Genomic DNA, 57671 nt, shown 5'->3' on the forward strand with positions numbered 1-57671 from the left:
ATTAGTGCTAATATTTTTTCTTGGTTTACTCAAACAAATTATCCTTTTAATGCCTTAGCTTCTAAAGGAGTTTTCTTTCAAGCTAACACTTTATCAGCTATTTTGTTTATGATCATGCCTATTATGCTCTATATTCTTTATAAAGAGTTTAATCTTTTAAATATAGTTCTAGTGAGTGCGCAAGCATTAGCAATGTTAATGCTTGGAACAAAAGTTGGAAATTTCGGACTGATTATTAGCCTAGTGGTCTTTTTATTTGTCTTCTTAATTCACAGTTTAATTTTGAAGAATACTAAGTTTTCAGCCAAATTCTTAATTACATTAATTTGTATACTAACTGCTTCGGCTGCTATTTTCCCTTATAGTCCAACCCTCAGACGGTCTTCACTTGAAAGTGGTGTAGCTCAAAAGAGAAGCAATCTTGGCGACAAAAAGAGGCTTGACCAAGAACTTAATGCTGGATTGGAAAGATATAAAGGCAAAAAACAAGAAGACTATCTTAAAGAATTTATCAAGAAAAATTACTGGGTATATTCTTTAAAACATGATCTAGTATTGGAGCATTACACTTATCAAAATGATCCATACTACTGGCTTGAAGTGATGAAAAGACCAGCAAATGAACGCCTAAATTATCGACATCTAGAAAAAGATATCTTAAACCGCGTCATGAAAACTGATAAAAACAAATCAAATAAATTGTTTGGTATTTCTTTTAGCCGTGAAAATAATATTGCCCCACTAGAGCGAGACTTTTTAGCACAATATTATTCAATGGGAATATTAGGAGTCATCCTCTTAGACGTTATTTACTTATTTGTTCTAGGCTATGGCATCTTTTATTGGCTGTTCAATAAAAAAGTAAGATCCTTTTTAAACTCTTCGCTATTACTATCAGAAGGATTTATCTTGTTTGCTGCTTTTTATGCAGGTAATGTACTTGAATACTTATCAGCAACTTTAGTAATGGCATTTATCTTAGGATTTTTATTGCAAAATATTCGCTATAGTCGTTATTCAGAAATATCTTCCAAATAACTAAACAAAAGGCCTTATTTCGAATTGTATTCATCGAAATAAGGCCTTTTTATTGCTAAATTATCTTTATTATTTTAATTCTCTTACAAAAGTACGGTCAGGTACTCTAATTAAGTAGTACCTAGCTGCTGTCTTACCGGCATGCATTCTTAAACCATTCTGCCAGTTTTTCTTATAGGTAGCCGTATAAGTAGCCACATAAGCATTTTGGTAGCGTGCATCTGCTTGGACTAATTGCTTAGATGAATAAGGAATAGCTCCCGCTTGAACAGACATTGGATTTTTTCCGTCAGAAATTGTAGCATAATTACTCGTAACAGTTACTCTGTTTCCGTTACTATAAAAAGTATATGTCTGAATTGGAGTTTTTTTATTGTCAGATTTAGCGGTGACATAGTATGAGCGTTTATTGCCCGCTGTTAAAATTAATGGTTGATATTCAATTTTACTAGATAAAACCTGTTTATTTTCTAAATCAGGATTGTAAAATAAAGTGATGCTAAACATATAGATCGCACCGCATAAAAGAATTAAAACTTCTAAAATATCTAACAAGGTAGTTTTCCACTCAAAGCGTTTGCGATCTTTTACAATCATTATTAAGTGACGTTTTCGAATATTTTGTACAATAAAAATTAAATATAAAACCAGAATTAACCAGGCCAAAATACCTAAAATATTCCATCCAAGTGTCATAAGGGAACCTCCATTTTCTTTAAGTTAAGTATACGGTACTTAGTGGCGTTTTTAAAACTTTTTTTGATTTGACTTTAACTTTAAAAATCGCGACAATTGAATATGTAGAAGGTAGTTTTGGTATATAACGATAGGCAAAACTATGGTAAAAATAGCTTTTTATACAATTACAGGACAAACGCAACGGTTCATAGATAAAACGGGGCTTGATGCACATCGAATTGAGGATGCTCATCCTCAATATCAAATGAATGATAAATACATTTTGATTTTACCTTCATATCAAGATTTTATGATGGATTCCGTTGTTGATTTTTTAACATATAAAGATAATAAAAAAAATCTTTTAGGATTAATTGGATGTGGTAATCGTAACTTTAACGATCTTTTTGGCCAAACAGCAAAAAAGATCTCGGTTACATTACATGTTCCTATTCTTTACTTACTAGAACTTAGTGGCAATTCGACTGACGTCAAAAATGTTCGTCAAATTGTTATGGAAGCTCGAAAAAAAGAAAAAGGTGCACAAAAAGATTTACCAATTCAAAATCCAGCTCTTAGCAATATTAGTTTCTTAAGTGACTTCAGGCAGAAAAATGAATAAAAAACCTTATTATAAAGCAAACAACTGGAACACTGTAGAAGAGCAAGTAGATCGTTCTGCTTGGGCGAGATTAAATGATATTGTTTACGAACCTCGTCGTGTTCCAATTTATAAAGATCAGAAAGAGTTTCTTCATCTCCCTAAAAACGAACAAACTGTGATTTTGCACAGTTTTGGCTCTTTAACGCTCTCTTCTACTCTCCAAATGAAAGTAGCTCTATCCGAAATAAAAAAAGATGCTGAAAATTCTGAAGAAGTTGCTGTATATAATGCACTTCAATATCTAGAATCTATTAATAATAAGGCATATAGCTATGTATTAGCTGAATTCTCTGATTCTAAAAAACAAGAAGATGCCTATGAATGGGCAAACCAAAATCCTTATCTACAAAAAAAGATGAAACTTCTAAATACAGTATATCAATCAGGAAATACTATTCAGAAAAAAGCTGCTCACGTTTTTCTATCAACTGGCCTTTATCATTCATCATTTTTTGGCCCGTTATATTTATTCGGACAACATAAATTACCAAGAACGGCAGAATTGATTAAATATGCCCTTAGAATTACAACTTTAAATGGCATTTATACCGGAATTAAGTTTCGGCGAGATTTTTTCAAACTTTCTAAGAAAGAACAGAAAAAAGTGCATGATTGGGTATATGATCTATGTGATAATTTATATGACAATGAGCTTAGCCATATTAAACTCTTGTATCAGAATACTGATCTTGAAGATAAGGTCGAGCATTACATTCATTACACATTAAATAAAGCTCTTATGAATTTAGGACAAGAGCCAAAATATCCAGAAAATGTTGAGACTTTAGATCCAATTTTGACCACTGGTCTGATGGAAAGTGCAATGATTGAGGATTTCTTCTTTTACACTAATGCCCATCCCATCCTAAAAATGCGTGAAATAACAAAATAAGGAGTTAGCATAAAGGCTAGCTCCTTATTTTGTTTTCTTAGTTTTTGTTTCGGGTTTTTGATAGTTGCGAATTACTTCAATCTTTTCTTCAATTGCTTTAACTAGTAATGCACTATATTTTTCTGGATCGGCTACGATCTCATCACTTGAACCCAAGATATCAATTCGGAAGTGAGAAACATTTACATATTCTGAAATAGTTTCAAAATAAATATTTACTTCATATTCATCCTCATTGTTACAAAAGTTGCTAATTTTTTTGTAGTTAGCAAATGGAAGATTAATGATGTTACTTTCAAGGGCAAAAGTCATTGGTCTTCTTCCACTAATGGCCAGCTGCGTTTGAATGAGGGAATCATGTTTAAAAGCTTGCACAGCTTCACTAATCATTTTAGTTGCAATATTTTTTAATTTTGTCTTAGTTATTTCGCTATATTTAATTGTCTCAAGATCTTGAAGATAATCTTGTTCTTCAATTTTTTTAGTTATTTCTTCTTGTTTAATTTTCACGATAAAAATTCCTTTGTGTATCCTTTTTCATTACTAAGATACTCAATAAATCTTTTTCATGCAACTACAAAAATTAACTACTCGTCTAATCAAGTTGCAAAGCAAAACTAAGTAATTCCATTACTTTAAGCATATCTTCTGGTCTAAGATGATCTGCTGGTTTTTCATCGAGCAATCTCATTCTAGAAAAAGTTTGAATTTGAGCTGCATTTACACGACCATGAATATGATATCCGAATAAGTCCAAGTAGGTAGGGAAATGGTTGCCGTGGGATGTAATTGGACAAACCATTAGGTAATTAGTCTTTTCATTATATGAATTAGACGATACTACTACCGCAGGATGTTTTCCCTTCATTTCTTGTCCAACTGACGGTGAAAAATCCGCCCACACAATATCTCCCTGTTTAAATTTATTCTTCGGCATGACGTAATTCCTCCATAGCCATATTTTCCCAAGCTTCCCTTTCTGGTCCTGGTACATCTTCAAATTTAGCATCGGAGGTATAAGGATTAGAAATTTTCGGTATTAAGATCAAACTTCCATCAGCTTTCTGATGAATTGCATACTCAGTTCCTACCTCTACTTTAAAAGAAGCAGGTAGTGAAAAGCCAACTGAATTACCGACCTTTTGAGTTACAATATGATGAATAGATATTTTCATAAGTTTTTACCTCATTAAGTTACTTTCAAGGATATTGTAGTACTAAAAAAGACTAACTTTCAAAAGAAAGCTAGTCTTTTTTGCGAGAAACATACAAAAGTATGTCAGGGTCTTTGTTTCACAGCCAAAGTAGCCCATCATCAGCACTTCCCGTGCTTTGACTTCGCAAGTCTAGATGATCTCTGTCAAAGAACGCATCTCGCGTTTTCCTCGACTCGTCGCATGTCCTATTATACCAAATTTTTCTTGTTTTTTCTATTTTGACGCTTCTTGAAAAAGATTTCTCCAATTAACTGTGCAAGCATAAAACCCATCGCTATTGCTATCGTGACAATTGCTACACGCAGGATCAGATCTTCTGCATCAGATAATTGACCTTCTACCATCGCACGCACCGCCTGGTAGGCCGGTACACCTGGGACTAAAGGAACTACACCCGGAATATTAAAAACAGTTACTGGACACTTTTTAATACGAGCAAATACCAGCCCTAGAATTCCAACACACAGGGCTCCTAAAAGATTAGACCCCAATCGGCCAACACCGATTCGATTTGCCAGCCAGTATAGAATCCAACCTGCACTTCCGCTAATGCCACATAAAACTAAAGCGCGGTGTGGGACGTTAATAATTAACCCAAAGCCAACAGCTGCAAGCCATGCAAATACTAAATTAATAATTATTTCTAACCAAAAAGGCATTACATCACACCCCACAACAACTTAATTGCAATACCAATTCCGCCACCTAAAGCAATTGCTGTTAGAACAGCCTCGGTTGTCCGAGCCATTCCTGATAATAAGTCGCCACCAAACAGATCACGTAATGCATTAGTGATTGCTACACCGGGCACTAAAGTCATCAAGGAACCAATCAAAATATTATCAACTACAAGTTTAGGAAAGATTTTACAAGTCAAAATAGTAATAACCCCCATAAATATTGCAGTTACCATTTCAGCTAAAAAACGAATATTAGTATAGCGTTTAATAGCTAAATAAAGAGCATAAGATACTCCGCCGATCACAGCAGCTGCCGGAAAATCAATCCAGTCATAATCATCCATAAACAAGACCATTAAAGTAGGACTTAAAATAGCCGCTCCAATAATTTGAAGCCATATTGGAAAGTCTGGAATTGAAATGGAAACTTGTTTTAAACGCTCTTGTAATTCCTTTAATGTTATTTCTTTAGCCGCGAATTCACGTGATAATTCATTAACTCGATCTACTAATTCTAAGTTAATATTTCTTTTTTTAACTTGTGTAACCTGAGTATAAGAGTGTTCACCCAAACTCATAAAAATTCCAGTTGGAGTCGTAAAACATCTTGCACCAGTAATTCCGGCATTACGCGCTATTCTCATCATCGTATCTTCAACTCGATACGTTTCACTGCCGCCTTCAATCATTAATCTACCAGCTTTTAAGCAAGTATCTAAAACCTCAGCAGCATAATCTTGGCTTACCCGCTCTTTATCCATTTCAATCCTCTAACTGTTATTCATTATTCATTTTTTCAATGTCAATCGTCTTATCCACCCAATTTCCTCTAAAGAAATCTCTCTCGTGGCTAACAATAATTACTCCACCATTAAATTCAACAATTGCCTTTCTTAAAGAATCTTTTGTAGCAATATCTAAGTGATTTGTTGGCTCATCCAAGAATAGTAAATTGGATGGCTCAAACTGCATCTTAGCAAGCTTGACCTTCTCTTGTTCTCCACCAGAAAGCTCTTTTAAAGGACTCATAGCCTGCTGTGCAGTTAACCCCATTCTTGCTAAGGCTTGTCGTAATTCTCTAGGACGCAGACGTGGAAATTCTTCTTGTAAATATTGCAAAGGCGTCATATTTTTATTAGGCCAAGCTAAATCTTGTTGAAAATAAGCAAGCTTAGCTGTTGAAGATAATTCAAAATTACCATAAATTGGTTTTAACTTTCCTAGTAAAGTCTTTAGCAGTGTAGTTTTTCCGATTCCATTAAAACCTGTTACAGCTACCTTTTCCCCATTTCCAACAGAAAAGTTAAATGCTGATTTTACTAATGCCTGTTCATATCCAATTACTAAATCTTGAGTTTGCAAAAGCAAGTTTGATGCAGTGTCAACATAAGGGAAAAGGACATGCGCCTTTTTATTATTTTGTGGTGGCGTTAAAATTTCCATCTTCGCTAGCTGTTTTTCCCGCGATTTAGCACTTTTAGATCTAGAACCAGCTTTATTTTTTCTAATATATGCCTCAGTCTTTTGAATTTTTCTCTGCTGGTTGGCATAAGCCTTTAAATAGCTTTCTCGGTCAGCTTCCTTTTGACGAAGTGCATGCTTTAAATCACCTGTATAGCGCGTAATAGTTCCAAAATCAATGTCAATAATACAGTTGGTGATTCTACCTAAAAAATCATAATCGTGTGAAACAACGATAAAAGCACCCTCAAAGTTATTCAAATAGTCTGCAAGCCAGTCAATATGATTAACATCTAAGTAGTTTGTCGGCTCATCTAAAACCAGTACGTCTGGATTTTGTAAAAGAAGCTTAGCCAAAATCAACTTAGATCTTTGTCCACCAGAAAGTTTTGATACATCCCGGCTATAACCCAAATCCGCTAATCCTAACCCCGTCGCTACGCGGTCAATTTTGGTATCAATATCGTAAAATTCTTTTTCCTCAAGTAAAGTCTGAATCTTACCTGCCTTTTCTAAGAGAGCTTCATCCCCATTTTCACCATATCTCACATAGAGTTCATTTAATTCTTTTTCTTTATCAAAAAGATCACTAAAGGCAGTCTGCAAAAATTCCTTAAGCTCTATACCTTCTTCAAGTTTGGCATACTGATCTAAATACCCAACATGAATTTTATTTTGCCATTTAACCTCGCCATTATCTTGAGTAATTTCACCGGTCAAAATCTTAATTAAAGTTGATTTACCAACTCCGTTTTGCCCTGTTACCCCCATATGGTCTTCTTTATTTAAGACAAAATTTGCGTCTTCATATAAAGTTTTATCAATAAATGTCTGACTTAAATTTTTAACTGTTAGTAAACTCATTATTTTTTCTCTTTTTCATTTGATAATTGACGCTGCCGATCATATTCTTGAAGCGCATTTAAGACTTTTGGCCATTGTCTTTTAGGGATAATTAACTGAAGCTTATTGTGATAGATTGGAAAATCACTAGCCTTCATCCCAGTTATTTTGGCAAGTTCTTCATCTGTTAAATGATATTTAGCTACAATTGCCTTAATTTCATAAGAAGCATGTCCTCTAAAATATGACAGAACATAAAAGAAAGCCGCAAAAATTCCAGCACTTAAAATAGCCATTGATACAGAAAAATGGAAGGTTCTCTGTGCAATAAAAAACACTGCAATAAATGCAATAAGGGCTGATATTACCCCATAAATAACTGGAAAATACTTAGTTTGCTTCATTTTTTCATCATCCTTTTTATTACACTGATCTTTCAAATATTACATTAAATTTACGTAATTGAAGTTTTTGTAAAAAAATGTAAATTTCGCTTTAATTTACTGCAATAATCCTCTTCTATAATACAGTTTGTTAAGTAAATTAAAAACGACTTTTTAAATATCACTAGTGTAACATGATTACCATTTAATTATTATTAAATTTAAACTTAAAAGGAGTAAACACTTTGACACACAAAAAAGGAATTTCAATAGCGCTTATTGTATTATTAGGCTTTGGCTTTTTAACTAATTCAGTTACTACTTCTCAGGCAGCTGATCAAGATACCAATTTTAATGTGTCTAAAAGCCTAGTTGAAAATACCATTAAACCAACTCTCCTAAGTAAAAAGTTCAAAGAAGATCAAATAAAAGAAGAAAGGGAAAATAAGTTAGCCGATATCAAGTTTGAAGAAAAAAGAATTAGTCAAGAAAACCCAAATTCTGAATTAGGTAACTAAAACTTTACAAACAACAGTTGCAGTTACGGTCTAAAATCACTAAGATAGAATCATCAACAGATATACTAAAAAAAGCAGTTAGCATTTCGCTAGCTGCTTTTTTCTTAATTACCATCCCATGGAATAGTGTCAGAATCTTTATCATAAATTACATAATTTCTAAAGTCTTCTGGATCATTCCAATTTAAACCTTGCTGCAGACTATTTTGCCTTGTTTCTTGATTATGGAGTTTTTCCTGTTTTAATCCTAAACTAGAACGAACTAAATCCGATACGCGTTGTAGTTCCTTTGTAGCGGCTACTTGCATTGCTGCCGCTCCAATCCAAACATTATGTCCTTGAATATAGCCACTCTTAATATTCTGAGTACATCCGCGATAATTCATTGCAATTGAAAGCATATCATCAAAAGTCAGATTAGTTTTAACATACTTGGCAAAGACCTTAAGAATCTTGCGATAGTTAGTGATTGAATTAACTGACATCCCTTTACGTACAATGTCATTAATTACCTGTCTTTGTCTCATTTGTCGACCATAGTCACCTTTTGGATCTTCTTTACGCATCCGCACATAGTCTAAGACCTCTTTGCCATTTAAGTGCTGTTTTCCCTTCTTAAAATGCGTGTGATAAGTAAAGGTAAATGGCACATTAACATCTACTCCGCCCAAAGCTTCTACCATACTTTCTAGAGCTTTCATATTAACTTCCATATAGTAGTTAACTGGTGTATTTAAAAGTGCTTTTACTGTCCGAGTTGCTCCTTTGCTTCCGCCAACTTGATAAGCAGAGTTAACCCGGAACATGTAGTACTTCCCTTCTCCACTTCCGTCACCTTTGATATCAGCTAACAAGTCTCTAGGAATTGAGGTCATTGTTGCTTCTTTTTTCTCTGGATTCATAGTGGCTAAAATCATCGTATCGGAATTCCCCCGGTCATGCCGGCCCTCAATTCCTTGATCAACGCCAAGAATTAGAATTGAAATTGGCTTTTTCTGAGAAATCAATTGCGATGTTTTTCCTGTTCCTCGATAAGCTTGTTGAACTGAACTCATAGCTGAGAAATATGCATGAGCAAAGTAAGCTACGCTTCCACAAACAAGTAAAATTGATAAGAGACCTACCAAACGAGCAAAATTATTTCCATTTTTATAATCTTTTTTACTCGCCGCAAACACATTATTTCTTTTTAGTTTTTGGCGTGGTCTTTTGGGTTCCTCAGGTCTCATTAATTTTTAACTCCTCTGAAAATCAGCTTACCTTTTCATAATACAAAATTACTTAGTTAAGCGCATTAAATTCATTATTAAAAAAATTTTATTTTTTAGCAAGCAAAATAATGTTCTATAATGATGATTAATAAAAATTATATGGTAGAAAGAAGGAAAAGGTATGGCTCTTCCAACAAGAAATGAAGTATCTGATGATCTCAAATGGGATCTTAGTCGTGTTTTTAAAGACGATCAGGAATGGGAAAAAGAATATAATCGGGTCGCAACCGAAATTAAAAATTTAGATAGATTTAAGGGAAATCTTGCTAAATCTGGTCAAGATTTATATGAAGGAATTACAGAAATTTTATCTGTAAATCGTCGTTTAGAAAAAGTGTACGTTTATGCTACTATGTCAAGCGACGTTGATACTAGTAATACTCATTATCTAGGCCTTGTTGCTAAAGCTCAAAGCTTAGCTAACCAAATGAGTGCTGCTATCTCCTTTGTCGATCCTGAAATTTTATCTATCCCAGAAGAGACACTTGCTAAATTTATGCAAGATGAGCCCCGTTTAAAAGAGTATCAACATCGACTTGAACAAATTACTAAGAAACGTCCTCATACTTTACCAGCAAGTGAAGAAAAAATTATTGCCGCTGCTGGAGATGCAATGGGAACTTCCGCTAATACTTTCAATGTTTTAACTAATTCTGATATGGAATACGGCTATGTTCAAGATGAAGACGGAGAGATGGTCCAATTATCTGATGGCTTATATTCACTTCTAATTCAGTCACAAGATAGAAATGTTCGCAAAAATGCATTTGATGTTATGTATGCAAGCTATGGCCAGTTTGAAAATAGTCTCGCTTCAACTTTATCAGGTGAAGTAAAAGCCCACAATTTTAATGCTCAAGTACATAAATATAATTCAGCTCGAGAGGCTGCTTTAAGTGAAAATGGCGTACCAACAGCTGTTTACGATACATTGGTTAAAGAGGTAAATAGTCACCTCAACTTACTTCATCGCTACGTTAGTTTAAGAAAAAAGATTTTAGGTCTTTCTGATTTACAAATGTATGATATGTATGTTCCATTAACAGGTGAGCCCAGTCTTTCTTATAACTTTGAAGAAGCAAAAAATGAAGCTAGACGAGCCTTAGCGCCATTAGGAAAAGATTACCTCGAACATGTTGATTACATCTTTAATAATCGTGTAATTGATGTGGTTGAAAGCCAAAATAAGGTAACAGGCGCTTATTCTGGTGGTTCCTATGATACTGATCCATATGAATTATTAAATTGGGAGGATAATCTTGATTCTCTATATACTCTAGTTCATGAAACTGGACACTCAGTGCATTCCTGGTATACAAGAAATACTCAACCATATGTATATGGAGACTACCCAATTTTTGTTGCTGAAATTGCATCAACAACTAATGAAAATATTTTAACTGAATACTTCTTAGATAAGATTACTGATCCTAAAACACGCGCATTTGTTTTGAATCACTATCTTGATTCATTCAAGGGCACACTCTTCCGTCAAACACAATTTGCAGAATTTGAGCAGTTTATTCATGAAGCTGACGCAAATGGTCAACCATTAACTGCCGATGTTCTTGATGAATTTTACGGCAATTTAAACCAAAGATATTACGGTGATAGTGTAGAACCGGGCGGAGAGATTGCTAAAGAATGGGCCCGTATTCCTCATTTCTATTACAACTTTTATGTTTACCAATATGCAACAGGCTTTGCTGCTGCTACAGCTCTCACAAATAATGTTGTTCATGGTACTGACAAAGAACGTACCGCTTATATTAATTTCTTAAAGGCTGGCTCTTCAGATTATCCAACAGAGATAATGAAATGTGCCGGTGTCGATATGACAAAGGCCGATTACTTAAAAGACGCATTTAATACTTTTGAAAAACGACTTAATGAGTTTGAAAAAATCGTTGATGAATTGAAAACAATCTAGTAAAAACACAAATATATTTGTAAACAAAAAGTTCTTGATCTAACTTCTAAGATCAAGAACTTTTTACTTTATACTAATTTAGTAATCAAACCAACTAAGTATAGAAATACACAGGTAATTAACAAGTAAATACTACCCCACTTAGTCGTTTCTTTTAGAATCTTTCCTTCTAAACCTTCTTTATTAATTGCACCAGTAGCTACTGCAATATTCTGTGGTGATAACATCCCAGCAGTTGCACCAGTCATATTTGAAGCAACAATCCAATATTTGCTTACTCCTAATGATTGAGCAGCAGAATACTGTAAGTTACCAAATAGAACGTTGGCTGACGTTGCAGAGCCTGTTAAGAATGTTCCTAGAGCCCCAATTAATGGTGCAAATAAAGGATAAGCTGGTCCAAGTAAGCTTACTAAGGCTACCGCTAATGCTTTAGTCATTCCTGCATATACCATAACTTTAGCTAAACCCACAATTGCACAAACTGTAATTGTTGTCATCCCAATTGTTTTCAAAACATTGAGCAAGATTTTGAACATTTGGCTTAAGCTTAAGCCTTGAATCTTTCCTCCAATTATTCCCGCTAATAAAATTAATGTTCCTGGAGAGGAAAGCCAATTAATTGGTAGATCATTAGGATTCTTTCCTAAGTAAACATGTAAGTGAGTAGTTACACTAGTTAAAAAGTTATTCACAGGTGGACAAAGAGATGAAGCTAGTAGAACGAAAATAAAGACCAGGATAAATGGTGAACAAGCCTTGAGAATCTCGCTAACACTTTCATTTTCTACTTCCTCTACTGAACCAGTTTTTCTCTTAGTCAACCAGACAGTAACTAAAATTGAAAACAATGATCCGACTAAGGCTGGAAGTTCTGCCCCAGTAAACTTAGCAATAATAACTTGCGGAATTGCCATTCCAACCCCTGACATTAAAGTAATAAAGACAATACCTTTAAGGGCCTTAATACTTTTACCAGTAAGAATAACTAAAATAAAAGGTACTAAAATAACTAAAATGACTAATTGCAAAGTTACAATAAATCCTAATTGCACATCATTAAGATTAGTTACTTCAGCTAATGTCAAAACTGGCAAGCCAATTGCACCAAATGCAGTTGCCGTACTATTGGCAACCAAACAAATTACTGAAGCTTGGATCGGTTCTAAACCTAAAGAAATTAAAATTCCTGCACAGATTGCTACAGCAGTCCCAAAACCAGCGATAGATTCTAGAAAGCCACCAAAACCCCAAGCAATTATTAATACTAAAATTCTTTTATCGGTTGTGATTGATGATAATAATTTTTCAATCGTCCCCATACTACCTGAATAAGTTGTAATCTGATATATAAAAAGCGCAGCCAAAATTACATACATGATTGGCCAAATTCCCATTATAATACCTTCTAAGGCTCCAGAAAGAGTATTAATTATGGGTTGTTTAAACATTAAAACAGCATCAGCAATTGTAATAATTAAACCAATCGTACATGCCCTTGAAGCCGGCATACCAATAATTCCAAGAGAAATTATCAACCAGATGATTGGCACTAATGCCCATAAAAAATTTATCCACATAGTTTTCCTCATCTAAAAAAGTAATACTATTTAATTTTATCCTTTTTCCACATATTAAGGAAATTTAAAAACAAAAAACCTACAAGAGCAAGAGAGCCCTTGTAGGTTCTAAATAACAGTTTTATTTCTTAAAAGCATGAACGCCATAAACAAATAAATAAATTCCAACTTCAATAATCGAAATAAAGAAAGTGACCGGTAAATTAGTTACGTATCCTAAAACTAAACCTGCCCAAACTCCAAACAAGGCGATCCCGACTGACCAACATAACATAGCAGGAATTGTCTTACCTAAGTAGCGAGCACTTGAAGATGGCAAAGTTAATAAAATAAAGACTAATAATGATCCGACAACTTGTGCACCAATTGAAACAGCTAAAGCCAAAGCAATTAAAAATACTACTGAAACTAAGCTTGTATTAATATGATGGCTAACTGCCCCTACATGATCAAATGAATCATAGTTTAACTGTCTTAAAACTAGGAAAATTATTGCTAAAACAAAGAGAGAAAGAACAACTAGTTGAATGACTCCATCTCTATCAACTCCAATAATTGAACCAAATAAGATGTTAGTCGCATAGCGACTATTACCGCCAGCAATAGCTAAAAATAGTACACCCAAGCCAATAAACAAGGCTGAAATCGCACTAATTGCGGATTCTTTCTGATCACTTCTCATGGATAATTCACCAACACTGATTGAGCCAAGCAAAGTAAAAAGAACCATGCCCCAGAGAGGAACCCAACCAATCCAAACCGCAAAAGCGGCTCCGGCAAAACCAATTTCTGATAGAGTGTGAGCTAAGAATGAAAAACTTCTAGCTACAACATATACACCCACTATTCCACAGGTAATAGCAATAAAAGTACTAGCTAGAAATGCATAGCGCATAAAATCATATGCAAACATTATTCTTCACCCACCTCTTCAGTTAAGTCTTTAATTTTACCAGCAATTAAACCTTTATCCTTAAATAAAAGATAATCTTTCATATATTTCTTAGCTAGAGGAATGTCATGAGTTGTAAACAAAACAGTCATTGCGTGTTTTTCATTTAAGTGCTTAATCAATGACATTAACTCTTCTTTAGCAACTGGATCTAAGCTAGCTGTTGCCTCGTCTAAAATAATGAAGTCTGGTTTATCTAACAAAGCTTGAGCTAAATATGCACGCTGCTTTTGACCTCCGGAAGCTTCACCCATCCTAGTATTTTGAATATCTAGTAAATGGGTCTCTTTTAAAATTTGATTTACTCTCCCCTTCACCCGAGCGTTCTTAAATAAAGGAGTATTAAGTTCTACAAAGGCCCGGATTGAGAGGGGATAATCAGCATCCAGATTCCTAAATTGAGGTACATAACCAACTTTTGTATCTGGCGCAAATTTAAACGATCCTGTCGTTGGTTGTAACATTCCCATCAAAATTCTAATCAAGGTTGTTTTTCCTGTACCATTTGCACCAAGTAGAGCTGTCATCGACCCCTTCGATAGGGTAAAATTCAAGTCTTTAAAAATTACCTTATCCTCAAATTTCATCCCCAGGTCTTTAACTGTTAATATATCAGTCATCTCACTCCTCCTCTTCTTCTAATAAACCAATCCTATTTAATTATTTTGAATATCAGCTAGTTTTTGATAATTTTCTTTCATCCAAGCTAAGTAAGTAGTGTTATTAGGAATAGTTTCCCGCACATTTAAAACTGGAACATTGTTCTTTTTTGCAAGTTTAACAAAAGACTTAACTGTTGAGCTACTTGCCTGAGTATTATTAACAAAAAAGGCAATCTTCTTTTGTTTAATAGCATTATTCATTTCGTTAATTGTCTTAGGACTAGGATCTGTACCATTTTCAATGGCTTCTTCAAATTTCTTGTCGCCTATTTTATAACCAGCTTCTTGCAAAGCATAGTCAAAGACTGGTTCACTAACAAAAACTGGTTTTTGATCACCCTTATTAGCCTGAGCTAGCTGTTTGATTTTGTCGATCTTGGCTAAGTATTTTTCGCCATTTTCCTTAAAATAAGCGGCATGCTTCTTATCCAACTTAGATAAACGCTTAACCAAATAATCAACGTACTTAGTTGGCATATCTAAATTGTACCAAATATGAGGATTATCTCCGCTCTTTAATCCCATCAAGTCTTCACCGACTAAGACAGGCTTTTTATCAACAGATTTCGCTAACTTATTCATCCATGAATCATAACCTAGCCCATTTGCAACAATAATATTTGCCTGAGCTACCTTTTTAGCATCTGCTGTTGTCGGATCAAAATCGTGTGGATCAACGCTACTTTTATCAATAATTGCAGTCGCTGTTCCATATTTTCCAACAATATTTTTAGCAATATCTGAATAAACATTAGTTGTAGTAACTATAGAAATTTTATCTGATTGTTTGGCAGAATTTTGCTTATTCGAACATCCTACCGTTATCAATGATACAAGCGTCACTAAGCTCATAATAGAAATAAATTTTGTAATTTTAGATTTAAAATTTTGCATATATATCCTCCTGTGCAAAACAAAAAAGCATTAAGTTAGAAAATTCAGCATAAGTTCTAACTTAAAGTTAGACTAAGCTAAATTTTTTATTATGTCAACATTTTTCTAGATAGACAAATAGCACCAAGACGTCTCAGACTTGATGCTATCAATAAGTATAAATAATAAAAAATTTGCTGAATTTTTAATTTAATGCTTTTTCTCTAAAATTACATCTTTATATAAACATATTTTTATATGTTTGTCAAAGATGTTCAGAAAAAAGACAGTCAAAATGCTGTGATTATTCAAGTCCTTGAACTAAAAATCTTCATTAACGTGCCGTCTCAAGACATCTAGAATCTTAATTACATGCTTATCTTCTAAGCTATAGTACCGCTCTTGCTTAACTTGCTCACTCTTAACTAGCTTAGCCTCTTCTAAGATTCTTAAGTGCCTAGAAATAGCTGGCTGACTAACATCAAACTGTTTTACCAAGTTATTTACACTACTTTTTTGATTGTCATTTAAGTAATAAAGAATTTGAATTCGAATGGGATGATTTAAAGCTCTAGTAACTCGAATAATTTGATCGTTCAACTTGTTCACCTATCTCAACTTACATTTAATTATGAGAGTAACTCAAGAATTTTCTTTTGCACACTTGATTCTTCACTAGATCCAATGATTTGATTCGCAGCTTTCTTTGCATCTGGAAGAGCGGTAGCCGTAGCAAAGCTCGTACCTGCAAACTTAAGCATACCAACATCATTACCACTATCACCAAATGTCACCATTTCACTAGATTTAATCTTCAGTTTTTTACCTAAATATTCTAAACCTACGGCTTTATTCATTCCTTTAGTCTGCATATCAATAGCAGTACTTGCACCTGAGACAAAACCAATCTGTGGATAATCTTCTCTAAGTTTATCTAAGACCTTAGGCATCTTATCTTCTGGAACACGAAGACTTACTTTAAAAATACGATCATCGATATCGTTAAAGCTATCAACAACTTGAATTTTCTTAACGTACTTTTTTAGATCTTCCGCAAATTCTTTTCCACTGCTTTTTTCAACATATGCACTAGTTACACCAGCAACAATAGCCTTATATGGTAATTTTTCCACAATTTCAAGCATGGTTTGATAATCTTCGTCAGATAAATCAGATATTTGAAGAATTTCATTTCCATGAGCTACTAAAGCACCATTTTCAGCCACAAAGTACATATTCTTATTAGCTTTTGGAAAACGATCGAGGATATTTTCATACTGATTACCACTAGCAATAACAAATTTAATATCACGATCCTGCATAATTTGAAATTCTTTTTCAAAGAGTTCCTTATCATAAGTCTTATCTTCTCTTAACCAAGTACCATCCATATCAGTTGCAATAAGCTTAATCATTTTCAGTCTCACTTTCCACTTTTATTATCCACACTCCACTATACTAAAAAACGCCACCCGGAGGTAGCGTTTTTCACAAAACTATTTTATTCAACTAATTTAATCTTTCTTGCGTTTTCTAGTACCTGCTAAGCCTAAAAGTGACGCAATGGTTGCTAATCCTAGTCCAATACGTCCTGCATTAGAATGTTTATGACCAGTTTGAGGTAATGAAACATCCTCAGTTGTAGCTGCTTCTGCCTTACCAGATTCTTTGGTTTCTACAGTTGCTACTTCCTTAATAGTAGTATTAGTGGAAAGTTGGTCTGGAAGAATAGGAGCATCATTAGTTGATTCAGTTGGAGTTTCAGCTTGAACTGGAACTTTTGAATCCTCTGGATCTTCTGGGTCCTTTGGTTCTTCTGGATCCACTGGATCCTTCGGTTCTTCTGGATCTACTGGGTCCTTTGGTTCTTCTGGATCCACCGGATCCTTTGGTTCTTCTGGATCTACGATATCCTTATTGTAAACTACAGTTTCAATGATATCGTCAGTATTATTATCTACATTTTCAAGACTGCCAATTTCTTTCCTATCTGGAGTGTAGCCGGCAATATCTGGAGAAATGACTTGTATAAATGTAGTTCCATCAAGTGCTGTCCATTTAATTCCATCAGAAATCTTTCTGCCATTTTTATCTAAGATAATAACTTCGCCAGTTACTTTATCAATAATGGCTGTACCACGGAATCTTAGCTTTTGAACTACGTCATCTTTTGCTTTAGTCCCATCTGCGTAAACATATTTAATTGTACGAGTAATTGTTTTATCTAAAGCAATTGAATCAAATGGATATTTTGGTCCATCTGGGTTGTCTGGGTTAATTGGATCCTCTTCGGTAAATTTATCATCAGGAGTAACTGTAACTGTTCCATGTTTGAATGTTACATAGAAAGTCTTTGTGTCTTCACCAAATTCTCCACCAACATAACCATCTTTGACTAATTCATAGCCTAAACTTTCATAGTATTTAATCTTATCTGCTGTGCTGTAGTTAATTGTCTCGTTGTACTTACCATCAACTACTGCAGTTTCTAATTGCTTGCCTGTAGTCTCATCAACATAGATAATTTCTGCCTTAGCTGCATTTGCAGTGTAGATAACTGTTGTTTCTAGGTTCTTACTATCTTGGTTAATTCCTTCAACTGCATTAACTACTCCTTTATCTGGAGTGTAGCCAACAATTGTTGGAGAAACTACTTCGACAAACGTTGTTCCATCACTAGCTGTCCAAGTTAATTTGCCGGGAATTGGGTTACCGTTCTCGTCAAGCTTAACATTACCATTTTCATCGACTTCTACATATTGACCAGTTACCTTGTCAATCACACCTGAACCAACAAAAGTTAAAGTTTGTGTGTGACTCGGCTTAGCTGTTGTTCCATCTGCATAAACATAGTGGATAGTATTAGTTACATCCTTGTTCAAGTTAGCAGAATCAGCTGGGTATTTTGGTCCATCTGGATTGTCTGGGTTAATTGGTTCATCTGGCTTGCCTGGAGCTTCTGGATTTACAACTACTGTTCCATGCTTGAAGGTTACATAGAAAGTCTTTGTGTCTTCACCGAATTCTCCACCAACATAACCATCTTTGACTAATTCATAGCCTAAGCTTTCGTAGTATTTAATCTTATCGGCTGTACTGTAGTTAATTGTTTCGTTGTACTTACCGTCAACTACTGCAGTTTCTAATTGCTTACCGGTAGTCTCATCAACATAGATAATTTCTGCATTAGCTGCATTTGCAGTATAAGTAACCACAATTACCTTGTTTGGAGTATTTTCAGTTACAGAACTTCCAGAAACCCAAGTTTTATCTGCTGTATAACCAGCTAGAGTAGGTGATATTACTTCAGCAAATTTCGGATCTGTTATATCTGCTTTCCAAGTAAGTGTCCCTTCAATTGGTTGTTTATTTTCATCAACAACAATCTTGCCATTTTCATCAAGAACTACATATTTTCCAGTTGTTTTATCTACAACACCGTATGCTGTAAATTTGATATTTTGCTTATTACTTTCAGCTGCGGTACTGCCATTTTCAAAAACATATTGAATCTCTTGAATTACTTCTTTAATGTAATCTTCTGATCCGTAAGCTGGGCTATCGGGATTCGTTGGATCAATAATGATCAAATCTCTAGTTAAATGAATTGTAAAGTTATTCTTAGCTTCATCTGCAGAATAGTAGTAATCTTTACCAAATTCATAGTCACTACTTACAAGTTTGTATCCACTTTCTATAAACAGGTTAAGGACATTTTCATGGTTTTGTTTCCAGTTAATTTGATGATCCACTTTACCCTGTACTTCATCCCCACCGATAACTAGTCCAGTTACGTCATCAATGTATTGGATGCTAGCTCCCGTTTGATTTGCATAATAAAGAACTTCTTCAGTGATATTATCAGAGCTTCCACTTACTATCTTAGCTTCTACAATTCCTCTATCTGCGCCATACCCTGTAACCTTTGGTGATTCTACTGGAGCAAAAGTATAGTTCATATCGCCGGCTTCAGTTGTCCAAACAATATCACCAATCCAAGCTTTATCAACAAAGTCATATTGGCCCGTTCCAATAAATGTAACTTTTTGAGTAACAGAATTTGCAGCTTCTTGGTCTTTATTAGGTCCATCTGCATAAACATAAGTAATCACTCGGTTTACTTCTTTATTTTGTGTATTTTCAGCGATTTTATGTTTTAAAATAACCCTAAAATCATTACAGCCAGGATTGTACTCTGCATCCCCAAATGTTGTGGCATAAGTTAAAGGATTACTTACTAGTATATAGTTATTATTTTCATAGTCTTTGATGCTATTTAAAACATTTTCAATTATTTGATAGTTAATTACTTCCCGGTAATTACCCGCAATATTGATAGTTGATCCAAGTTGCTTGTTAGAAGTTTCATCCCAAAAAGTAATTGTACCAACTTGAGCTTTTTTATCATAAACAATATTTTCTACTCTATGCTTTACATCCTGATCTACTTTATCCGCAGTACTCCATTTTTGTGTAGTAGTGTAACCAACAATATCTGGAGATTTGATCGATTCAAAGACATCCGTCTTAGAAGTCCACTGTAAACTAGCGTCCTTATTGGTAATTTCAATAGCAATTACGTAACCATCATCGTGTTCAACTTCTGTTACTTCTACAATCTTTCCAGTCACTTTATCACGATAACCATTCGTCTTGAAAATGGCTGTTTGTGTAACTGAATCATGTAGCTTATTACCAACCCCATCTACATAGTTGATAATTTTATCTACAGATTGTGATTCATTAATTTCTTCAAGACCATGCTTTAACTCAATCTTAAATTCTAAATCTTTTACATCAAATTTTGTTCCTGGTTTAAAATCATTGCTAATAACTACATATCCTCTATCAATCAAGTCTTGGAGTGTAGTACTTAAGTCAACAAAATTAATTACAGAATATACTTTTCCAGTTGCATTTAATTCTGCAACTTTACCACCATTATTCTCTAAATTATCTAAATCAACAATGGTAATTGTAGCTTTAGCATCCTCACGTAAACGATATACAACCTTGATATCTTTACCCGGATCTTCTGGAGTTACAAATTCAATATCAGCAATATATCCCTCAATAACCGGTGTATAGGTTAGACCAGCCTTAGTCGGATCATCTTTATCATTGTTAAATTTTACAGATGGATGAATTTCTTTCCCGTTTTCATCAACTAAAATTAAAGAACCTAATTCTTTATAAACAAACTGTACTTCATGAGCTGAGTCAGTTACGAATGGGTTTCTAGCTGTGTAGTTGTTATGAGAGAAGTTAACTGATTTACCAGCTTCTACAGTATGGCTTTCAATAACCTTAGTCATGTCTTTGCCATCATACATCAAAACTTCCATCTTACCAGTAGCGTCAATTTGACGGTAAACTACTGTAAAATCTACAGTTAACTGATCAATAGTACCTTCATTTTTATCTCCAGCACTGTAGTATACTTTCTTATAGTAACTACCATCTCCAAATTGAGAAAGTGTTCCAGTAAATGAACCAGTAGGAAGTTTTGAAGCATCTAAGTAAAAGCCATTAATTAGCTGTTTGTATTGATCAACGTTGTCAACAATAAATCCTTGCCCAGTCCAACCAGATATGTTAACGTTTGGATATTTATCAGTGCCTGGAATTTCTATTAAATTGCCATTTTGATTGTAATAGTATTTAATCACAGACTGTTCAGTATAAACTGGGATAATTTCACCAATTGAACTCGCATCTATGCTAGTACTATTGCCTAGACAATATTCAATTCTTGTACTTCCCACAACTGTACTAGCGTTTCCAACAGGCGTTTCACTTCCATTAATAGAAATATTAGATTTACCACTGTTAACTACTAAAAATTTTACAGTGTGCCACCCATTGACTACCTCAATATTCTTAAAATGGCCTGCTTGAATAGTATGGGTAGACAAAATTTCAGTAAAACTATTGTCAGTTACATATGCATAAAGATTGTCATCGGATAGATTATTTCGATTTACAGACAAGATAAGCTTTTTGTTATCACTACTCACAAAACTTGTACCATTCAAGTTTAAAATTTGATAAATGTACCTATTATCACCAATTAAATCTCCCGCTTTTTTCGGATAATTATCCGCATCTGTTCCCAGAATAGTTACAGCAGCTTTACTTTGAACTTCCTTAGCATTCGACTGAATAGTTATATTTTCTTTAACCACTGATTCTTCAATTGGAGAAGCTTCATTTTCAACCTTAGTTTCAGCTTCAATAGGCTGATCTGCTTCTACAGATACAGTATTGTTTTCTACCTTCTCAGCTGGTTGTGTTTCTTCTACGGAAACTGTATTGCTTTCTACGCTTTCAACTGGCTGTACATCTACAGAAGCAGCATTTTTCTCTACGTCTTCAACTGCTTGAGCTTCTTCTACAGGAGTAGTATTTTCAACTAAATTAGTTTCAGTTGTATTAGTATTTTAATTTTTTACTGCTGTGTCTCCATTAATTGACTCAGCATTATAAGTTACTACTTCGTTAGTTGCTTGTTTGTCTACATCATCTGTTTCTACAGAAGAAATCGACCGATCATTTTTTACTTCTTCATTACCAGTCTCACCAGAAGCAGTTACATCATTTTCTACTTCATTATTTTCTTCTGCCGACATAACTTCTGTTTGATTGTCAGTAGTAGATATACTCTGTTCCTCAGTATTTACTACGTTATCCATCGTCTCTGTTATGTCACTAGCTGTACTACTTTCGACTTTTACGCTTTCCTCTGGAGCAACTGTAGTGTCAGCTTGAGCTTCCTGATTATTAACCCCCATAAAGGTTAAACCAATTAATACAGAAGCAGCCCCTACAGTAAACTTACGAATAGAGAAGCGTTGCTTTTGCGGTCTAATTTTTCGCATTTTTTCACTATAATTGTTCTTGGAAACCATAATTTTATCCTCATACTTCTAGTATTAGGTGAGCATTAAGTTATAGCTTTCTTGCTAATGATTATTAAGATAATAATCATTTATTTCACCTTGTTATATTTGTTTTTTACATTAAGTAAGTATACGGATAATCTATGATTTAATTGTGTACAATTTATGATATTTGTGTGAACTTGTAATCTATTTATATATTATTTTTCTTTATATATCAATAAGAATGCGATTTCAAAAATCTTGCATTTTCAATGCTATACATTACTATAGTAAATATATGTTATTTATTAAACAAAAAAGTAAGATTCTAAAATTTTTCAGAATCTTACTTTTTAATTAGTTATTTTTATTCATCTGGGTCTTCAGAGATAGGTTTCTTCCAGAAACTCATAATTAGACCGGCTACAATAGAACCAACAATTGTAGCTACGAAGTAAAGTAAAATATGGTTAGATAATGGTGATACCCATAGTCCTCCGTGAGGAGCTGGTACTTGGATGTGCCACAATCCAACAAGTAAACCACCAACTGCTGAACCAATTACACAGGAAGGAATTACACGACCTGGGTCAGCTGCAGCAAATGGAATAGCACCTTCAGTAATGAATGAGAAACCTAAAATCCAGTTTGATACACCAGCACGACGCTCTTCCTTAGTGTAACGGTTCTTAAAGAAAGTAGTACCAATTGCAGTAGCAAATGGAGGAACCATACCACCAACCATAACAGCTGCCATCATAACTGCAGCAGTTGCAGAATGTGGATCGTTAGCAAATGCACCTGAAGCAAAGACATAAGCAGCCTTGTTGAAAGGACCACCCATATCGATAGCCATCATACCAGCTAAGATCATTGTCAAAATTACAAGGTTACCAGTACCCATACTGTTCAAGAAGTGGGTAATAGCAAAGTTAACTGAACTAAAGATTGGGTTGATGATGTAGAACATAATCAAAGCAATGAAAAGCAAGCCCAAAATTGGGTAAAGCAACATTGGCTTCATACCTTCTACTGATTTTGGAAGTTTAGCAAATAACTTCTTCAATCCAATCATCATATATCCAGCAATGAAACCTGCAGCGATACCACCTAAGAATCCAGCTGGAGATACAGCATGTGCTTGTGCGTTAACTTGTAAGCCGTTAGTACCGTTAACAATGGCTGCCATGTATCCACCAACAAACCCTGGCATCAAGGCAGGTAAGTCGCCGATTGATTCAGCAATATAAGCAGCTAATACAGGAACCATAAATGCAAAGGCTAAGTTACCAGCACTATTTAAGAAAATAAATGCAGGGTTCTTAGCGCCACCAGCCATATAGTTTTCCACTATGAAGGAGATGGCCATTAAGATACCACCACCGATAACGAATGGAAGCATGTGGCTAATACCACTCATTAAGTTCTTGTAGATAGATGCCCACAAACCTTGTTTTTCTTTTGCATCATTATCGCTAGAACTTGCACTACTATCAGCATGGTAAATTGGAGCCTTGTTTTCTAAGATATCTTCAATCAATTCTTTTGGATGGTTAATACCATCTACAACAGGCTTCATAACAAGTTCTTTACCATTGAAACGTGGCATATCAACTTTTTTATCAGAGGCAATGATGACACCTTTTGCTCGTTTAATTTCTTCTGGAGTAAGCTTATCTTTTACACCTTCAGAACCGTTAGTTTCAATACGAACATCAACGCCTAATTTTTTACCAGCCTTAATTAAAGCTTCTTGAGCCATGTAAGTGTGTGCAATACCATTGATACATGCAGTAACACCAACAATTAAAGGCTTTTGCTCGCTAGCAGGCTTAGATGCTTCTTTTGCAGCTTCGGCCTTTCTCTTTTCGGCATCGGCCTTGTCCTGAGCATCCTTTTCAGCTTCTGCTTTTTTAAAGATATCAATAACTTCTTCTGGTGTAGTTGCTGCCTTTAAAGCATTAACAACATCTGGATTAATTAGTAAACTTGATAACTTAGCTAAAGCTTGTAAGTGTGTGTTATCAGCACCGGCTGGTGCAGTAATCATAAAGAATAAATGAACTGGTTGTCCATCAAGAGCTTTATAATCAATTCCTTTAGGACTTTTTGCAAATAAAACAGCGGCACGATTAATGTACTTGTTTCTTGCGTGTGGCATGGCGATTCCTTCACCAATACCAGTTGTTGATTCTTTTTCACGAGCCCAGATTGATTTAATGAATTCCTCTTCGTTATTTACAACACCTTGCTTTACTTCAAGATCAGCCATTTCTTTAATAGCTTCTTCTTGAGTAGTAGCCTTCAGATCCATAATCATTAAATCAGGACTTAAAAGATCTTCAATTTTCATGAAAATAACTCCCTATCCTAACTGTATTATTTAGTTTTAACTACTTTACTTCTTCAACTGTAATTTGTGGTAAAACAGCATCAATTTGACTCTTAACTGCAATATCTTCAGTAAATGCAGTAGCACCACCACAAGCAGATCCGACTTTCAATGCTTCAACAACATTATGAGTCTTGTAGTAAGTACCTACAAAGCCGGCAATCATTGAATCTCCAGCGCCAACTGAGTTAACAGCAGTACCAACAGCAGCACTTGCATGGTAAATATGATCCTTAGTTACTAAGTATGCACCGTCGCCAGCCATAGAAATCATGACGTTTTGTGCACCCATGTCTAAAAGTTTCTTAGCTGCTTCAAGCATTTCTTGATCATTAGCAAAGCTTGTATCAAATAAAGCTGCTAATTCATGATGGTTAGGCTTAATAACTAATGGGTGGTACTTCAAAGTTGCAAGTAAAGCTTCCCCAGTAGTATCAATTGCAAATTCAGCACCAGCTTCTCTGATAGTTGGTAATAATTGTTCATAGAAGTCAGTTGGTAAACTTGGTGCTAAACTACCACTTAATACAACAATATCGCCTTCATTAAGATCATCCAAACGCGCCTTAAAAGCAGTAATTTCTTGTGCATCAATCTTTGGACCAGCCGCATTAATTTCAGTTTCTTTTTGAGCATGAATTTTCACATTAACACGGGTATCGTCAGAAATAGTTACAAAATCACTTTCAATTTTTTTAACGTTTAATTGGCGAACTAATTCTTTGCCAGTAAAACCACCAACAAATCCCCAAGCAGTGTTATCAACATCAAGTTGGTTCAAAATTTGAGAAACATTAATTCCTTTACCACCAGCTAAAAATTGACAATCATTTGAACGGTTAACACTACCAGCTTCCACCTTTTCTAATTGCATAACATAGTCTAATGCTGGATTAACTGTAACAGTATAAATCATGACCGAGCCTCCTCAACTCTGATTTGTTCAGGTAAGATATTTTCTTTACCTGTACTTAAATTGTTAGTGATGAGTATTGCCTCATTGATATGTGCAAAACTTGCAAAATTTGCTACACCAATCTTACTACTATCCATTAAAATAAACGATTCTTTAGCCTGCTCAATTGCAGCTTTTTTTATCCCAGCTTCTGCTGGATCTGGCGTAGTAAATTGGCCATCTGCTGTTAAACCATTAGCTCCAATAAATGAAACTGTAAAATTCATTTCTTGTAGCTGCTTCATAGCTGTATTGCCTATGACTGCATGCGTTTCAAGCTTAGCCTCGCCCCCTAACAAGCGAGTATGAATTCCATTGTCTAAACATGCTAGTGCAACATCAACGCCATTAGTAACTACATGTAAATCATTAACTTCTCGCAAAAATGGCACCATTTCATAAGTTGTCGTTCCAGCATCAAGAAAAATATGATCTCCATTAGTAACATGATTTATCACAGCAAAACGTGCAATCTCACGTTTATTGTCAACATTAAGATTAAATCTCACTTGTTGTTCAACATCACGTGAATAATCTTGCAGTGAGCGTGCTCCTCCGTGTACACGAACAATCACGCCACGCTTTTCTAATTCAATGAGGTCACGGCGAATTGTTGACTCTGATGACTTAGTCAACTTACACAATTCATTAACACGACAGATACTGTGTTTATTAATATAGGTTGCTATAGCTTGTTGACGTTCCTCGGTCAGCATCGTTCATCATCACCTCATTTAATATGATAAACGCTTTCAGATATAAATTCAATCATTTTTCGTCAAAATCATTCATATTCATTCAATATTAGTCAAAACTAAAGCTATTAAAAGTGAAAAGTTTTCTATATAAAAAATGAGCTAGCACAACATCGCACTAGCTCATTTTCATTAAATTAATTAACCTGTATATATTTTCTATCTTTATAAATAAAATTCATTTTTTCATTAGTAGTCCTAATTTCAATTCTTTGATAATTTGGCTCATATCCATGCTTTTTCAAATTGATAGTAACTTTATGACCATCTACATTTATCTCATAAAGATTGTACTCACCCTTTTGATAACCAAAATCGGTTCCATTATCCTGATAGTGAGTATATTTACCACGTTCACCAAACACTCTAAATGTCATTTTTTCATCTGGTCTAGTGGAAATATGTTCCTTAACTTCTCCCCACGGCAAAATAGTATTTTTCTTAATAAATAAGGGTAACCTATCAATCGGGGCACTAACTAAGATCGTATTATTACCGCTATAAGTAACATTATTCCAAAAATCAATCCATTCCCCTTCTGGTAAGTAAACAGCTCGCCACTTTTTACCTTCTTCAACAATTGGCGCTACCACAATATTTGTACCAACCATATATTCGTCATTCATATTTTTAACTGCTGGATCAGTTGGATAGTTTAAAACCAAAGGTCGCATAATCGGAAGCCCAGTCTTATTTTCTTGAGCAAATAAATCATAAAGATATGGAATAAAATGATAGCGCAAATGTAAGTACTTGCGATATATCGATAGCGTTGGTTCTCCAAAGATCCATGGCTCTTGCGAGCGTGTACCCATAGCCGCATGATTTCGAAGAAGAGGACTAAAAAGTGCTGCTTCAATCCATCTTGTTAATAGTTCTGGTGTAGTATCTGCACCAAATCCTCCGATATCTGTCCCAGCAAAAGCAAAACCGCTCATTCCTAAATTACATAGTTGCGGAATCATCATTTGTAAATGGACCCATAAACTTTGATTATCACCAGTCCAAACTGTGGAGTATTTTTGTGTTCCCGCATAAGCAGCACGGGTAATCACAAATGGGCGTTTACCAGTTAAATTCTTTAAGCCATAATAGGTTGCTTTAGCCATATTGTGACCATAAACATTATGCATTTTAGCATGTGTTGATTCCTTTTCTTCATCATTAAAAATAATATCTTTTGGAATTTCTCCATTAAATGAGGCCGGCTCATTCATATCGTCCCAGATTCCATCAACACCTAAATCAACTAAAAACTTACAATTTTCTGACCACCATTTTCTGACTGCTTCACGCCCAAAATCCGGATAGACAGCATCCCCAGGCCAAACCTTATTAACATAAACTTGCCCATTTGGTGCTTTTACAAAATATCCTTTTTTAATTCCTTCTTGGTAGATCTGATAACTATCGTCTTTTTTGACACCAGGGTCAATAATTGTAATCACATGGAAACCTAATTTGTGAAGTTTATCAATAAATTTTCTAGGATCATCATAGGTATCTGTCCTCCAGGTAAAAACTCGATACCCATCCATATAATCAATATCTAAATGGATAGCATCACATGGCAGGTGATATTTTCGCATTTTAGTAACAATTTCTTCTACCTTTTCAGCGCTTATACTATATCCCCAACGAGATTGTTGATAACCTAATGTCCACTTTTGTGGCAGCGGTGTTTTTCCAGTTAAGTAAGTATAATTTTTAACAATTTCTTTTAAGTCTCTGCCGCCAATAATGTAATAATCAATATTTCCATTATCAGCTGCAATGTAGTAGTATTTATTACTTTCTTTGCCTAAATCAAAATAACTATGATAAGTATTATCGAAAAAAATTCCGTATGGATGATTTTTCTTCAATCCAATTAGAAATGGAACCGACTTATATAAACGAGTAAAACTTTCCACATGCGGCTCAGGGTTATCTGTATTCCAGTTTTCATACGCATAGTGTCGTTTATTTAAAAAACCGGTCTTATCACCTAAGCCATAAAATTGCTCATCGTCTGCTAATTCTTTGACTAGTTCATAGTAGTGGACATCTTTTCTTCTACTAGTGACCACTTCATGCCCTTCCGACTCGGCCAACTTTTGTTGGCTAGAATCTGTTTGTCGATCAATTGGAATTCTAGAGCCGCAATAGTCAATAATTAAGGGATTTTCTTTTGCATCATAAACATCTATTTTTTCGTCGTGATAAATTTTAATGATTAATTTTGAAGTTTTTATTTCAAGATAGTCATTCTTTTTCTCAACTTTAAATTTAGTGTCTATTGCCTTATTTCCTTCAATTGCATATGACTTAGTATGCTCACCGCGATTTTGAAATACACGGATTATTTCAGGTGTTAAGATTGTTAATTCAATACTAGAATTAACAAAATTTATCTTTATTTTGTTTTTATTAATCGCATATGTTTCCAAACTATTTGTATTCATATTAAGCCTCTACATTATTTGTATTCGCTTTCAATTTTATCACAAAAAACTACTCAACTTTTGAAAGCTGAGTAGTTAAATTTTTATTCCTTAATGCCTTGTAATGCACGCTTCATATTCTTCCACATACCGTTATCATCAGTTTGCAAAATAAGACTTGGATAAATTTTTCTAATCCACCAAATCGATCCTAGCAAAAATACTAATAGAATTATTAGAGAGATTGCTGCCTCTAAGCCAGTCGCGTTTCCTTTAATTAGTCGAAGGGGCATTAAGAAAGATGATAAAAATGGTATGTAAGACATAATCATGGCAAAAATACCATCAGGATTATTAGATAAGCTCATACTACTAAATAATCCGAGTAGAGTTAAATAAACTAAGGGTTGTACTGCCTTGTTAGCATCTTCAGCTTTAGTGACAATTGCACCACAAACAGCCGCATAAACGATATATAGGATCAAGCCAAGCACGACGAATAATAATCCCCAAGAAATTATTTGTCCTAAAGCTTGATCGATAGCAGGCTTTATTTGAGCAAATGTATCTTTTACTCCGTCAATATGAGGAGCCATATAATAAAAGCCAGAAAACATCACAGCATAAATTAATAACTGAGTTAGAATTTCAAGGAAAATACCCAACACTTTACCATCGAAGTACTTTCCACCAGGCATGCTTGAAAAGATCATTTCCATAATTTTAGTTCCCTTTTCACTGGCAATATCCTGTGCCATGATGGTGCTATAAGTCTGAACCAAAAAGTATAAAACAAAAATTAGAATCCAAAAAGTAGCTGTCTTTAAATTCTTTTCATCACTTGCATTCAATTTTTTATCATTAGTTTTCTCAGTAAATTTAACTTTTTGAGAAAGTGACTGCATCTGTTGCTCACTGAGCTTAGCGTTTTTTAGATTAAGTGCTTGCTGCTGAGTGTTTAAAACTCTGATCAACTCAGTCTTAACATCATTATCAAGGCTTTCGGTACCATAGTAGTTCGCAACTAATTGAGTAGAAGTCTCTTTCACCACAATATAACCACTAATATCACCATCTTTATAGGCCTTTTCAGCTTTTGCCTTATTTTTATATCCATCAAAATCTTCTGTTTTCTTTAATGGCTGAACAATACTCTGATTTTGACTTACTATTCCTACCTTTGTATCACTGTCGAAAGCTGAAGATGAACTCATCCCAAAGAAAAAAGAAATCAATAATACAAGAAATGGTGCGAAAATCATCAATAAAAATGACCAATTTTTTACTTCTCTACGATATGTTTCTTTAGCAACTAACCAAGTTTTATTCATTCTCTTCACCGGCTTTCATTTTGAAAATTTCATCTAAAGTTGGTGGCTCTTGATCAAAAGTTTGCAAGTATTTTCCATGGGAGAGCGTATTAAAAATTTCTTTTCCGTAACTAGCGTTTGTTAACCAAAGTTTGTAGATACCATTATTCTGTAAAATAGCATTTTCAACCCCAGGTAAATTTTTAACATTATCAAGATTCAGGTCAGTTCTAATAAACAATCGAGTTAAACCAAAATTATTGCGAACATCATTTACAGCACCGTTTAACACAATATGTCCATTATTAATCATTACTACATCGTCACACAATTCCTCAACATTAGACATATCATGATCAGAAAATAGAATAGTAGCTCCGCGTTTCTTTTCTTGTAAGATTACCTCTTTAATTATTTCGACGTTTACCGGATCGAGCCCACTAAAAGGCTCATCCAAAATAATTAAGTTTGGCTGATGAATAAGAGTCGCAATTAATTGGATTTTTTGTTGATTACCTTTAGATAAACTTTTTATTTTATCGGTAATTTGGCCTTTAACTTCTAACTTTTGCATCCAATCTTGCAAATCATGTTTTACTTCATCTTTTTTCATTCCCTTTAAACTAGCCAAAAAACTTACTTGCTCTAAAACAGTTAATTTTGGCATTAAGCTACGCTCTTCAGGTAAATAGCCGACAGAGTTATAATCCCGACTTGAAAAAGAATGTCCATCAATAGTAATTTTTCCCTGATATTTGACAAACTTTAAGATGCTATGAAAAAGAGTTGTTTTTCCTGAGCCGTTTTTACCAATTAAGCCTAATATCTTTCCATTGTCTGCTTTGAAGTTAATATCAAACAAAACTTGTTTGCTTCCAAAGCTTTTATTTAAGTTCTCTACTTGTAACATAGTTTTTTCTTTCTAGATAAATTTTATTAAAGTTAGCCTTAATTATATCAATATTTTTTCTTAAATATACTTTATTGGATCAAAAAAGCCTCTCAGTTGTCCAAATCTGAGAGGCTTTTTATCTTTATTTATACATATATTTTGCAGTAGCTTCTTTAGGATCCATTCCATTTCGAATCTTTAAAGCAAGTTCAATTGAAACATCTGCGATAATTGACTGCGGATCAATGACATTATATGGGTGATCTGGTGCTTTTTCCTGGGCAAGAGATAATTCAGTACATCCCAGTAAAATTACATTACATCCATATTCATCATGCATTGTTTTTAAAATTTTATGGTATAAGTCATGGTCAACAATACCTTTTTCCTTAATGTCACGATAAATTAGCTCATTAACCATTGGTTGAATTTCAGGCCCACCTAGTTCAGCTTTTTTACCAACTCGTTCTAATTCATCCACATATAAATGATCATAAATAGAACCTTCAGTTGCAATTAAACCAATTTTCTCTTCTTTTGGAAAATCATCCACAAACTTGTGAACAGCAATACGCATCATATGTAAAAATGGTACATCAGTTAATGCTGCTAAGTCATTATAAAAGTAATGAGCAGTATTGCATGGCATTACGAAAAAGTCAGGATTAAGTTTTGATTGACTTAAAACATCGTCCTTTAAATCATAGAAAAAATTAGGTTTACTATGATCCATAATGTATGCAGTTCGATCAGGAATTTGAGCATCATTTACTAAAATATAATTTAAATAGTCCTGATCCTTAGTAATCTTAACTCGGTGATTAATTAAACGAACGTAACTTTCAGTCGCAATTGTCCCCATGCCACCGATAATTGAGAAAAAGTGTTTCATTCCTATTCCTCATCATCTTTTTCTAATTCATTAATTACACTTTCAGCAACTTTGATGTCAGTTGGATATGGTGTATCTACTCCACGAATCTTTTGGTATGGGTCGGCTCCCTTACCACAAATCAAAACAATGTCATCCTTATCAGACATTGCAATTGCATCATGAATTGCCTTTTCACGATCTAACTCAATTGTGACATTAACTTTTTCATGATCAATACCAGCATCAATTTCCTGTGCAATATCCATTGGATCTTCAAAACCAGGATCATCAGTTGTCAAAAAGGCTTTATCTGCATAAGCAGTTAAACTTTCACTAAAGCCTGGACGACGTGATACTCCTTTATCACCAGGAGCTCCAACAACTACGATGATTTTTGGATTGTTAAATTCACGCTGCATAAAGCTCATTAATGCCATCATTGAAGCCTTATTATGTGCATAGTCAACAATTACAGTACCATGATTCTTTGATGGCAAAGCTTCCATTCTTCCTGGAATAGTTACGTGACGAATGCCTTTAGCACATTCTTCATAATTTTCGCCAGCAAGTCCAGCACCAATAATAGCAGCAGTACCATTCATTTCATTGAAATCACCAATCATTTGAAGAGTGTAGTCACCAGCAATTGGTAATTTCTTAGCTTTATCGGATGCGCAGAACAATTTAAATTCAGTTTCTTTCATATCAGTTTCAACTGATTGGAAACGGAAATCAATTGGTTGCTTTAAGTTAGGATTTTCAAAATCATTTCTGGCAAATAGATAGATACTATCTGGATTAGTAGTAGTAGTTGCAGCTGCATAAATCTCATCAAAATGATCAGACATTGCGTTGATAATACACTTACGTGAGTTAACCATTAATTGCAGTTTACAGTGCAAATAATCTGCAAAGTTAGGATGTTCATTTGGTCCAATGTGATCTGGAGTAATATTTAAGAAAAATCCGAGATCGTAAGTTAAACCAAAGACACGATTTTTCTTATAAGCCTGACTAGAAACTTCCATTACTAAATGAGTCATACCGTTATCAACAGCTGTTCTCATATCTCTGAACAAGTCTAAACTTTCAGGTGTAGTTAAACTTGCCTTAAATTTGTCTTCAGGCTTTGGTCCTACAATATCATCTACTGATGAAAATAGTGCTGTTCGACCACCATTAATTTGGTCAAGCATCCCCTTCAAGAAATATGCAGATGTTGTCTTACCCTTTGTACCGGTAAAGGCTACTACATACAAATCATCTTGCGGGAATCTGTAAAAGGCAGCAGATAAAAGAGCCATGGCTTTAGTTACATCTCTAACAACTAAAGCATGCATTCCTTTACCTTCTGGATATGGTTGTTCTGCTACATAACAAGTAGCTCCACTATCTTTAGCCATTGATAAATAAGTAGGTCTAAAGCCTTTACCTTTACAGAAAAACAAAGTATTTGTTTTTATATCACGTGAATCATAGGAAATATAATCCATTTTAGTTGGAACCGCATCTTGAACAGCGCTTGATTTAAGCAAGTGGTGTTCCTTCAATATTAAGATGCAAGTGTTTAAAGAAATGCTAGAATCGCTCATTTTTTCTCTCCAATTTTTAAATCAATTCAGCCTAAATTATAGCACACCATCTTTTTTCTTTGGGCTATGGAGTGGTAGTTGAATAATAAAACTGGTTAATTCTGCCGTTGATTGACATTTAATATTACCACCATGCAAATCAACAATACTTTTGGTTATCGCTAACCCCAGTCCTGTTCCACCAGTTTTTAAATTTCTTGAACTTTCGACACGATAAAAACGATCGAAAATCTTTTGCAAAGATTTCTTAGGGATTTGTTCCCCATTATTTTCAACTCTAAGTTCTACAAATTCGTTATTTACCTTATTTGCAATTAAGTTGATTTCAGTTGCTCCATGTCCATACTTTAGAGCATTTGAAATCAAATTATTTAACATTCGCACAATCATCTTTGCATCTGCATCAATTACGAGGTCTCTTGGCCTGGTTATCACATTAAAAGTAATGTTTTTCTTTTCAGCTTCTAATTCAAAACCAGCAGCTACTTGCTCAAGCATCGAATTAACATGCAGCGGTGTTAAAACTAATTTATTATTTGTCGAAGAGCGCAGAGTAGTATATTCAAATAGATCTTCAGCTAGGGCCTTCATTTGAAGAGCTTTATCATAAGCTATTTGAATGTACTTAGTTTGATCCTCATTTAGCTCACTGCTCTTTAATAAGCCAAGATAGCCAATAATCGAAGTTAGTGGTGTTCTAATATCATGAGAAACATTAGTAATTAAGTCATCCTTTGATTGCTCTATCTGCCGTTCCTCTTCCATTGAAGCAACAGTACTATCAACTAACGCATTAATTGAATCAATCACTTTTTGCAAATCTGTCTTTACAACAAAGGAAATTCGATGATCAAAATGACCATCTGCAATATAGTGTAATTCATCAATAACGTGACGCAATTGCATTTGTCGATATCTTCTGATTAAGCGCCAGTACACTACAATGGCATCGCCGACTAACATAAAGCTAATAAAAAGCCGTTGCCAAGACCATAAATGCATCCCATTAGCAAAAGTAATGGTTTTCTTCAAAAAGAAAATTCCATTTTCTAATCTAGGATCATTTAAGACAGCTAGGTTAATCAAGATAATGATCGAAAGGTTCAAGAGTAAAAGCAAAATAACGGTTATTACGCCTTCACCGAAAAGTTCGCTTTTTTCTTTTGTGGTTAGGATTACTTTCTGCTTTTTCATCCCTACTAAGCCTCTACTTTATAGCCTACTCCCCAGACTGTTTGAATAACTTCTTCACCATCAGTTGCCTTTTGAATCTTATCACGTAAGTGAGAAACATGTACCATAACAGTTTTTGCAGAAACAACTGATTCTTGTTGCCACACTCTTTCGAAGATTTCATCAGCACTAAAAACTCTATTAGGATGACTAGCAAGCATATATAAAATTCCAAACTCTAAGGCAGTTAATTGGATAACCTTACCAGTTAAAGTTTTAACTTCATGTGAATCTTTATTAATCACTAAAGGTCCTACTTCTAATACATCTGGCTTATCATCTTTTACTTCTTTCTGGCTACGACGAAGAAGTGACCGTACACGTGCCATTACCTCTAATGGATTAAATGGTTTAACTACATAGTCATCTGCTCCAGTAATCAAACCTTGAATTTTGTCCATATCACTAGTTTTAGCAGAAACAACTAAAATTGGAATCTCCGAATCTTTTCTAACTTCCTTAATAACTTCAATACCCGACATTTGCGGCATCATAATATCAAGGATCATTAATGCAATTTCTGGATTAGTAGAAAGCTTTGTTAAGGCTTCTTTACCGCTATATGCAGCAATCGGTTCATAACCTTCATTTTTTAAATATATACTTAATAATTCAACGATTTCTTTATCATCATCAACAACTAAGATCTTCATGAGGATTGCTCCTTGTCTATAATTATTTATCACATAAAAAATCTATTATTAACATTCTACCTGTTTTCTTTCTAATTACCTAAATTAAACCACGTTTTTAAAGAATTATAAAAAATGGATCCGAGAAAAGTATCTAGGCTCCATTTTTAACTAATCTAATTCTTTTTTACCAGTGTACAACTCGTAGTAGTAGCCTTTTTGTTTTAAAAGCTCTTCATGAGTACCACGTTCAATAATATGACCATGGTCTAAAACCAAAATGAGATCTGAGTTAACAATTGTTGATAACCGGTGAGCAATAACAAAACTAGTTCTACCAGCAAGTAAGTTGTCCATACCGGCTTGAACCATACGTTCAGTTCTAGTATCAATACTTGAAGTTGCTTCATCTAGAATCATTACCGGTTCATCCGCAATCATCGCTCTAGCAATACTGAGCAGTTGCATTTGACCTTGAGACAAATCGCCGCCATCACCATCAATTACAGTTTCATATCCGTCATCAAGTTCATGAATAAACTCATCTGCATGTGCTAAACGCGCAGCTTGATATACTTCATCATCACTAGCATCAGGTTTACCAAAACGAATATTATCCATAATAGTCCCAGTAAAGAGGTGAGTTTCTTGTAAAACAATCGACAAAGAATGCCTTAAATCATTTTTTCTAATTTGAGAAATTGGAACACCATCATAGGTTATCTTTCCAGATTGAATCTCATAGAAACGATTAAGCATATTTGAAATAGTCGTCTTACCGGCACCAGTTTCACCAACTAACGCAACTTTCATTCCTGGTTTTGCATTAATATTAATATCGTACAAAATTTGATGTTCTGGAACATATGAAAAGTTAACGTGGTCAAAAACAATATGTCCCTTAATTGGTACTTTTTTAATATCACCATTCTTTTCTGGAACATCCCAATACCAGCTATTCTTGACTTCCTTATTAGGAGACATGATAACATCGCCATTATCAACTTCAGAAGGCTCATCTTCTAGTTCAAAAATTCTTTGAGCACCTGCTAAAGCCAAAACAATTGAATTCAATTGTTGGGAAATTTGTGCAATCGGCATACTAAACTGACGTGATAACTGTAAGAAAGATGCAATTGCACCTAAAGTTAAAGGAGCCCAACCATTAATTGCAGCAGCTCCTCCAATAAAGGCAATTAAGACATACAATAAGTTCCCCATATTACCCATGATTGGGAATAAAATTGTAGCATAGGTATTAGCTTTTCCAGAAGCTCCACGCAATTCTTCATTAAACTTATCAAAGCCTTCTTCAGCTTCAGGTTCGTGAGAGAAAACTTTAATGACCTTTAAGCCATTAAGCATTTCTTCGTCATAACCATTAATTTGACCTAGTTTATTTTGTTGAACTTTGAAGTAATGACTAGATCTAACTGTTAAAAATCTAACAATTCCAAAGGATAAAGCAAAAATAATAAATGAGAACAAAGTCAATTGCCAGCTTAAACTAAACATAGCTACAATAACAAAAATCAAGCTTAGTGCCGAGTTTAAGAATTGAGGTAATGATTGGGAAATCATCTGCATCAAGGTATCGATATCGTTAGTATACCGACTCATGATATCCCCATAGTTATTTTGGTCAAAATAAGCAATTGGTAAAGATTCCATATGGGTAAATGTTTCATTACGAACCCGGAACTGGACTTTTTGGGCTAATACCCCCATCAACATACTAAATAAGTAGTTAGAAAGGAATCCAATTGCATAGATTCCAAACATTACTAAAATGGCGTTTAAAAGTGGTCCATAATTCGGAACTTTTTCATGTAAGAGTGGTGTTACGTAAGTATCAATCAGTCGCTCAATAAATAGTGATCCAATTACAGCAGAAGCAGCTGCTAAAATAATAGTAATTATTGAAACAACCAACATCCAAGGGCTCGTTGTCAAAACTAATTTTAATAAACGACCAAGGACTTTTATTCGGTTTCCTTTAGGTTGTGTTTTTTCTTTTACTTGATCCATAACTTACTCTCACCTACTTTCCCGCATTATTTTCTTCTTGGAACTTAGCAATTGAACGATAAAGTTCATTGGTTTTCATTAATTCTTCGTGGGTTCCAATTGATTGAATCTTACCGTGATCCATAACAATAATTCGATCTGCATCCTTAATGGAAACAACTCTTTGAGAAATAATAATCTTACTAGTATGTGGCATGTCTTTTGCTAAGGATTCACGAATTTCACGCTCAGTTGTCGTATCCACAGCAGAAGTTGAATCATCAAGAATTAAAATTTCTGGATTCTTCAAAAGTGCACGAGCAATAGTCAAACGTTGTTTTTGTCCACCAGAAACATTATTTCCGCCTTGTTCAATCATTGTATTATAGCCATCTGGCATTTCGCGGATAAAGCCATCTGCATGAGCAACCTTAGCTGCAGCTACAACTTCTTCATGTGTTGCATTTTCATTTCCCCATTTCAGGTTTTCTTCAACAGTTCCACTAAACAAAACATTCTTTTGTAAAACCATTGCAACTTTATCACGAAGGGCCTTCAATTCGTATGATTTAACATTATGTCCTGCTACTCTAACAGCACCAGATGTTACATCATAAAGCCGAGGAATCATTGAAACTAAAGTCGATTTAGATGATCCAGTCTCACCAATAATACCAATTGTTTCACCAGGGGTAATGTGTAGGTTAATATCCTCTAAAGCATAATGTTTCTCATCTGGTGAGTATTTGAAGTTAACATGATCAAAAACAATATCTCCATTAGTTACGTCCTTAAGAGGTTTTCGTGGATTTTCGATTGCTGGCTTTTCGGTTAAGACCGCTGCAATACGTTTACCACTAGCTTCAGAAATAACTAATTGAGTAGTGATCATAGCTAGAATATTCAAACTAAACAAAACAGAGTTTGAATATGAAAACATAGAAACTAATTGTCCAGTTTGCAAACTTCCACCAACGATTTCCTTAGCACCAAACCAGCAAATCGCTAAAGTAGAAATGTTAAGAACAGCCATTACAACCAACGCATTAAGCGACATAATTTTCTGCGCTGTTGAGAATAATTTATAAATAAAGCCAGAAGACTTCTCAAACTTTTCAATTTGAGATTCTTCTTGTACGTAAGTCTTTACTTCACGAATTCCACGAATATTTTCACGAACATCTTGGTTCATTACATCATATCCTCTAAAAATACGTGGGAAGTAAGGATATGCACTTTTAATAATTAATGTCAAAATTAAAACAAAGATAGGAGCGATTACCACAAAAATCAAAGATAGCCTTGGACTGATAATAATCGACATGATAATTGAAAAAATCAGCATTAATGGTGCCCGAACAGCAATTCTAATTAACATTTGATAGGCATTTTGAATATTGGTTACATCTGTAGTAAGTCGTGTTACCAAACTGGCACTAGAAAACTTATCAATATTGCTAAAAGAAAAATCTTGAATATGATAAAACATATCCTTTCTCAAATTAGCCGCAAACCCTGCTGCTGCGTGTGCAGAAACATAACTGGCACTTGCACCTAAAGCTAAAGAAATTAAGGTTAGTACGAAAAGAATTAGGCCCCACTTATTGATATAGCCCATATTTCCTTTCATAATTCCCCTATCAATTAGAATACCAACCAAGTACGGGATCAACATTTCAATTAAAGCTTCACCTGCAACTAGGACTGGGGAAGTCAACGACAATTTTTTGTATTGTCTAATTGACTTACGCAACACATTAACCATATAAAACCCCCGTTCTTTACTTAAAAAAGATAAAAATAAATAGACGCCTCGCGCCGTCTATTCACTCCCTTAACAAATAAATTATTTGTTATCTTTATTTATACTGTAGACTAATTTAAATAAATAGTCACGTTTTTAATTTCGACGATTTTGTCTTCTAGCGGCAATTTCATTTTGACGCTTAATTTGTAATGGATCAACAACATGGTACTTTTGACGGAACCATCTGCGAACAAAGAAAGCAATTACCGCTAATACAATGTAAACCCATGGGTTTAATACAGGGTTAATCACCCGCATAAATGGCATTGATGTAAATGTAATCCAAACCATTATGATTCCGACTAAAAATACACCTATTAAAATAATTTGCCACATTGGTGGACGTTTACTTTTATCCCTAGTAATTAAATCATTATAGTATGCCATTAAAATACCAAATAAAATTGTAACTGATGCAACAGTTAAAATACCCATTTGTTGCATACCATCTTGTTGCTTAGAACTGTTGTTAAATAGTTGAACTACACCAAAGAATCCGGCAAAGATAACAAAGTACAATAAACCATTATCTACGGCATGCATCCAAAACTTAGTCTTAGGTGCTTCTTTTTTAGGATTAGCAATTTCGATTGCTTTTTCTCTTGGAGCTTTTTGATATAAGTTAGATGCTGGAATTCCTTTACGTTGCGCAACAATAATTTCTGGCAAAATTTGATCAATTGCTGGCTCAACTTGATCCATAGTATAGTTTTGATCTTCTGTCAAAAACTTCTCCAAACGAAAAATGTAATCTTGGTTTTTATTACTTAACTTATTACGCAATTCTTTTGGAGACATCTTTTTAATCTCTTCATCACGAGCATTTTGTTCATGCGCCTTCTTTAATTTTTCTTGTTGCGCATTACCTGCTGTTGAGTTCTTGGCAGCTTCAGTATTTTCACTTTTATTTTGATCTTTTGGATCCATTCAAAAAACTCCTAAACATTAAATCTAAATTCAATAATATCGCCGTCTTGAACTACATAGTCTTTTCCTTCAAGACGAAGCTTTCCAGCCTCTTTAACTTTTTGCATGGTTTCAAGTTCATTTAAATCATCAAATGAAACAACTTCTGCTCGAATAAATCCACGTTCAAAGTCTGAGTGAATAACACCGGCAACTTGTGGTGCTTTCATGCCTTCATGGAAAGTCCATGCACGGGTTTCAGGACCACCAGCAGTAAAGAAAGTACGTAGACCTAAAATGTGGTAAGCAGCCTTAATCAAGCGATCAAGTCCAGATTCTTCAACGCCTTCCATTTCAAGAAATTCTTTTCTTTCATCTTCATCCATTGAAGCAATTTCTTCTTCAGTAGCAGCACTAATTCCTAAAGCCTCTGCATTTTCACTTTCAGCATGCTTTTTGACAATTTGGTAGTACTTATCGCTTTCTGGATCAGCCATTGAACTTTCAGCAATATTAGCAACATAAATAACTGGTTTAGAAGTAAGTAAGAATAGTCCCTTAACGATCTTTTGTTCATCTTCATTAAAGTCAATTGAGCGAGCAGCTTTACCTTCTTCAAGAACTGGCTTTAATTTATTTAAAACAGCTAATTCAGCTTTAGCTTCTTTATCGCCTTGTTGAGCAACCTTTTGCACTTTTCCAATTCTACGGTTAACTGCATCTAAGTCCGCAATTGCTAATTCAAGATTAATTGTGTTGATATCTTCTTCTGGATCAACCTTACCAGTAACTGAAGTAATGTTGTCATCATCAAAAGCTCTTACTACGTGAACAATTGCATCAGTTTGACGGATATTTTCAAGGAACTTATTTCCAAGTCCTTCACCTTTTGATGCGCCTTTTACCAAACCAGCAATATCAGTAAATTCAAATGTAGTATGAACAATCTTCTTAGCTGGAATTAATTCTTGAATACGAGCTAGACGACTATCTGGAACTTCAACCATCCCCACATTTGGCTCGATTGTGGCAAATGGATAGTTTGCCATTTCGGCACCAGCTTTAGTAATCGCGTTAAACAAAGTAGACTTACCAACATTTGGTAATCCAACAATACCTGCAGTTAATGACATATTATTCTCCTCTTAATTGGTTTTATTCAAAGTGTGGCACAGCAATATTTTCCTTAGGAACGTAATGTTCCTCTTTTAAGTTAACAGGATCATTTGCTGAGTGCAGCACTTTTTTTAATTTTTTATTGAATTCTGCTCGGGGCATCATAATTAAATGATCACACCCTAAGCACTTAATGCGAATGTCTGCACCCATTCGCAAGATTTCCCACTTATTTTCACCACATGCATGTGGTTTTTTCATCTGTACTACATCGCCCAAATGATACATGAAAAATCACTCCTATTAATTATTTATCTAAATTAATTCCTAGTAAATCTAAAATTCGATTTAATTCGTCAGTTGATGCAAAATCAATGGCCAAATGACCATTTCCTTTTTTACCCTCGGTAATATTTACACTAGTACCAAATTTATCAGTTAATTGTGATTCACTAGCCCTAATGAAAGCTGATTTTTTAATAGCCTTTTTCTTGGGTTTCTTTTCTTTTTCGTTTAATTTAGCTACTAATGACTCTAATTGACGAACTGTAATTCCGTTCTTAACTACCTTTCTGGCCAAGTCATCAATACTGTCCTTATCTTTCAGACCAAGTAATGTTCTTGCTTGCCCCATTGATAACTCTCCTCTTTGAAGAAGACGTTTAGTTTTTTGAGGCAAAGTAAGGAGACGAAGATAATTAGCAATATATGGGCGAGATTTTCCTAATCTTTTAGAGACTTCTGCTTGAGTTAACCCTAAATTCTTTTGCAGCATCTCATAAGCTTGCGCTTCTTCTAATGGTGTTAAGTCTTCACGTTGCAAGTTTTCTAAAACTGCAACTTCCATCATTTGTGCCTCATCAAAGTCTCGAATGATGGCTGGAATTGTCTTCTTCTTAGCTAACTTAGAAGCACGAAAACGACGCTCACCGGCAATAATTTCGTAACCATTAACTGATTTACGAATAATAATTGGTTGAAAAACACCATTTTCTTTAATGGATTCGGAAAGTTCCTTTAAGCTTTTATTATCAAACGTTTTTCTTGGTTGATATGGATTAGGTCTAATTTCGTCTAAAGAAATTTCAGTAATCTCCTCAGTTTCTTGAACTTGTGGGCTCTCATCAAATAAAGCTTCTAAGCCTCGTCCAAGACCACGTTTTTTAGGTTCTTTAGAGTTTTTTACCATGAGCTTTCAACACCTCTTTTGCTAGAGAATCATATACTTGGGAACCACGAGATTTTGGAGCATATTCCGTAATTGGTTTACCATAACTTGGAGCCTCAGCTAACTTGGTAATTCGCGGAATAATTGTCTTATAAACTTTTTTATTAAAGTAAGATTGAACTTCTTTAACAACTTCTGCTCCTAGATTAGTTCTAGCATCCAGCATGGTTAGCAATACACCTTCCACACCCAAATTCTTATTAAAGTGCTTTTGGACTAAGCGAATTGTATTCAATAACTGGCTTAAGCCTTCCATTGCATAATATTCACTTTGAACTGGGATCAAAATCGAATCTGAAGCAGTAAAAGCATTAATTGAAAGCTGACCTAAAGATGGAGGACAATCGATAAAAATAAAGTCATATTCATGGCTAACTTCATCGATTCCCTGCTTCAATCTCGTTTCACGTGCCATCATTGATGTTAATTCCATCTCAGCACCAGCTAATTGAATAGTAGCAGGAACTGCATCTAAATTTTTAGTTTCGGTATGATGAATGGTTTCAGATAAAGGAATTTCATCAATTAAAACATTATAGATGTCTTTATCTACAGTTGACTTTTCAATACCTAAACCAGAAGTTGCATTTCCTTGGGGATCAATATCAACTATTAGAACTTTATAACCATGATTTGCAATGCTGGCACCTAAATTAATCGTTGTCGTTGTTTTGCCAACGCCACCTTTTTGGTTAGCAACCGAAATAATTTGAACCATATTTACTCCCTTTGCCTACTTTTTAAGCAATTCAATAGTAATTTTATAGGAATCACCCTTTTTATCTTCTTTATATTTCACGGTCATTCCTGAATCTTTTGCCATCTTAATTGCCTTTTTAATTGTATTTATTTGTACTTTAAAATCATTAGCTGTCCGAACTTGAACTTTCTTCTTAGGCTTTTTAGTTTGTTCAGACTTATTCTCTTCGAGCTCTTCTTCTTTTTCCTTTTCTTGAGCAGCAAAATAACCATCAAGATCTTTTACCATCTCTTCAGTTTCTTTTACAGTTAAGCCACTTTTAATAATCTCGCTAACAGCAGTATCTTGATCTTCTTCATTCAAAGCTAAAAGTGCACGCCCATGACGCTGAGAAATCTTTTTATCAATTAAGAACCCTTGCACTTTTGGCGTTAACTTGAGTAGTCTAATCTTATTAGCAATATAAGATTGAGTCTTCCCCATTTGTTCTGCCAATTCAGTTTGAGTTAAATTATTAACTTTCATCAATTGAACGTAAGCTTGTGCTTCATCAATAGGGTTAAGATTTTCACGTTGCAAATTTTCAACTAAGGCTAAAGAGGCTGCTTTTTCATCATCCATATCCTCAACAATTGCTGGAATTTTTGCCCATTTAAGTGATTGAGCAGCACGAAAACGACGTTCACCTGCAATAATTTCATATTCTCCTTCTGGACCATCAGCTGGCTTACGCAAAATAATTGGTTGGAGTAAACCTTGTTCTTTTAATGTAGTAGCTAATTCCTCAATTGATTCATCACTAAAAGTATGACGGGGCTGATAGCGATTAGGCATAATTTTATCGAGTTCAATTTCTTGAACTTGCTTACTTTCAGGGATCTTTTTTTGACGATTGCCAAATAATGAAAATGCCATAAATTATTCCTCCAATTACATTTAAAGTGGTTTTTTATTCGGTGTACCAGCTTGACGCGGATATTTCTTAGGGGTCGTTTTTATTTTTTCAACAACAATTAAAGTGCGATCATCATCTGTATCAGGAAGGGTTAATTCTTTCACATCTTCTACTTTTCCTCCCAATACATCAATCGCATGCTTAGCTTCCGCTAATTCATCTTGTGCCTTTGGTCCTTTTAGAGCAACTAAGTAACCACCAACCTTTGCTAGTGGTAAACAATATTCACTTAAAACACTCATTCTTGCCACTGCACGTCCAGTTACCAAATCAAATTTTTCGCGTAAATCTTTATTTTGACCGGCATCTTCCGCACGGCTATGAACTAAAGTAACTTTATCTAAACCTAAGTCGTTTACAAGTTCATCTAAAAACTTTAATCTTTTACCCAAAGAATCAATAATAGTGATACTTAAGTTAGGACACAAAATCTTAATTGGTAAAGAAGGAAAACCTGCTCCTGCTCCAACATCACATAAAGTTTTCTCACCTTTAAATAGGTCTGGAAATTCTAAAAGTGGGGTAATGCTATCAAAGAAGTGCTTTAAGTAAACCTCATTCTTATCAGTAATTCTGGTAAGATTAACCTTTTTATTAAATTCAACTAATTTATCATAATACGTCGCAAATTGTTTTTTTTGCTTCTCATTAAGTTCAAAGCCATATTTTGCGAGCTCTTTTGCAAAAATTTCTGGATTCATTTTTCACCTGTGAAACCTAGTTTCACACTCCTAATTTACCGCAATTAAAGGCGGTTAACAACACTATTATCATCATAAACTAACGTATTTAATTATGTAGTATTTTTTAAGAATCGTCAAAAAACAACTAAGTATTTAAAAATATGTATTTAAATTAAAATCGATAAGCTATAATGATTAGCAAAAGGAGTTAAATTCATGATTGTTACGCTTATTGTGATTCTTTATCTCGGTTATCAAACTTATAAAGGATATCAACTGGGATTTGCTCAACGTGTTATTAATATGATTTTTGGTGCAATTGTATTTGCAGCAGCTATTCTAGGCCAAAACAGCTTGGGAAATTGGTTCTATCAACAATTTTCTGGTAAGGTTGTTCCCACAACGGGCAATATTAGTCTTGAAATAATCGGTTACCGTTTCTTAGCCTTCTTTGTAATTTGGTTTATCGGTAAAATGATTTTAAAGATTTGTAAGGGCTGGCTTCCTAAACGTGATCGTACTAAAAAGGGAATCGGTAATCTATTAGACAATGTTTTAGGAGCAATAGTATCTTTTATTGCTGCTTACTTCTTAGTTTATGTAGCCTTATCAATGTGCCAGGCTTTTCAAAATCCTTGGTTTATTCAACAAACAGTTGATTCACCAATTTTACGAGTAATTATTTATAACACACCAGGTTTGTCAAATGGAGTATTTAAGACAATATTTGGTATTAGTCGAACAGTTGGTTAAAATACTCAGCAAAAATAGGATTCGGTAATTCCGAATCCTATTTTTTATACACCAATTCTTTCCATTGAATCATCGTCATATACAAAGATTGCACCATAGCGACCTGCTTTATCATTTTTCCAGCCTGGAATAGGACCACCAGCAAAAAATAGTCGCTTACACTCAGTTTCAGCTTGAACAGAATCACGAGTAAATAAGGTTACACCAGCCACATGAGTCTTAACGGGATATCCAGTTTTAGGATCAATAATGTGGTGATATTTTTTCCCATTAATTTCTAAAAAGCGTTCGTACGTCCCACTCGTTACAGCAGAACATTCATGGACAGTGGCGGTTGTTAAATTATTACCACGTTTCTTTTTCGGATCTTGCACGCCCAGAATCCATTCCCCACTTGCTCTTTTAGGAGAACTGTTTACAAATAAGACATTCCCACCTAGATTAATAATTCCAGCACGAACATCATAAGCACGCCATAAATCTCTAATTCTATCTGCTATATATCCTTTAGCAATTCCGCCTAGATCCAGCTCCATCCCTTTTTTAGTTAAAAAAACAGTCTGATTATCATCATCTAATCTAACATCTGCTGGATTCGTTAGACTCATCTTCTCTTTAATCTGTTCATCAGTTGGAACATGGGCTCCTTTAAAACCAATATGCCATAATTTTACAACTGGTCCAATCAGAGCATTAAAGCCGAAATTTTGTTTACTTTCATAAACAGCTAGCTTAATTAGATTATATGTACTTGCAGAAACTTGTACGGGATGAATACCAGCTGCATGATTAACGTCCATTACCTCAGAATGGTCTCGATTTACCGTTAATCGATCTTCATATCCGGCAATCAAATCAAAACTCTGATCCAAAATCTTTTTATTCTGGTTACCATAAGCCTGCAGCGTAATAACAGTTCCTAATCCGCGCCCAACTTTTGAAATTGGAGTTGAAGCATAATTTTCTATCATTTTGATGCCTTCTTTGGTTCTAAGTATAATTCTCTCAAACTTTGAATCATCTCATCATCAACTTTAAGAACATTTTTAATGTAATTATCTATTCCATCATACTTTTCATCAATTAATAAGAGAGCTGTATCCAAATATTCATTTGCGACACTGGCTAAGCTTCTAACGTTAGCACGCAAAATCACACTACCACCCTCATCAATTATCTTTTGATTCATCTTAGCCTGATAATTTCCTAGCATTAAGTTAGAAAATAGATAATCTTGTCTGATAGTTTCCATATCAACGCCCAAAATATATAGGATCAGAACTGTAGCTAATCCTGTACGATCTTTTCCTTCAGAGCAATGAAAAATAATAGCTCCATCTTTAGTATTAGCAAAGATGTTAAGTAAACTATTAAAGGCTTTTTGAGAATATTCCTTACTAACAGAAGAATGGTACTGGTGACACATCGTCTTAAAACCAGCATATTGATCTTTAGTATAGGTCTTTTTTAATTGCAATATCTTTTGATCTGTTTCTGCACTTTGATTTCCATGAATTGGATTATCAATATGTTCAACTCCTGCTGGCACAACATCAGGAGCTAATTCAATTTCTTTAGGTGAGCGTAAATCAACAATTTTAGTTAAGCCATAATTAATTAAAAAAGTTTCATCTTCTTTAGTCATTTGGCATAACTTCCCTGTTCTTAGAAGTCGATGCATCTTAATTTTTCGACCATCAAAACCTACATAACCGCCCAAATCACGTGCATTTGGCACATGTTGCAGTGGTAAAATGTTTGGCCTAATCATTTTGTAATCCCTACTTTTCTAAATTTTTAAAAATAACTTTTTGTCCTGGCTCGATATGAGGAAGCAAGCTACACTCTTCATCGCAGACTCTTCCAAGAACCCTTCCATCTTTATTAACAGGTAAATTTCTCTTAGCAATATGAATTTCGTTACTATTTAAACCATTGCTATTGATACTAATTGTTCCCACAGGTCGATCCAAAGGTAAATCCTGCGCTTCAAATTTTGGAAGCTCGCCTTCACTACGGAGTCTAACGATATCTTGAGCAAGATACAAATAATTATGCCATTGATTTTCATTGAGAAAAGTATTTTTTTCATCTACATGAAGCGTAATTGCGTGATCCTTCGTATAACGCGCAAAAGACTTAATCGTCTCACTAGTTAGACGATCGCCAACAATGACGTTATTGCAGGCCAAATCTTTTAAGTTGAGAGCTGCTGCTAATGGATATACGCCTCTTTGTGACTCAAGAGTAGTTTCTCCAGCAAAAAATGGTCCTCTTTTAACCCCATCTCCAGATATAAAAGCTGCTGTTTCTAAATTACAATTGTGAAGCCATTGATTTTTTTCTTCAAACCACTTTTCATCCATTCCTGTTTCTGGCTGAGAATAAAAATCAAATAAGGCTCTAATATGATCAAAGTTAGCTGCCTCTTCTTTTAAATGAGTAATATCTTCTGGTTGTAAGTAAATTGCATTTAAAGATACCCACATAGTTTTAGACAATTTTGATACAAAACGCATTAATACTTGATCGTTAATCCTTAACCCAGTAACATTAAGCTTCTTTATTTCTTCTGCATCCGCTAAATCATAGCCTAAATAATGTAAATCATCTTGTGAAACGTCTGCCATGACCTTTAACTCTAAATCCTTACACCAGCTAGTTAACTGATCTAATCTTTTTAGTACTATGTCTGCTTCATCTTTTAAGCCGGTTAATGAAGTAAAGACTTCCTTAAAACCAGCATTCCTCATTCCAAGCAAATAATTATGATCATCTGCAGTCAAATCTTTATCTAAGTAAACTGAAAAACCGAGCATATAAATCTCTCTTTTCTAAGCTTTGTGAAAATGCTTTCTTTCATTAAAATAATAAACTTTAATGACAAAAAAAGCTAGATAGAAAATTCTACCTAGTTTCTTTTGTACTATAGGAAAATAAGGTTTTAACTTATTTTTGAGCTTGTTCAACAAATTTAACAAAATTATTAAATGCTAAATCAATAGCATGAATAGTCTCTTGGTCTAATAAGTCTCCAGTATTCTTGTCAAACTTATCTGCAGCATGACCAATTAAAACTTCATTTCCTGGTAAAACATTTGCACTTTGGTCAGGAGAAAGCAAAATTTCACGCATTTCTTCTTGCGCTCTTGAAGCTCCCTGAATTCCGTAAGATGTACCTAAAACCATTGCTGGTTTCATCTTCATTACATCTGCATTTCCTTGAGCATGGCTTCCCGTCCACTCCATTGCACTCTTCAATGCAGAAGGAATACCATGGTCATATTCTGGAGTAGCAAAAATCACACCATCTGCTTCACGGATCTTATTTTTGAATTCTTCAACTTTACTATCTGGTTGTGCTTCTTTTTTAAAACGGGGTAAATCAGCAATTTCATATACTTCAATTTCAGCCTGATCTTTATACCGCTTAGCCATAAATTGATCTAAAAAACGATTATATGAAAAATCTGCATTCGTACCAACAATTGCTAGTAATTTCATGGGTCGTTCCTCCTACTTACTTACTTCAGCATAAAAACTATCAAATTCATCAAAGAAATGATCTAAAAACTTAACAGTTCCAGCTGGTAAGTTTCCGTTTTCGTCAAATTGTTCTGGAGCTGTTCCCATCATAAATTCATCACCATTAAATACTTTGGCACCAAAACCAGGAGAGGAAAGCACGAGCTTTAAATGACTTTGGCCACGAGCTGATCCTTGTGGTAAAACTGAAGTACCCACAATAACTACCGGCTTATCTTTAAAAGGGTGTTCAGCTGATGAAAGCCATTCTAGTGCACTCTTTAAGGATGAAGGAACTGAGTGTTGTTGTTCTGGCGTAGAGATTAACACTGCATCTGCATCAGCTACCTTTTTAGCAAAGCTAGCTACTGCAGCAGGTTCTTTAACTCCTTCTTTAAACATTGGAAGATCTTTAACCTCTCCCAATTCAATATCATATCTATCAGTAAAATGCTTTTTAATAAAATTTAGTAGATCGCGATTATAAGAATGATCGGCGTTGCTACCTACAATGGCAAAGAGTTTCATTTCTACGTCACCTTTCTTTTAATTATCTTTCTATTAAATTATACTTTTTAATCTCACTATTTTAAAAGGCATATTTTAATTTTAATAAAAAAGCACCACTTTCAGTGAATGTGGTGCTTAATTATTTTTAAAACTAACCTAGACGTTCTTCAAGAGAAGCGTCACTGTCAGCAGCAAATAGTGGATTTTCTTCAACGTTAGTAAGACGGTCATTTAACATTGCTTCATGAATTTGTGCCTTTAAAACACTAATCATTTGAGCTTGTGTAAAGTTTGCCATCTTGTTAATGAGAAGAGTTGCTAAACCTGTAGCAGCAATCCAGTTAGAAATCACAATATGATTGAGTCTTTCTTCAGAAAATTGTTCTGCGTCAAATTGTTGCTTGAATTTTTCAAGTCCAAGTCCCATTAAAGTATCAACAATCATTTGATTTCCAAATTTACAGTCTACAAACATTACTCTAAACAAATCAACATGTTCTTTAGCAAAGTACAAGTATGAAAGATCTAAATCGATCAAAGGTTCACCTGTAAAGTTCTGTTGAAGAGTGTTAGACTTCAATTCATCAGAAATTCTTGCTAAAACTTGATTACGTAAATCTTGCATGTTTTCAAATTCAAGATAAATTGGTTGAGTTGAGCAGTTAACTGCTTTAGCAATATTTCTTGCAGTTAAACTTTCAATTCCACCACGAACTGCTAATTTATAAGCAGCATCCAGGATTCTTTGCTTATCTATTTCTTTTTTTCTAGCCACTTTAATTACCTCACTTAATTCATATTCATCAACATCAACACATTGTGATCATCTAAAAAACAACATAAATGCCTAACGTCTGTTATTTTCTTCGTCATTATATTATAACAAAAATATGAAAATTTGGAGAATTTTGTGCAAATTTCTATAATCTTTTAAACAAACTTGAATCATCATCACCAGTAAATTGGTCATAATGAGAATTAATCATTTCAATAACTCGTTGTTTATCTAGCCCTTCATTTGCAGCAAATGCTAAAAATGCAGCTGAAAGAATGTATCCTTTTTCACGATTATCAACTAAATTATCAGAAAATTCCATATTAATGGTATTATCTTTGTAATCAGTTGTAAGAATAATTTTTTTATCTTCTGGTAAGTCTGCCATTTTAATGCCCTCACTTATTTTTAAGTTTTATACGTTACAATATAGATTATATTATATCAATAGAAAGTGTGAAACCTATGACTTCTCCTGTTGGACGTTCATCTTGTACATCTATTTTAATCGGTAAAAACGCTACTGTAGATGGTAGTGTTATTATCGGCCGAAATGAAGATGCTAAGACTGCTTGGCCTAAGCATCTTGCTTTTAATTCACATCAAACAATTAAAAATAACATTTTTAAGTCAAAAGATAATAAGTTTCAGATGGAATTACCTAACGAACGTTTTTCTTACTCTTCTACTCCTGAATGGACAGATAAATATGGAGTATTTGAAGAAGATGGAATCAATGAATATCACGTTGCAATGAGCGCTACTGAAAGTGCCTATGCTAATGATCGTGTAATGGCTATGGATCCTTTTGACGAAGAAAAAGGTATCTTAGAAGAAGCAATGGTAACAGTTGTTTTACCATATATTAAATCTGCTCGAGAAGGTGTAGAACGTTTAGGTAAGATCGTTCAAAAGCACGGTGCGGCAGAAGCGGATGGGATTTTATTCGCAGATAGAGATGAAGCGTGGTATATGGAAATTGGTTCGGGCCACCATTATGTTGCTCAACGCATCCCTGACGATTCATACGCAGTAGTTGCTAATCAACTAGCCATTCAAGTCATTGATTTTAATGATAAAGACAATTTTATAACTTCTCCTGGAATTCAAGAATTTGTTTATCAAAATAATCTTTGGCAAAAAAATAAACCATTTAATTTCAGATTAATTTTTGGTACACATGATGATTCGGATTTAACTTATAATACTCCACGTGTTTGGAGTGGCCAAAAGCTTCTAACACCTTCCGTAAATCAAGATCCAGAAAGTTTTGATTTACCATTTATTAGAAAGCCTGATCATCCTGTATCTATTCAAGACGCTCAACGCGTTTTAAGCGATCACTTTAATGGGACACAGTATGACCTAACTAATTCTAAAAACGAAGGTCAACCTGCCTATCGTCCAATTGCCGTAGCTACTACCCAGGAGTCCCACCTCCTCCAACTTCGAGGAGAAAATATGACTCATTGGCTAGCAATGGGAATTGCTGCACAAAGTGTCTACATTCCTTTTTACCCACAAGGAACTAAAGTACCAACTATGTTCAAATACGGTAAAGAAGAATTTTCAACAAATTCAGCTTACTGGGTATTTAAAATGGCTAGCGTCTTAGTAGATCGAAATTGGAATAAATATGCAACTAGTTTAGTTAATACGCAAAAAGCAACGAATCTAGCTTTGAATAAACTGCGAGCTGAATATGATAAGAAATTGGCTCAAGAAAAAGATGAAGCTAAAAAAGTAGAGCTCGTAAACGAAGCTAATAAAAAACTAACTGATGTTGCTATTAAGAACTATCAAAAATTAAATGCCAAATTGATTACTGCTCAGACCGCAGATTCACCACTTCGGTTTAAGATTGATCCTAATTTGTAGAATTGAAGCATTACTAAATGAAAAGAATTCAAGTACCTGCTACAGGCACCTGAATTCTTTTTTATTTGTCTAAAAAATCTTTGGGAATTTTATTTTTAAAAGATAAAAGTTTCTGATACCAAAAATATGAATCTTTCAAGTATCGTTTATAAGTTCCATCTCCAAAATCATCTAAATCAACATATATTAAACCGTATCGCTTAGAAATTTGTGTTGTCGATGCTGATACCATATCAGTCATTCCCCACATACAATAGCCCATAAGCTCTATTCCATCGTTTTGTATAGAGACTAACATCTGTTTAATATGTTGTCGTAAATAATCAATTCTATAATCATCGTGAATTTTTCCACTTGTAGTCAGACTATCCTTAGCACCTAATCCATTTTCAACAATAAATAGGGGCTTTTGATATCTATCGTATAAATTAATTAATATAATCCTTAGACCAATAGGATCAATTTGCCATCCCCAATCGCTGGTAGGTAAATATTTGTTATAAACCCCTTCCATACGATTTGCTTTTGTTACTTTTAATCCTTTTGTATCAAAAGCAGTGCAAACAGAAGAGTAATATGAAAATGCAATAAAATCTGCTGTATTTTCACTAATTAAGTCTAAGTCTTCTTTTGATATTTTAATATGTAAATTCTTTAATTTTGGCACTAAATTTAGAGGATATTTACCACGAATTTGAATATCACTAAAATTATAGCTTTCTCGCATTAACTGAACGCTCTTAAGGCTGTTGCGTGGATCACTATTATAAGGATAGATCATTGTACTTGTAATCATTGAACCTACCTGTATATCAGAATAAGTTTCATGAATGTATTTTGTTATTGCAGCAGCTGCTACAAACTGATTGTGCATTGCTTGATAGATGACCTTTTCAAAATTTTCATTTAGAAAGCGATCTCTTATTAATCCAGCTGAAGAAAATGGATGACGCAAAATACTATCTATTTCATTAATCGGAATCCAATATTTAACTTTGCCGTGAAAACGATCTATCACAATTTTTGCAAACTTTATAAAAAACTCTCTAACGCGCAAATCATACCAAGCATCGTAGTTTAATACTAAATTTAAGGGCATCTCATAATGAGATAGAGTAACTATTGGTTCAATATTATATCTATGTAGCTCATCAAATAACTTATCATAAAATTCTAGTCCCTTTTCATTAGGCTTAATATCATCACCATTTGGAAAAATTCTACTCCATGCAATAGAAGTTCTAAAAGTATTAATTCCCGTAGCCGCTAATTTTTTTATATCCTCAGGATATTGATGATAAAAATCTACTCCATGCCTTTTTCCCCAACGTTTACTATCTTTATCTGCCATAGCACGTTTAATTTCAGAACTTGTCATACTATTTTCTGACTTATAGCCTGCTCTCGCTTTTTCAGGATCATAGCGTTCGCAATCAGCAATTGAAATTCCTTTACCATCTTCATTCCAAGCTCCTTCTATCTGATTAGCAGCCGTTGCGACACCCCACTTAAATCCTTCAGGCACGTGATAGTATTTCATAATTATCTCCTAAGCTAATACAATAACATTACTATTCGTTGTAACATCCTTTTCCTCATCTTTTTTGGTTACAACTGGCAATACTTCTAAGAAATCTTTGCTGTTTAACACAATCATCATTACTGTTGGATCATATCCAGCTTTTTTTATCTTATCTATGTCAAAATCAACCAATTCTTGACCAGCTTTCACATGATCCCCTTTTTTAACTAATTGTTTAAATCCATCACCATTCATCTGAACTGTATCAATCCCTATATGAATCAATACATCTGCATCATTATCTAAATGAAGACCAATAGCATGTCCTGTATCAAAAGTAGCTGTAACCACCCCATCATCAGGAGCGTAAATTTTACCTTCACTAGGAATAACAGCAATTCCTTTTCCCATTACTCCACTTGCAAATGTTTCATCCTTTACCTCACTAAGAGGCTCTACCTTTCCATTTACAGGACTCTTTAAATCATGTTTTTCATGTACTTGATCAAACTTAGTTTTTTGATTATTTTCATCTACTGGATCATCAAACCCAATCATCCACGTAGCAATAAATGTAGCAACACTAGCAACAATAATTACAATAATAGCTTGAATAACAAAATTTTCAGTTTTAGAAACCCACATTGGCAAGCTTAAAAAGGCAGGTGTGACATAAATAAATGCCTTAATTTTCATAAAACTTGCAACTACACCTGCAATTGCACCACCAATCATTGCTCCATACATAGGTTTCTTTAATGGTAAATTAACACCAAACAGAGCAGGTTCAGTAATTCCACCTAAGTATGCAGTTGCACTAGATGAAAGTGCTAAACTCTTTAGTTTCTTGTTTTTACTCTTTAAACCAACTGCTAGTGAAGCAGCTGCTTGTGACATATTTGAACATAATGCAACTACACGAATAATTGGATCAAAACCTTGTGTAGCAACTAATTGAATACTAATTGGGCTTAAAGCTTTGTGAATCCCAATAGATACAAACCAAGGATATGCTGCAGCCAAAATTGGAATAGCAACAATTCCTGCATTGTGGAATAGCCACATAGATATAAATCCAATACCTTCAGAGATCATATTAGAGATTGGCCCAATAACTAGGAAAATTAAAGGTGCAGTTATAAGCATTGTTAACATTGGAACCATAAAAATTTTCACCATATTTGGTGTATATTTCTTTACATACTTATAAATATAGGACATGATCCAAACTGAAATAATTGCAGTGATTAAAGTAGAAGAATATTTAATTAGCTGTACTGGCATCCCAAGAAACTCTACTGGCTTTTTAGCTGCAACCATTGCTGTCCAAATGGGATGTTCAGTTACTAATCCCATAAAAGCACCTAAATATTGATCAGTATTAAAAACCTTAGCGGCTGAAAATCCAATAAACGCTGGCATAAAGAAATAGCCGGTATCAAAAATTAAATTTAATATTTGATAAGTTTGGCTTTTATCTGACAACAAACCGCTAATTGTCAAAATCAAAAGCAAAACTTTTCCCATTCCGGCTCCAGCAAGTAATGGGATAGCAGGAGCAATTGATCCAGTAATCACACTAATTACAGTATCAAAAATATTCTTCTTTTCTTTAGGTGTTGACTTATAACTATCATCATTTTCGATGTTAATCATCTTAACTAAATCGTTATAAACATCTTCAACTGTACTACCAATAACTAATTGATATTGTCCTGCTTTTTTTACTACTTGCAATACTCCAGGAATTCGTGCAGCTGCCGCATCATCTGCTTTACTTTCATCTTTTAGAACAAATCTTAGTCTTGTCGCACAGTGAACAACAGACTGAATATTATCTTCTCCTCCAACAGCAGCTATAATCTGCTTATTCATATTTTCATAGCTCATTTTTCTTCTCCACTCACAATTTTATTAATGTGTATTGCTAAATACATAATCTCTTCATTGTTTAGTTCATAATTATATTTTTCTAAAATATATTCCTTAATCTTCAAAGCACATTTATATGCTTCAATATCGCTATTTTTTATTACATTTAAAATTTCTTGGCTCAAATCTCCAAAACTAGATTGATCCTTTTTATACATCATAGCTTTCCAAAAGAATTTCAAGTGGACCGCAAAGCGGTTATAGTTCAAAGATTGGTAATCAATATTAATGTGAAAATAATATCTAACAATTTTAGTAATTGATTTGATAAAATCTACTGATTTACTAAAATCACTAATATCATTTCCTAGCTCCCCACTAATGATATGTACTGCAATAAATCCAGCTTCGTCTTCTGGAAAACTCAAATCAAATTGAGCGTCTAACAACTTTAAAGCCCATAAACCATATTGATATTCTTTTGGATAATAATTTTTTACTTCCCAAATAAATTTATTGTTTAAATACAATCCCTTCTTCGCTCTTTCTACACTTGTAGCTAAGTGATCTGTCAAAGTTATATATACGCTATCAGCCAGTTCAATACTTTCTTCAAATTTCAATCTATCAACAATTTTTTGTGCAATTTGAAAGAAAATAGGATCTGTTTCATGAATTGTTTCTAATAGCAGTTTTCTTTGATTGTCAGACAAGGGTGTGAAAATTTTATATATTTTTTGTTTATCAAACTCATCCCCCGCTTTTTTTCCATAAGCAATTCCTTTACCAAGTGCAATTATCTCCTCATGCTCTTGGTTTTCACTAATAACAGCACTATTATTTAAAACTCTTATTATTTTCATCGTGCCTCCTTAAACATACAAAAAAGCCCACTTATCCCTTCTTAAACTAGAGACAAGTGGGTTTTGTGCAAAATATTGTTACAATCTCACTTTATTCACTTTTCAACTATATGATATCGCTTTCTTTATTATTATTCAATACTTAATTACCTTTTTTCAAGCTCAAACGTCCATCTAACATTTCATAAATCTTATCTGAATACTTATTCAGTCTTAAATCATGGGTAACTAGAATAATAGCCTTTTCTTTTTGTTTAGCTAAAGTCTTAAATAGTTTTCCTACTTCTTCAACCTTTTCACTATCTAATGAAGCAGTAGGTTCATCAGCTAAAATAATGGCTGGATCGGCATATAATGCTCTCGCAATTGCCACTCTTTGCTGCTGCCCACCTGACAATTCCTTAGGATATTTATTTACCAGTTGAGAAATTCCTAATTCATCTAGCAATCCATCAAGCGCTTCTTTACTTAGATTGCCGGTCTTTTTAACCTTATCTACTAAGATGAACTGTTCCCGAACAGTCAAATAAGGAACTAAATTATAAGCCTGTAAGACAAAGCCAATTTTATCTAGACGTAATGCATCAGCTTGTTTAGGAGAATAGTTAGTTACGTTATCTCCTCCAATAAATACTTCACCAGAAGTAGGCTTTTGCAGTGCTCCTGCAATTGTTAGAAAAGTACTCTTGCCCGCTCCAGAAGGTCCTTCAATTAAGACAACCTCACCTTTTTGAGCTTCAAAATTTATATTTTTTAGAGCATTAACCTTGGCCTCTCCTTGACCATAGGATTTACTTACATCTTTTAATTCAATTACTGACATATAAATTTCCTCCCTTACACAGCTTTTGAAGGGTCAACCTTAAGAATTGATCGAATTGGAATTAATCCACCTATTACTCCCATTACAATCATCCCGGCAAAGGTTGAAATCATGATCCATGGGGCAAAATCGATTGGTACAGTAGCTGGCATTACGCTAACAGTAAG

The 57671-nt window shown here is 34.3% G+C and carries 55 protein-coding genes (2 of these 55 only partly in view); 7 read left to right on the plus strand and 48 right to left on the minus strand.

Going from position 1 to position 57671, the window contains the following annotated elements; translation table 11 throughout:
• Positions 1-1038: the 3' portion of an O-antigen ligase family protein gene (locus H0I41_RS08345; protein WP_135014190.1), read on the plus strand. It extends 492 nt beyond the left edge of the window; the window shows 1038 of its 1530 coding nt (coding positions 493-1530); its start codon lies off the left edge, out of view; its stop codon occupies positions 1036-1038.
• Positions 1039-1107: 69 nt separating this feature from the next.
• Here H0I41_RS08345 and H0I41_RS08350 read toward each other — a convergent pair whose 3' ends face one another.
• Positions 1108-1734, minus strand: a complete 627-nt coding sequence (locus H0I41_RS08350) for an LVIS_2131 family protein (protein ID WP_004897996.1) — start codon at positions 1732-1734, stop codon at positions 1108-1110.
• Positions 1735-1876: 142 nt separating this feature from the next.
• On the opposite strand from H0I41_RS08350, the gene nrdI reads away from it, so the two are divergent.
• Entirely contained in the window at positions 1877-2338 is a 462-nt protein-coding gene (gene nrdI, locus H0I41_RS08355; protein WP_004897997.1) for a class Ib ribonucleoside-diphosphate reductase assembly flavoprotein NrdI, read from the plus strand.
• Positions 2331-3272, plus strand: a complete 942-nt coding sequence (locus H0I41_RS08360) for a ribonucleotide-diphosphate reductase subunit beta (RefSeq protein WP_135014191.1) — start codon at positions 2331-2333, stop codon at positions 3270-3272. Before nrdI ends, H0I41_RS08360 begins: the two co-directional genes overlap by 8 nt.
• Before the next feature lie 24 nt (positions 3273-3296).
• On the opposite strand, the gene H0I41_RS08365 is transcribed toward H0I41_RS08360, so the two are convergent.
• From H0I41_RS08365 to H0I41_RS08395, 7 genes are all read right to left on the minus strand, one after another.
• On the minus strand, positions 3297-3782 hold the full coding sequence (locus H0I41_RS08365; protein ID WP_135014192.1) for a hypothetical protein: 486 nt from the start codon (positions 3780-3782) through the stop codon (positions 3297-3299).
• A gap of 85 nt (positions 3783-3867) precedes the next feature.
• On the minus strand, positions 3868-4209 hold the full coding sequence (locus H0I41_RS08370) for a type II toxin-antitoxin system PemK/MazF family toxin (RefSeq protein ID WP_004898000.1): 342 nt from the start codon (positions 4207-4209) through the stop codon (positions 3868-3870).
• The gene (mazE, locus tag H0I41_RS08375; protein ID WP_004898001.1) at positions 4196-4447 is read right to left on the minus strand and encodes a type II toxin-antitoxin system PemI/MazE family antitoxin; all 252 of its coding nucleotides are present in this window, start codon (positions 4445-4447) and stop codon (positions 4196-4198) included. Before mazE ends, H0I41_RS08370 begins: the two co-directional genes overlap by 14 nt.
• Before the next feature lie 230 nt (positions 4448-4677).
• Positions 4678-5148, minus strand: a complete 471-nt coding sequence (locus H0I41_RS08380; RefSeq protein WP_011162503.1) for a threonine/serine exporter family protein — start codon at positions 5146-5148, stop codon at positions 4678-4680.
• Positions 5148-5930, minus strand: a complete 783-nt coding sequence (locus tag H0I41_RS08385) for a threonine/serine exporter family protein (RefSeq protein WP_086875185.1) — start codon at positions 5928-5930, stop codon at positions 5148-5150. Before H0I41_RS08385 ends, H0I41_RS08380 begins: the two co-directional genes overlap by 1 nt.
• Before the next feature lie 16 nt (positions 5931-5946).
• Positions 5947-7494 carry an ABC-F family ATP-binding cassette domain-containing protein gene (locus H0I41_RS08390; RefSeq protein WP_011162505.1) on the minus strand — a complete coding sequence of 516 codons (1548 nt, stop codon included), beginning with the start codon at positions 7492-7494 and terminating at the stop codon, positions 5947-5949.
• Positions 7494-7877, minus strand: a complete 384-nt coding sequence (locus H0I41_RS08395; RefSeq protein WP_011162506.1) for a hypothetical protein — start codon at positions 7875-7877, stop codon at positions 7494-7496. Before H0I41_RS08395 ends, H0I41_RS08390 begins: the two co-directional genes overlap by 1 nt.
• A gap of 224 nt (positions 7878-8101) precedes the next feature.
• On the opposite strand from H0I41_RS08395, the gene H0I41_RS08400 reads away from it, so the two are divergent.
• Positions 8102-8374 (plus strand): hypothetical protein, encoded by a 273-nt coding sequence (locus H0I41_RS08400; protein WP_135014193.1) that lies wholly within the window; start codon positions 8102-8104, stop codon positions 8372-8374.
• A 104-nt stretch (positions 8375-8478) separates the two neighbouring features.
• On the opposite strand, the gene H0I41_RS08405 is transcribed toward H0I41_RS08400, so the two are convergent.
• Positions 8479-9603 carry an LCP family glycopolymer transferase gene (locus tag H0I41_RS08405; RefSeq protein ID WP_135014194.1) on the minus strand — a complete coding sequence of 375 codons (1125 nt, stop codon included), beginning with the start codon at positions 9601-9603 and terminating at the stop codon, positions 8479-8481.
• 163 nt (positions 9604-9766) lie between these two features.
• Between H0I41_RS08405 and pepF the strand changes: the two genes are divergently transcribed.
• Positions 9767-11575 carry an oligoendopeptidase F gene (pepF, locus tag H0I41_RS08410; RefSeq protein WP_135014195.1) on the plus strand — a complete coding sequence of 603 codons (1809 nt, stop codon included), beginning with the start codon at positions 9767-9769 and terminating at the stop codon, positions 11573-11575.
• A gap of 68 nt (positions 11576-11643) precedes the next feature.
• Here the strand turns inward: pepF and H0I41_RS08415 are convergent, their stop codons facing one another.
• The 27 genes from H0I41_RS08415 to rsmG form a co-directional block, all read right to left on the minus strand.
• Complete coding sequence (locus H0I41_RS08415; protein WP_167739982.1) at positions 11644-13155, minus strand: L-lactate permease; 1512 nt, start codon at positions 13153-13155, stop codon at positions 11644-11646.
• Between the two features lie 121 nt (positions 13156-13276).
• Positions 13277-14068, minus strand: coding sequence for a metal ABC transporter permease (locus H0I41_RS08420; RefSeq protein ID WP_011162511.1), 792 nt, complete (start codon positions 14066-14068; stop codon positions 13277-13279).
• Positions 14068-14727 (minus strand): metal ABC transporter ATP-binding protein, encoded by a 660-nt coding sequence (locus tag H0I41_RS08425; RefSeq protein ID WP_135014197.1) that lies wholly within the window; start codon positions 14725-14727, stop codon positions 14068-14070. Before H0I41_RS08425 ends, H0I41_RS08420 begins: the two co-directional genes overlap by 1 nt.
• Before the next feature lie 36 nt (positions 14728-14763).
• Entirely contained in the window at positions 14764-15663 is a 900-nt protein-coding gene (locus H0I41_RS08430; protein WP_011162512.1) for a metal ABC transporter solute-binding protein, Zn/Mn family, read from the minus strand.
• 300 nt (positions 15664-15963) lie between these two features.
• Entirely contained in the window at positions 15964-16242 is a 279-nt protein-coding gene (locus H0I41_RS08435; RefSeq protein ID WP_011162513.1) for an ArsR/SmtB family transcription factor, read from the minus strand.
• Positions 16243-16271: 29 nt separating this feature from the next.
• Positions 16272-17057, minus strand: a complete 786-nt coding sequence (locus H0I41_RS08440) for a Cof-type HAD-IIB family hydrolase (RefSeq protein WP_004898016.1) — start codon at positions 17055-17057, stop codon at positions 16272-16274.
• A 99-nt stretch (positions 17058-17156) separates the two neighbouring features.
• A complete protein-coding gene (locus H0I41_RS08445; RefSeq protein WP_234694678.1) occupies positions 17157-21827 on the minus strand; it encodes a mucin-binding protein in 4671 nt (1556 codons plus the stop codon).
• Between the two features lie 255 nt (positions 21828-22082).
• Positions 22083-22550 carry a YSIRK-type signal peptide-containing protein gene (locus H0I41_RS09445; protein WP_228099711.1) on the minus strand — a complete coding sequence of 156 codons (468 nt, stop codon included), beginning with the start codon at positions 22548-22550 and terminating at the stop codon, positions 22083-22085.
• A 340-nt stretch (positions 22551-22890) separates the two neighbouring features.
• Entirely contained in the window at positions 22891-24876 is a 1986-nt protein-coding gene (locus tag H0I41_RS08450) for a PTS fructose transporter subunit IIABC (protein WP_011162516.1), read from the minus strand.
• A 40-nt stretch (positions 24877-24916) separates the two neighbouring features.
• Complete coding sequence (gene pfkB, locus H0I41_RS08455) at positions 24917-25831, minus strand: 1-phosphofructokinase (RefSeq protein WP_011162517.1); 915 nt, start codon at positions 25829-25831, stop codon at positions 24917-24919.
• Positions 25828-26586, minus strand: a complete 759-nt coding sequence (locus H0I41_RS08460) for a DeoR/GlpR family DNA-binding transcription regulator (protein WP_011162518.1) — start codon at positions 26584-26586, stop codon at positions 25828-25830. The genes pfkB and H0I41_RS08460 overlap by 4 nt, the downstream gene beginning before the upstream one ends.
• 176 nt (positions 26587-26762) lie before the next feature.
• The gene (locus H0I41_RS08465) at positions 26763-29069 is read right to left on the minus strand and encodes a glycoside hydrolase family 31 protein (protein ID WP_053107366.1); all 2307 of its coding nucleotides are present in this window, start codon (positions 29067-29069) and stop codon (positions 26763-26765) included.
• Between the two features lie 83 nt (positions 29070-29152).
• Positions 29153-30379 carry an ABC transporter permease gene (locus tag H0I41_RS08470; protein WP_011162520.1) on the minus strand — a complete coding sequence of 409 codons (1227 nt, stop codon included), beginning with the start codon at positions 30377-30379 and terminating at the stop codon, positions 29153-29155.
• A complete protein-coding gene (locus tag H0I41_RS08475) occupies positions 30372-31268 on the minus strand; it encodes an ABC transporter ATP-binding protein (RefSeq protein WP_095182735.1) in 897 nt (298 codons plus the stop codon). The genes H0I41_RS08470 and H0I41_RS08475 overlap by 8 nt, the downstream gene beginning before the upstream one ends.
• Positions 31269-31392: 124 nt before the next feature.
• Positions 31393-32142 (minus strand): aspartate/glutamate racemase family protein, encoded by a 750-nt coding sequence (locus tag H0I41_RS08480; protein WP_135014198.1) that lies wholly within the window; start codon positions 32140-32142, stop codon positions 31393-31395.
• Positions 32143-32144: 2 nt separating this feature from the next.
• A complete protein-coding gene (locus H0I41_RS08485; RefSeq protein ID WP_135014199.1) occupies positions 32145-33716 on the minus strand; it encodes a UDP-N-acetylmuramoyl-L-alanyl-D-glutamate--2,6-diaminopimelate ligase in 1572 nt (523 codons plus the stop codon).
• Positions 33717-33752: 36 nt separating this feature from the next.
• A complete protein-coding gene (locus H0I41_RS08490) occupies positions 33753-34910 on the minus strand; it encodes a sensor histidine kinase (RefSeq protein ID WP_135014200.1) in 1158 nt (385 codons plus the stop codon).
• 5 nt (positions 34911-34915) lie between these two features.
• Positions 34916-35602: a response regulator transcription factor CroR gene (gene croR / locus H0I41_RS08495; RefSeq protein ID WP_003649950.1), complete on the minus strand. Its 687-nt coding sequence runs from the start codon at positions 35600-35602 to the stop codon at positions 34916-34918.
• Between the two features lie 150 nt (positions 35603-35752).
• Positions 35753-37609: an ABC transporter ATP-binding protein gene (locus H0I41_RS08500; protein ID WP_011162524.1), complete on the minus strand. Its 1857-nt coding sequence runs from the start codon at positions 37607-37609 to the stop codon at positions 35753-35755.
• Positions 37610-37622: 13 nt separating this feature from the next.
• Entirely contained in the window at positions 37623-39353 is a 1731-nt protein-coding gene (locus tag H0I41_RS08505) for an ABC transporter ATP-binding protein (RefSeq protein ID WP_135014201.1), read from the minus strand.
• A gap of 135 nt (positions 39354-39488) precedes the next feature.
• Positions 39489-40322, minus strand: a complete 834-nt coding sequence (locus H0I41_RS08510) for a DUF1129 domain-containing protein (RefSeq protein WP_135014202.1) — start codon at positions 40320-40322, stop codon at positions 39489-39491.
• A gap of 11 nt (positions 40323-40333) precedes the next feature.
• Positions 40334-41434, minus strand: coding sequence for a redox-regulated ATPase YchF (ychF, locus tag H0I41_RS08515; RefSeq protein ID WP_004898030.1), 1101 nt, complete (start codon positions 41432-41434; stop codon positions 40334-40336).
• A 22-nt stretch (positions 41435-41456) separates the two neighbouring features.
• Entirely contained in the window at positions 41457-41705 is a 249-nt protein-coding gene (locus tag H0I41_RS08520) for a DUF951 domain-containing protein (protein ID WP_053107363.1), read from the minus strand.
• Between the two features lie 19 nt (positions 41706-41724).
• On the minus strand, positions 41725-42606 hold the full coding sequence (locus H0I41_RS08525; protein ID WP_004896525.1) for a ParB/RepB/Spo0J family partition protein: 882 nt from the start codon (positions 42604-42606) through the stop codon (positions 41725-41727).
• Entirely contained in the window at positions 42590-43363 is a 774-nt protein-coding gene (locus H0I41_RS08530) for a ParA family protein (protein ID WP_004896524.1), read from the minus strand. Before H0I41_RS08530 ends, H0I41_RS08525 begins: the two co-directional genes overlap by 17 nt.
• A gap of 15 nt (positions 43364-43378) precedes the next feature.
• Positions 43379-44260, minus strand: a complete 882-nt coding sequence (gene noc / locus H0I41_RS08535; protein ID WP_023599999.1) for a nucleoid occlusion protein — start codon at positions 44258-44260, stop codon at positions 43379-43381.
• 21 nt (positions 44261-44281) lie between these two features.
• Positions 44282-45001, minus strand: coding sequence for a 16S rRNA (guanine(527)-N(7))-methyltransferase RsmG (rsmG, locus tag H0I41_RS08540; protein WP_135014203.1), 720 nt, complete (start codon positions 44999-45001; stop codon positions 44282-44284).
• A gap of 198 nt (positions 45002-45199) precedes the next feature.
• Here rsmG and H0I41_RS08545 point away from each other — a divergent pair, with 198 nt between their 5' ends.
• Positions 45200-45736, plus strand: a complete 537-nt coding sequence (locus H0I41_RS08545) for a CvpA family protein (protein ID WP_004896521.1) — start codon at positions 45200-45202, stop codon at positions 45734-45736.
• 44 nt (positions 45737-45780) lie between these two features.
• Here the strand turns inward: H0I41_RS08545 and H0I41_RS08550 are convergent, their stop codons facing one another.
• The 7 genes from H0I41_RS08550 to H0I41_RS08580 all read right to left on the minus strand — a co-directional run bounded on the left by H0I41_RS08550 (position 45781) and on the right by H0I41_RS08580 (position 50934).
• Positions 45781-46707, minus strand: a complete 927-nt coding sequence (locus H0I41_RS08550) for an FAD:protein FMN transferase (protein ID WP_135014204.1) — start codon at positions 46705-46707, stop codon at positions 45781-45783.
• Entirely contained in the window at positions 46704-47507 is an 804-nt protein-coding gene (locus H0I41_RS08555) for a tyrosine-protein phosphatase (protein WP_004898034.1), read from the minus strand. The genes H0I41_RS08550 and H0I41_RS08555 overlap by 4 nt, the downstream gene beginning before the upstream one ends.
• Before the next feature lie 10 nt (positions 47508-47517).
• Entirely contained in the window at positions 47518-48555 is a 1038-nt protein-coding gene (locus tag H0I41_RS08560; RefSeq protein ID WP_012846713.1) for a MupG family TIM beta-alpha barrel fold protein, read from the minus strand.
• Between the two features lie 130 nt (positions 48556-48685).
• A complete protein-coding gene (nfr2, locus tag H0I41_RS08565; RefSeq protein ID WP_004898036.1) occupies positions 48686-49240 on the minus strand; it encodes an NADH-dependent flavin reductase subunit 2 in 555 nt (184 codons plus the stop codon).
• 12 nt (positions 49241-49252) lie between these two features.
• Positions 49253-49789, minus strand: coding sequence for an NADH-dependent flavin reductase subunit 1 (nfr1, locus tag H0I41_RS08570; protein ID WP_011162530.1), 537 nt, complete (start codon positions 49787-49789; stop codon positions 49253-49255).
• A gap of 133 nt (positions 49790-49922) precedes the next feature.
• Positions 49923-50546, minus strand: coding sequence for a TetR/AcrR family transcriptional regulator (locus tag H0I41_RS08575; RefSeq protein ID WP_182094540.1), 624 nt, complete (start codon positions 50544-50546; stop codon positions 49923-49925).
• Between the two features lie 145 nt (positions 50547-50691).
• Positions 50692-50934 (minus strand): hypothetical protein, encoded by a 243-nt coding sequence (locus H0I41_RS08580; protein ID WP_135014205.1) that lies wholly within the window; start codon positions 50932-50934, stop codon positions 50692-50694.
• Between the two features lie 77 nt (positions 50935-51011).
• On the opposite strand from H0I41_RS08580, the gene H0I41_RS08585 reads away from it, so the two are divergent.
• Complete coding sequence (locus tag H0I41_RS08585) at positions 51012-52424, plus strand: C69 family dipeptidase (protein ID WP_135014206.1); 1413 nt, start codon at positions 51012-51014, stop codon at positions 52422-52424.
• 61 nt (positions 52425-52485) lie between these two features.
• Here H0I41_RS08585 and H0I41_RS08590 read toward each other — a convergent pair whose 3' ends face one another.
• The 5 genes from H0I41_RS08590 to H0I41_RS08610 form a co-directional block, all read right to left on the minus strand.
• A complete protein-coding gene (locus H0I41_RS08590) occupies positions 52486-53964 on the minus strand; it encodes a glycoside hydrolase family 1 protein (protein ID WP_135014207.1) in 1479 nt (492 codons plus the stop codon).
• Between the two features lie 9 nt (positions 53965-53973).
• A complete protein-coding gene (locus tag H0I41_RS08595) occupies positions 53974-55836 on the minus strand; it encodes a PTS beta-glucoside transporter subunit IIBCA (RefSeq protein WP_004898042.1) in 1863 nt (620 codons plus the stop codon).
• Entirely contained in the window at positions 55833-56681 is an 849-nt protein-coding gene (locus H0I41_RS08600; protein WP_135014208.1) for a PRD domain-containing protein, read from the minus strand. The genes H0I41_RS08595 and H0I41_RS08600 overlap by 4 nt, the downstream gene beginning before the upstream one ends.
• A gap of 142 nt (positions 56682-56823) precedes the next feature.
• Positions 56824-57504: an ABC transporter ATP-binding protein gene (locus tag H0I41_RS08605; RefSeq protein ID WP_004898045.1), complete on the minus strand. Its 681-nt coding sequence runs from the start codon at positions 57502-57504 to the stop codon at positions 56824-56826.
• A 14-nt stretch (positions 57505-57518) separates the two neighbouring features.
• On the minus strand, positions 57519-57671 hold the end of the coding sequence (locus H0I41_RS08610; protein ID WP_004898046.1) for an ABC transporter permease. 900 nt of this gene lie beyond the right edge of the window; the window shows 153 of its 1053 coding nt (coding positions 901-1053); its start codon lies beyond the right edge, outside the window — the gene reads right to left on this strand; the stop codon is at positions 57519-57521.

Origin of the sequence: Lactobacillus johnsonii, from assembly GCF_014058685.1 — a bacterium.
Taxonomy (GTDB): Bacteria; Bacillota; Bacilli; order Lactobacillales; family Lactobacillaceae; genus Lactobacillus.

Excerpts from the sequence above, each read along its gene's own strand:
- H0I41_RS08350 (WP_004897996.1), bottom strand. The coding sequence starts at position 1,734 with ATGACACTTGGATGGAATATTTTAGGTATTTTGGCCTGGTTAATTCTG.
- nrdI (WP_004897997.1), top strand. The coding sequence starts at position 1,877 with ATGGTAAAAATAGCTTTTTATACAATTACAGGACAAACGCAACGGTTC.
- H0I41_RS08360 (WP_135014191.1), top strand. The coding sequence starts at position 2,331 with ATGAATAAAAAACCTTATTATAAAGCAAACAACTGGAACACTGTAGAA.
- H0I41_RS08370 (WP_004898000.1), bottom strand. The coding sequence starts at position 4,209 with ATGCCGAAGAATAAATTTAAACAGGGAGATATTGTGTGGGCGGATTTT.
- mazE (WP_004898001.1), bottom strand. The coding sequence starts at position 4,447 with ATGAAAATATCTATTCATCATATTGTAACTCAAAAGGTCGGTAATTCA.
- H0I41_RS08380 (WP_011162503.1), bottom strand. The coding sequence starts at position 5,148 with ATGCCTTTTTGGTTAGAAATAATTATTAATTTAGTATTTGCATGGCTT.
- H0I41_RS08385 (WP_086875185.1), bottom strand. The coding sequence starts at position 5,930 with ATGGATAAAGAGCGGGTAAGCCAAGATTATGCTGCTGAGGTTTTAGAT.
- H0I41_RS08390 (WP_011162505.1), bottom strand. The coding sequence starts at position 7,494 with ATGAGTTTACTAACAGTTAAAAATTTAAGTCAGACATTTATTGATAAA.
- H0I41_RS08395 (WP_011162506.1), bottom strand. The coding sequence starts at position 7,877 with ATGAAGCAAACTAAGTATTTTCCAGTTATTTATGGGGTAATATCAGCC.
- H0I41_RS08405 (WP_135014194.1), bottom strand. The coding sequence starts at position 9,603 with ATGAGACCTGAGGAACCCAAAAGACCACGCCAAAAACTAAAAAGAAAT.
- pepF (WP_135014195.1), top strand. The coding sequence starts at position 9,767 with ATGGCTCTTCCAACAAGAAATGAAGTATCTGATGATCTCAAATGGGAT.
- H0I41_RS08415 (WP_167739982.1), bottom strand. The coding sequence starts at position 13,155 with ATGTGGATAAATTTTTTATGGGCATTAGTGCCAATCATCTGGTTGATA.
- H0I41_RS08420 (WP_011162511.1), bottom strand. The coding sequence starts at position 14,068 with ATGTTTGCATATGATTTTATGCGCTATGCATTTCTAGCTAGTACTTTT.
- H0I41_RS08425 (WP_135014197.1), bottom strand. The coding sequence starts at position 14,727 with ATGACTGATATATTAACAGTTAAAGACCTGGGGATGAAATTTGAGGAT.
- H0I41_RS08430 (WP_011162512.1), bottom strand. The coding sequence starts at position 15,663 with ATGCAAAATTTTAAATCTAAAATTACAAAATTTATTTCTATTATGAGC.
- H0I41_RS08440 (WP_004898016.1), bottom strand. The coding sequence starts at position 17,057 with ATGATTAAGCTTATTGCAACTGATATGGATGGTACTTGGTTAAGAGAA.
- H0I41_RS09445 (WP_228099711.1), bottom strand. The coding sequence starts at position 22,550 with ATGGTTTCCAAGAACAATTATAGTGAAAAAATGCGAAAAATTAGACCG.
- H0I41_RS08450 (WP_011162516.1), bottom strand. The coding sequence starts at position 24,876 with ATGAAAATTGAAGATCTTTTAAGTCCTGATTTAATGATTATGGATCTG.
- pfkB (WP_011162517.1), bottom strand. The coding sequence starts at position 25,831 with ATGATTTATACTGTTACAGTTAATCCAGCATTAGACTATGTTATGCAA.
- H0I41_RS08460 (WP_011162518.1), bottom strand. The coding sequence starts at position 26,586 with ATGCTGACCGAGGAACGTCAACAAGCTATAGCAACCTATATTAATAAA.
- H0I41_RS08465 (WP_053107366.1), bottom strand. The coding sequence starts at position 29,069 with ATGAATACAAATAGTTTGGAAACATATGCGATTAATAAAAACAAAATA.
- H0I41_RS08470 (WP_011162520.1), bottom strand. The coding sequence starts at position 30,379 with ATGAATAAAACTTGGTTAGTTGCTAAAGAAACATATCGTAGAGAAGTA.
- H0I41_RS08475 (WP_095182735.1), bottom strand. The coding sequence starts at position 31,268 with ATGTTACAAGTAGAGAACTTAAATAAAAGCTTTGGAAGCAAACAAGTT.
- H0I41_RS08480 (WP_135014198.1), bottom strand. The coding sequence starts at position 32,142 with ATGAAACACTTTTTCTCAATTATCGGTGGCATGGGGACAATTGCGACT.
- H0I41_RS08485 (WP_135014199.1), bottom strand. The coding sequence starts at position 33,716 with ATGAGCGATTCTAGCATTTCTTTAAACACTTGCATCTTAATATTGAAG.
- H0I41_RS08490 (WP_135014200.1), bottom strand. The coding sequence starts at position 34,910 with ATGAAAAAGCAGAAAGTAATCCTAACCACAAAAGAAAAAAGCGAACTT.
- croR (WP_003649950.1), bottom strand. The coding sequence starts at position 35,602 with ATGAAGATCTTAGTTGTTGATGATGATAAAGAAATCGTTGAATTATTA.
- H0I41_RS08500 (WP_011162524.1), bottom strand. The coding sequence starts at position 37,609 with ATGGATCAAGTAAAAGAAAAAACACAACCTAAAGGAAACCGAATAAAA.
- H0I41_RS08505 (WP_135014201.1), bottom strand. The coding sequence starts at position 39,353 with ATGGTTAATGTGTTGCGTAAGTCAATTAGACAATACAAAAAATTGTCG.
- H0I41_RS08510 (WP_135014202.1), bottom strand. The coding sequence starts at position 40,322 with ATGGATCCAAAAGATCAAAATAAAAGTGAAAATACTGAAGCTGCCAAG.
- ychF (WP_004898030.1), bottom strand. The coding sequence starts at position 41,434 with ATGTCATTAACTGCAGGTATTGTTGGATTACCAAATGTTGGTAAGTCT.
- H0I41_RS08520 (WP_053107363.1), bottom strand. The coding sequence starts at position 41,705 with ATGTATCATTTGGGCGATGTAGTACAGATGAAAAAACCACATGCATGT.
- H0I41_RS08525 (WP_004896525.1), bottom strand. The coding sequence starts at position 42,606 with ATGGTAAAAAACTCTAAAGAACCTAAAAAACGTGGTCTTGGACGAGGC.
- H0I41_RS08530 (WP_004896524.1), bottom strand. The coding sequence starts at position 43,363 with ATGGTTCAAATTATTTCGGTTGCTAACCAAAAAGGTGGCGTTGGCAAA.
- noc (WP_023599999.1), bottom strand. The coding sequence starts at position 44,260 with ATGGCATTTTCATTATTTGGCAATCGTCAAAAAAAGATCCCTGAAAGT.
- rsmG (WP_135014203.1), bottom strand. The coding sequence starts at position 45,001 with ATGAATCCAGAAATTTTTGCAAAAGAGCTCGCAAAATATGGCTTTGAA.
- H0I41_RS08545 (WP_004896521.1), top strand. The coding sequence starts at position 45,200 with ATGATTGTTACGCTTATTGTGATTCTTTATCTCGGTTATCAAACTTAT.
- H0I41_RS08550 (WP_135014204.1), bottom strand. The coding sequence starts at position 46,707 with ATGATAGAAAATTATGCTTCAACTCCAATTTCAAAAGTTGGGCGCGGA.
- H0I41_RS08555 (WP_004898034.1), bottom strand. The coding sequence starts at position 47,507 with ATGATTAGGCCAAACATTTTACCACTGCAACATGTGCCAAATGCACGT.
- H0I41_RS08560 (WP_012846713.1), bottom strand. The coding sequence starts at position 48,555 with ATGCTCGGTTTTTCAGTTTACTTAGATAAAGATTTGACTGCAGATGAT.
- nfr2 (WP_004898036.1), bottom strand. The coding sequence starts at position 49,240 with ATGAAATTACTAGCAATTGTTGGTACGAATGCAGATTTTTCATATAAT.
- nfr1 (WP_011162530.1), bottom strand. The coding sequence starts at position 49,789 with ATGAAACTCTTTGCCATTGTAGGTAGCAACGCCGATCATTCTTATAAT.
- H0I41_RS08580 (WP_135014205.1), bottom strand. The coding sequence starts at position 50,934 with ATGGCAGACTTACCAGAAGATAAAAAAATTATTCTTACAACTGATTAC.
- H0I41_RS08585 (WP_135014206.1), top strand. The coding sequence starts at position 51,012 with ATGACTTCTCCTGTTGGACGTTCATCTTGTACATCTATTTTAATCGGT.
- H0I41_RS08590 (WP_135014207.1), bottom strand. The coding sequence starts at position 53,964 with ATGAAATACTATCACGTGCCTGAAGGATTTAAGTGGGGTGTCGCAACG.
- H0I41_RS08595 (WP_004898042.1), bottom strand. The coding sequence starts at position 55,836 with ATGAGCTATGAAAATATGAATAAGCAGATTATAGCTGCTGTTGGAGGA.
- H0I41_RS08600 (WP_135014208.1), bottom strand. The coding sequence starts at position 56,681 with ATGAAAATAATAAGAGTTTTAAATAATAGTGCTGTTATTAGTGAAAAC.
- H0I41_RS08605 (WP_004898045.1), bottom strand. The coding sequence starts at position 57,504 with ATGTCAGTAATTGAATTAAAAGATGTAAGTAAATCCTATGGTCAAGGA.